Genomic DNA, 55,872 nt, shown 5'->3' on the forward strand with positions numbered 1-55,872 from the left:
AGTGCGACAACATCTGCGCTCACTCCAGGGCGCTTTTGAAGCTCAATTTCATGCCGCCATTTGTAAAGGCTCTTTGTTGATACGCCAAGGCGTTGAGCAACATCCGCGACATCATGACCGCGTTCTGTGATTTGCTTTACAGCTTCGAACTTAAACTCGTCCGTGTATCTGATACCCTTCATGTAACTTACTCCGTTTGTTTTAGACATTATGATTTGTCTAGCAGAGCGGGTGAAGTCCAAACCTGCAAAATAAAAACACCTCTTAATTTGAGGTGTTTTTCAACAATAAATCATACTGTTATGATTTATTAAGTGCAGTTAAAACCGACTGCAACACCCCAGGAAACTTCTGCTCAATCTCTGCCACCCTCAGCGCATTCATATGCTCGGTGCCTTCAATTAAGGTTTCGACTAATCCGGCTGCGCGCAAAATTTTAAAGTGATGCGACAGGCTGGATTTAGGGCGATTCAAGTCAAACTCACCGCACGTCATTTTGCGCCCAGCATTGGCCAGTTGCCCGACGATCTCAAGCCGCGTGGGGTCAGACAGCGCATACATAATGTCGGTCAATTCGACTTGATCAATATTGGGATGTTTTATTTGCCGCATTTAATAATTTTACCTGAGGGCTTGATATTATTCTATTGTTCGATTATATTCGAACAATAGAAGTTAACACCAGATTTGATTAACCAATTCAACACGCCCAAAGGATGATGATGGCAGATTTATTTTCCAGCTACCAATTAAAGGATGTCACGCTCAGAAACCGCATCGCGATTCCGCCGATGTGCCAATACATGGCCGAAGACGGCCTGGTGAATGACTGGCATTTGGCGCATTACACCAGCCTGGCACGCGGCGGCAGCGGCTTGGTGATTGTAGAAGCCACAGGTGTGGCGCCTGAAGGCCGCATCACGCCGGGTTGCCTGGGCATCTGGAATGATGCACAAGCTGAAAAACTGCGTGAAATTGCAGCGGCCATTAAAGCGGCTGGTGCGGTGCCTGGCATCCAGATTGCACACGCTGGCCGCAAAGCCAGTGCCAACAAACCTTGGGAAGGCGACGACCATCTGCCAGCAAATGATCCGCGCGCTTGGCAACCGATCGCCCCGTCAGCGATTGCCTTTGGTGGTGATTTGCCACGTGTCCCAAAAGCAATGACGATAGAAGATATCAACCGCGTAAAAGCTGACTTTGTGGCCGCCGCCAAACGTGCGCGGGATGCAGGCTTTGAGTGGCTGGAAATCCACTTTGCGCATGGCTACCTCGGACAAAGTTTTACCTCTGCACATTCTAACCAACGCACCGATAGTTACGGCGGCAGTTTCGAGAACCGCTCGCGCTTCACCATCGAAACTCTGGAAGCCATCCGCGATGTGTGGCCAGAAAACCTGCCACTGACCGCACGATTTGGCGTCATTGAATACGATGGCAAAGATGAAGAAACCTTGAGTGAGTCGATTCAGCTAGTGAAAGCCTGGAAACAGCGCGGCCTGGATATGCTGAGTGTGAGTGTCGGCTTCACAATCCCTGAAACCAATATCCCCTGGGGACCGGCATTTTTGGCCCCCATTGCCCAGCGCGTACGTAATGAGGCCGGTATTCCAGTGTCATCCGCGTGGGGCTTTGGTGCGCCGTCATTGGCAGACAACGCGATCCGCAAACAAGAGCTGGACCTGGCCATGATAGGCCGCGCCCACCTCGAAAACCCGAATTGGCCCTATTTCGCTGCCAAGCAACTCGGCAAAGAAAACGCAGCCTGGGTGCTGCCTGCGCCTTATGCGCACTGGCTGGCAAGGTATCACAGCCCAACCCAAGACTAAGACGACGCGTGTGCCGTGCAAAAAACCTGCCTTCTGGCAGGTTTTTTTATATCGGCCTGATATCGTTTTAAGGCTTAAAAAAGCTAAAGGCTGTCAGCGCCCACTGACAGCCGAATCAGCATTGCGAGGATGTTGTGAATAAACATATCGCCGTAGTATGGATAGTAACAAGACAAATTTATAAAGCAATGTTTTGTGCCTTCATCAACTAAGGAAAAATATCATGAAAACATCTATTAAAACCAACGTGTTAGCAGCGACTTTCATTTGTATTGCCTCAACCCATGCGATGGCTTTCGATACAGATGAAATCAAAGACAATCAAGCGCCGTTGTCTACTGAATTTAATCAGCTTGATAAATCAGGGGATGGATTGCTTTCATACACCGAAGCCTCAGAAGATAAGCTTTTTACCAAAAAGCACTTTGCCAAGGCGGATGTAGATAAGGATGGCACCTTGAATCAAGACGAGTATTCCACTTATAAATCTAAGGCCGTTAAGAAAAACGTGTCTCGCGTGGTGGATGATAGTTTGATTACCACTAAGGCGAAGGAAGAATTGTTGAGAGCCAAAGATATCAAGAGCTTACAGATCAGTGTAGAAACTTACAAAGGTGAAGTGATCCTGAGTGGTTTTGTTGAAAACGCCGCGATGAAAGAAAAAGCAGAGAAAATCGTCGCAAAAATTGAAGGTGTGAAAGCGGTGAAGAACAGTTTAGAAGTTAAAAGCTAACTGCATACGCCAGAAAACACAACGGCCTCCAATTTGGAGGCCGTTGTCTATGGAATGCAGTGAAAGTGCATCGAAGTCTTGAGATCAGATTTAATCGCCAGACACTGACGGAATTTTATGAATACTTAAATCTGCGCCATCAAACTCTGACTCGGCATCTAAGCGAATACCAACCATTTTCTTGATCAAGCCATAAACAATGACACCGCCGACCAGGGCAATGGTCACGCCGACCAGCGTGCCGATGATCTGGCTGATCACACTGACGCCACCCATGCCACCTAATGCTGAGCAGCCGAAAATACCAGCGGCAATGCCACCCCAGGCGCCACATAAGCCGTGCAGTGGCCAGACGCCAAGTACGTCATCAATTTTTAAGCGGTTTTGAGTGACGGTAAACGCCCATACAAACAGCGAGCCTGCCACGGCACCCGTGACTAATGCGCCTAACGGGTGCATGACGTCAGAGCCAGCACAGACGGCGACCAGGCCCGCCAAAGGGCCGTTGTGGACAAAACCTGGGTCATTTTTACCCAGCACCAGTGCGGCCAGGGTGCCGCCGACCAAGGCCATGAGTGAGTTGACGGCAACCAGGCCAGAGATATTTTGAATTGCTTGTGCCGACATGACGTTAAAGCCAAACCAGCCGACCGTGAGTATCCAGGCGCCTAAAGCGAGAAAAGGAATATTTGACGGTGGGTAGGCATGCAAGCGGCCATCTTTGGTATAGCGGCCATTGCGCGCGCCCAGTAACACCACCGCAGCCAGCGCGATCCAGCCGCCCATGGCATGCACGACCACCGAGCCGGCAAAGTCATGAAAGCCAGCGCCAAAGCTGGTTTTTAACCAGTCTTGAAAGCCAAAATGGTTGTTCCAGGCGATGCCTTCAAAAAACGGGTAAACAAAACCGACAATTAAAAAGGTTGCGGCCATTTGCGGGTTGAATTTGGCGCGTTCAGCAATGCCGCCGGAGACAATGGCTGGGATGGCTGCGGCAAAGGTGAGCAGAAAAAAGAATTTGACCAGGTCATAGCCACTTTTCGCCGCCAAGACATCGGCGCCGCTGAAAAAATTGATACCGTAAGCAATGCTATAACCAATGAAAAAATAGGCAATGGTAGACACGCAAAAATCCACCATAATTTTAACCAGGGCATTGACCTGGTTTTTTTGACGCACGGTGCCGACTTCTAAAAAGGCAAACCCGGCATGCATCGCCAGCACCATAATGGCCCCAAGCAATACAAACAAGACGTCATTCGCTGACACTAATGCTTCCATTTCGCTCTCCGAACTATAGTTTTTATACAAAAGTTTTTTATATAGGCGCGTTTTGCCTTACGGCACGCTTTTTTATTGCGCATGTGGAAAGCAAATATCAGACCATTTGTATGTGGTTGATTTTAAAGGCAGGAGATTTTAGCTTACCCGCATAACGCACCAAAAACGAACCAACTAAAGTGCATTGCACATTTTTGGTGCGTTTTTACATAATCTCGGGCGGTTGCAGCTGTTTGAGCATTTCAACCGCATCGGGATGCGCCGCCCAAAAGTAGTAAAACTCACGCACAGCATTTAAAAACAGGTGGCGGGTATTTTTGAGGTTAAACAAAGGTAAAGTGGCATCGGCAGTGATGCGGAAAGCATTTTTTTCTGTCATCGGTGCTTCACGCAAACGCAGTAGCATCAGCTTGGCCATCCGCGTGCGCAGCTCGATGTCCATCTCCTGCTTGTGCTCCATCGATTTAAGCGCTTTCACATAGCCATTGAGCGCCCACAACTCCGAGGTTTCAAATTTTTCAGACTGCAAGGCTGGCCAGACGGATTGCAAGTCGATGACGGCAGGTTGCCAACTGATGGGGTGCAACTCAAATCCCACTGTATCTGCGTATTGCATGACCGCTTTAACATCGCCACGCCAAAACGGATAAAACTCGCGGATAATAGCGAGCAATTCCGGCCAACGTTGCGCCGGTTTATCGGCCAGGCAATCGTCAACCGCCTGGCGATAGGCGGTGCTGGTAGACTCTTGGCCTGCCAGCAATGGCGTTAACTCTGCCAGTAAGGCATCGCGTTGCGCCATAATGGCAGCATCCGCGCCCTTGCCATGCAATAAATTATAATAAGCTTGAATAGCGTCTGCTTCGCGACTTGAACTCATGACAGGCTGCACTGATATAGAGGAATATGAACTTGAAACATCATACACTGAAACCTTTGATCGCTTTATGGGAGAACAACAATGGCTGAATGGGCTTTATTAGCCATTTTAATCGCGGGTGCATGGTTTTGGATGGACTCTGTGGCCAAACGCGAAGCGGCGTTAAAGATAGGCCGTCAATTGGCAGAGCGTTGCCATTTGCAGTTTTTAGACGAAACCGTTGCCTGCTCGCGCGTCGGCTTTGCCCGCGATGGCAATGGCCGTATGCAATTGCAGCGCACGTATACCTTTGACGTCTCCAGCCAGGGCGTGGAGCGTATGGCCTGCCATTTGCAACTGCGCGGCGCGCAACTGGTGGCCTGGCACATTCCACCCTACGCAGCGCAATAATACCCACTCAAACATGGTCGTCGGCCGCTTTGCCCCCTCGCCCACCGGGCCCTTGCATTTTGGCTCACTGGTCGCTGCAGTCGCCAGTTATTGCGATGCCAAAAGCCGTGGCGGGCAATGGCTGTTGCGCATAGAAGACGTAGACCAAACACGGCATGTGGCGAGCGCCAGTGATGACATCATTCGTACCCTGCAACGCTATGGCTTTGTGTGGGATGGCGACATTGTTTATCAAAGCCAGCGCAGTGCACACTACCAAACCGCCCTGGCACAATTGCAGCAACGTGGCTTGGCTTATCCCTGTACTTGCTCACGCAAGGAAATTGCTGACTCCAGCACATTGCTCGGCATAGAAGGTGCCATTTATCCTGGCATCTGTTTGCAACATGCCACCAAACCCGGCGCCGCCGCTGCCTGGCGCATTAAAACAGACGCGCAAACCATCCGTTTTGCAGACCAGATGCAAGGCCAGCAGCAACACCAGATGGCGAGTGACATTGGTGACTTTGTGGTGAAACGCGCCGATGGATTATTCAGCTATCAATTAGCAGTGGTGGTGGATGATGCCTTGCAAGGCGTGACGCATGTGGTGCGTGGGGCAGATTTGCTCAACTCCACCACGCGGCAAATTTACCTGCAACAATTACTGGGCTACCCAACACCGGTCTACGCACATATTCCACTGGTACTCAATGCTGACGGCCAAAAACTGAGCAAACAGACTTTAGCGACCGCCTTACCAGAGGATAATGTTGTCGCAACGCTTGTCGCCGCACTCAGCTTCTTAAAACAAACGCTCCCCGCCGATGTGCAGTCATTCGCAGTAGCAGACCTATGGCAATGGGCCATCGCGCACTGGCAGTTGCCGAAAATTACCCGCCGTTAACAATCTGCCTGGCCGCACAATGGTAAAATAGCCATATGAACCAAGATCGCAACCAAGACCAATTACACCCGTTTATTTTTGAGCAGTCAGCCGTGCGTGGCAACTGTGTCCAGCTAGACCAAAGCCTGCTGACTGCGCTGGAGCACCAGACATTGCCACCAGCGCTGAAAAAAGTCATCGGCGAATTTACTGCCGCCAGCGTGCTGCTCACTGCCACGTTAAAAATGCAAGGCAAGATGATTTTACAATTACAAAGTCAGGGCGCGCTGCAACTGCTGGTGGTGGAATGTACCTCACAGCTCAATATTCGAACCACGGCTAAAGTTGGGAGTGAGTTACCTGGCGACCAGCTCACCGACTGGATCAAACAAGGGCAACTAGTGATTACCCTGATGCCAGAAGAGGGCGAGCCGTATCAAGGCATCGTGCCGCTAGAGGGCGACAGTATCGCCAGCATGCTGGAAAACTACATGCTGCGCTCACAACAAATTGATACGCGTTTGTGGTTAGCCTCAGATGGCGAACGCGCCTCAGGCCTGCTGCTGCAAAAACTGCCGCAACAGCAAGAAAGCGACCTCGATTGCTGGAACCGTGTGCAACACCTGGCAGGCACGGTGACAGACCAGGAATTGTTAAACCTGGACACGGTTACCTTGCTGCAACGCCTGTTTGTAGAAGAAGATGTGCGTTTGTTTAGTGGCCGCGAAGTGCTCGCATTTTGCAGTTGTTCACAAACCAGCGTCATCAATATGCTGCAAATGCTGGGCGTGGCCGAAGTGCGCAGCATCATTGAAGAACAAGGCAGCGTGCAGATTCAGTGCGATTTTTGTAACAAACACTATGTGGTCGACGAGCAAGAAGCGCTGGGCTTATTTGACGAAGATGATGACCACGAGGTCACACACTAAAAATAGTTAATCCGCCAGCAAGCGTTGGCGCTGGCATTCAAACAGCGCCACCGCCGTCGCTGCCGCCGCATTCAGCGACTCCAGCGCCAAAGTGCCTTGATGCGCCATCGGGATAGTAATGCAAGTACTCACGGCAGATTGCAAGGCCGCAGAAATTCCCGCGCCTTCGTTACCCACCGCAAACAAGACCGGCTCACGCAAGGATTGCTGATACAAGCTGTCACCCTGCATGGTCAACGCCAGGGTGTTACCGGCAAACGCATTAACCACCTCAATCGCATCCACCGCTTCCACCACCGGCAATACAAACTGCGCGCCCTGCCCGCCGCGCAAAGCCTTGGGTGACCAGGCATCGGTGCAGCCCTTGCTCAAGTAAGCCACCTGCACGCCCGCCGCAGCCGCCGTGCGCAACATACTACCCAAATTACCCGGGTCCTGAATATCCTCAATCAACAAGGCAAAATCCACGTGCTCAGGCAAGGCTGGCTCAGGAATATCCACCAGCGCCATCACGCCACTGCTAGATGCCACTGGCGCCAGTTCGGCAAACATCAACGTCGGCAGCAACATGGTGTCCACATCAGACAATTGCTGAATCAACCCAGTCGCCTCAACCGTGCTATGCCCTTCTGGAATAATCAACAACCGCGGCTCACCATAGGTTTGATAATACGCCTCGATTAAATGCACGCCCTCAAGCAGCGTTGACGCTGTTTTTTTACGCTCGCGCGACTGATCGAGCAGTTTGCGTAGCTGTTTAAAAACGGGATTATCGCGGGAGGTAATGTGTTTGAAGGCCATGGCGAGATTATACGTGAATTGGTTTGATGGCTGATTTGGGGATTATGAAGAAACATCATTTTCCTCAATTTTTGCTTCTGTGGGCTCATGTGACTTACTTTTTCGCCTCTCGGCGAGTCACTTTCTGATGCTTGCCCCTCAGAAAGTAACCAAAGAAGAGGGCACCCAGCCATCACGGCCTGCGGCTCCCTTGCGTTGCTCAACAAAATAAGCGGTCACGAAACTCGCCCTAGTGGCTTGCGCAGTGTGCAAGCCACTAGGGCGAGTTTCGATGACCGCCCGGCAAGCCGAGTAGCGCAGGAAACAAGCGGAAGCTGGGGTGCACTTTCTTTTGGTTACTTATTCTTTGTGCAAGCAAAGAAAAGTAACTCGCTGAAAAGCGAAAAGAAACATTACAAAAAACCACAACCGCGTGGGCATCCATGCCCAACCTACAACAACCACTCAAAGAATACCCTTTTACCGCAATCTCTCCACGCCGGGACTCTGGCCAATGCCGGAATGACGAAAACAGCTTATAAAGATAAATGAAAGAATGACTTTCTCGCCCATCACCAAACTTGTGACGCTAAAGCCCCTATCCAATTCACGTATAATCTCGTCATGGCAAAAACATTAGATTTAGAACGTATCCTGCATCGTCAGGGCTTTGGCACGCGCAAGATGTGCCGTATTTTAATCGTCAACGAAGAGGTCACCGTGAATGGTGAAGTCTGCGATGATCCGGACGCTAAATTCGCACTGGATGACACGCTGCATTTCACCGTCAACGGTGAAGCCTGGCAATACCGCGAACATAGTTATCTGATGATGCACAAACCTGCACATTATGAATGCACACACAAAACCCAGTTTCACCCAACCATTTATACCCTGCTGCCTGAGCCGCTGGTTGAGCGCGGTATTCAATGTATAGGCCGTTTAGACGAAGACACAACTGGTTTAATTCTGCTGTCGGATGATGGGCAATTTATCCATAAAGTCAGCTCACCCAAGCATCATGTGCCTAAAGTGTATGAAGTGACTTGCAAACACGCGTTGAGTGCGGCTGACCTTGCGCATTTGCTGTCCGGCGTGAAACTGCTTGATGAAGAAGAAACCATCACCGCACTGGCGGTGACCAGCGTGTCGACCACGGTGATTCATATGACGCTGGCGGAAGGCAAATACCACCAGGTCAAGCGTATGATTGCTGCGATTGGCAACCGTGTAGAGGCACTCAAGCGCATCAAAATTGGTCAATTGACATTGCCTGACACCATGGCAGCGGGCGAGTGGCGCTGGCTGTCTGCAGAGGATTTAATCGCTGTTCAGTCTTAATGTGCGCTCTGTAATCACATCACTCACAAGGAAATTCTATGACGTGGCTAACCCTGGTAATTGCTGGCTTGTTTGAAACGGCCTGGGCAATCGGCTTGAAATATACCGATGGATTTACGCGCTTTTGGCCGTCATTCTGGACCATTCTGGCGATGGTCATTAGCGTCTGGCTACTGGGCCTGTGCGTCAAGTCGCTGCCGGTAGGTACGGCATATGCGGTCTGGGTGGGTATAGGCGCGGTTGGTACCGTGATTGGCGGTATTTGGCTGTTTAACGAACCAGTATCGGCGCTGCGCATTGTCAGCCTGGGCTTGATTATGGCGGGCATTATTGGCTTAAAGCTGGCGACAACGCATCCCTAAGCAAAACTAGGTGAATGTGAAAACTAAGCTGGCGACACAGTTGTCTAGATTTTGTCCGCTTTAAAAAAGCGTTATCATCATAATTTGCCTAGACAGGATGGAGTGTTTTGCAAATACCGGCAACCCCTGCAAATGAAGTCGAGCGCTTGCACGTACTGCGTGCGCTGGCCATTTTGGATACCAAAGCAGAAGAGCGCTTTGACCGTTTAACCAGAATTGCGACGCGCATGTTTAACGTGCCGATTGCGTTGGTCAGCCTAGTGGATACTAATCGCCAATGGTTCAAGTCTTGCATCGGCTTGCCTATGCAAGAAACCTCCAGAGATATTTCTTTTTGCGGACATGCCATTTTGGGCAACGATACATTCGTGATTCATGATGCCTCCAAAGACCCCAGGTTTTGCGATAACCCGCTCGTCACCGCGGCGCCACATATTCGCTTTTATGCTGGCAGGCCGCTACGCACCACACATGGCTTCAAGATTGGTACGCTGTGCCTGATTGACTCGCAACCGCGTGCGTTCAGTGCCAGGGATATTGAGGACTTGGATGACCTGGCAGCCATGGTTGAAAGCGAACTAGCAGCCATTGAGTTGGCCACCATGGATGAACTCACCGACCTTAGTAATCGGCGTGGTTTTATCATGCTCGCAGAAAAATATCTCAGTTATTTTGGCCGCTATAAAATCTATGCCTCACTGGTATTTTTAGACCTGAATGACTTTAAGCTCATCAACGATACTTATGGTCACGATGAAGGCGACCGCAGCTTGCAGACCTTTGGCAAGGCTCTCAAGCAAATGGGGCGAAGTTCCGATATTTTTGCCCGACTGGGCGGCGATGAGTTTGTGATTCTGCTGGCGTCTACTCGCCAGCAAGAGGCGCATATTTTCACACAACGCCTGCGCAATCAGCTAGATTTAATCAGGCAACAACAGCGTCAGCCTTATCAAATCTTGTTTGCCCAGGGCATTGTCGAGTTTGATCCGGAGGTGCCGAAATCAGTCGAGCAACTGCTGATTGAGGGCGATGCGCTGATGTATCAATTAAAAAAATCCACCGCAGCACTCTCCAGCAAGTAGGTGGCTGCGCCAACTTTGGGCGCAGGCGCAGCTAACTTAACCTAACCACCCAACAGTTTTTGAGCTTTGGCCGTGGCATGATTAGCGGGATGTTTTTTAGCACTATGTATTTTACCGGATTGCTGCGCCACACAGGCACCACCGGCGCCACCGAGCCCGGCACCAATCATGGCTAATAAACGGCCGCCGCCTAAACCACGCCCTAGAATCGCACCACCAGCACCGCCAACCGCACCACCCAGCATGGTCGCCGGTTGCGTCTTGCCGCCATTGGCAACCACGCTACCAACAGCACCGCCCACCGCGCCACCTAAGACTTCTCCGGCAGGACCTAGCATCACTGCACCAATGGCAGAACCCGCGAGGCCACCGACGCCACTAGCGGCGACGGCTTGGTTATTGCAAGTTTGTGCCTGCACAACATGCGTCATACAGAGCAGGCTGATCGCTAATATCCAGACTTTCATGCATAGACTCCTGCATCAACATGCAATGATGCTGTGTTAATAATCATGACCCGGTATTAATCATGGACCCTATATTAATCATGACCGTGGTGACCACGACCATGATGATGGCCATGTCTTTTCCCTTTTTTACCGCGGTAACTTCTCTGGTATGGATCGGGTTCGTCAATCACCTTACCCACTACCGCGCCACCTGCACCGCCAACCCCAGCGCCCACTAACGCACCGGTGGTCGTGCCACTGACCTTGCGGCCAACCATGGCACCTGTCGCACCGCCAGCAGCACCGCCAAGAATCGCGCCGGTGCGCCCTGCACGACCGGTGGTCGCTGCGCCACCCAGGCCACCACCCACGGCACCACCAATGACTTCACCCGTGCTGCCACCGAGCACGCTGCCCACCGCGGTACCCGCCGCGGCACCGACGCCGCCGCCGAGACCGGTCTCAAGGTTATCTGCCATCACTTGTGTTGACAGTAAAGCCAACACGCTCCATACCCCGCATAATGTTAAAAACTTCATGATCTTCCCTTATGTTAATCAACCGTTTACCTAGATAAACGGCTTGCTTGAATCGACTTGATTGAATCTATGTTATTTTAAACTGTCTTTAGGACATTCTTAGTGTAAATACATCACCTTTTTAAGATTATCATATGTCAGTTATTCGTTTGTCAGCCCTGCTTACACCTTTATTTGCACTTGTCCTGACAAGCTGCTCAGCGCCCTTACCGCCACAAGCTGAGCAAGCCGTTGTGCAGCGTTTTGATCCTAACCAGTATGTCGGCACCTGGTATGAAATTGCCAGGCTGGATAACCGCTTTGAAAAAGGGCTGGAACAAGTCACAGCCACCTACAGCTTGCAAGCAGATGGCACACTTAAGGTCGTTAACCGTGGATTTAATCCCGATAAAAACGACTGGAGCGAAGCCATCGGCAAAGCTAAATTTGCGGACCCAGCGAACGCAGATGGTAGCCGTACTGGTCGACTCAAAGTGTCGTTTTTTGGCCCGTTTTATGGCGATTACAACATCCTTGAATTAGACCAGCCTTACTACAATTACGCATTAGTTAGCAGCGGTCGCGACTATTTATGGATACTGTCACGCACGCCACAACTCACTTATCCGATCAAACAGCACCTGATGGCTAAAGCAAAAGCCTTGGGCTTTGCAACCGATCAATTATTGTTCATCCGCCAGTCCAACCAGGTTGAGTACGAATCCGGTCGACATGTGGTGCCCCAGCATCACTAACTCTTGCCTGGTTAAACCGCTGAGCATCAGCACGCGGGAGGGCTGAGCCTCCCGCGCTGTTCATTGCGCGTCTATTTGCTCAGTGGCTGGCTGCTCGCTGTTAGCCCCTGCTGCTGGCGCGTCCATCATTGGATCCAAGCCTTCTGGAACAGGCGCTGGCACAGCTTCACCGGCACTGTAGCGCAATGCGCCTAACACGGCATACACACCATCCGCCTGCTTGGCAAGCTGCGTGACGGTCTCTACGTCTTGCTTAGAGCCGACTTCACCGCTCAATTGCACCACTCCCTGGGCATCAGCGTCCACCTGGATACTGGCAGCATCGATACCATGGGTTTGCAGGATATTTTTGACATTATCAACCACGGTGTCGCTAGGTAAAAAGTGATACATGGCATCATTTTTTGCGACCAACTCAGCGGCTGATACGGCGGCACTGCCACCAACCAATACGGCGACCATACTACTCATTGCCAGATAACGATTCATCTTAATCATGATGTTTCCTTTCTGTTGTATAAGGTGGCGAGTTGTTCAAGTTGTACAGAGGATGAATCAGTCAACACATGAAGAACAACCCGCCGCAAGAAAAAAGCAAGCTACGCACTTGGGAGAGAATTTGTAGCTTGCGAGGGGGTGTTTGTTAACCTTTCACCACAATAGCGTTTTTCACAGATTTCACGCCTTCCACTGCGGCCACCAATTGCTCGGCCTTAGATTTGAGTGCGGCTTCGCTGACGAAACCACTGATCAGCACTTCACCTTTGTGTGTTTCGACACTGATTTTGAGTGACTTCAAGGACTCTTCTTCCAGCAAACGGGCTTTCACTTTGGTCGTGATCCAGCTGTCGGACATCGCGCCTTTGATGGCTTTTTGACTGGTTTGTGTTTTGAGCTCTGCATATTCGTCATAGCTCAAACTGCCATCTTTGTCGTGGTCATAGGCTTTAAAGTCTTGCTGCTTGACCGCTTTATCCTGTTGCAGCTCGGACCAGGTCAGTGTGTTGTTGGCATTTTTATCTAGCGTATTAAATTCTTCCAGATAAGGTTTTTCACCGTTCTGGACTTCCTGCAAATCGAATGCAAAAGCATTTAAGGTGATGGTTGTCGCCAACAGGCCGCCAAAGATTGTTGCTTGTGTGTATTTTGACATTAACATGAGCGTCTCCTTATTCACGCATGACACAAAACAGTTCTGCTGTCTTGTGTAGCCATATTAATCAGGCTATCGTGTCAGGTCAGTCGTCCAACGACTGAATGTCCTGTCAGAAATGGCCTACATTCAGGCCGGGCTGCGATTAGCTAGTAGAGGAATCACTCTTGAGATAAGGTAACAGCACACGCGTGCTGGTGCCTTGTTGAGGGGCGCTGGAGATTTCATAATGTCCGCCGATAGTCTCGACACGGTTAGACATACCGCTGATACCATGCGTGCTATTGGTGAGCTTTTCAGGGTCAAAACCAATACCGTTATCGACAATTTCCAACTTGATATGCTGCTCGTCATGCATAAGATGCACAGACACCTCAGTGGCTTTGGCATATTTGCTGCAGTTATTCAAACTCTCTTGCACCAGCCGGTAAACAATCAGACTCACCGTTTCGTTAATCGCCATTTCCTGCTCAGGCATAATAATATCCATCTGCCACTGGTTACGCATTCTGGCTTCGTCTATCAAGTTTTGCAGTGAGGCAATCAGGCCAAAGCTTTTGATCATGGCCGGATGGAGGTTTTGCACGATTTCACGTTTAAAGTTGATACTGCGATCCAAGTATTGATTGGTCTTTTTAAGCTTTTCGGTCACCTGCGGCAATTGGTCTTTCAAATGCTTGATCGCCCAGGAGATATCCATCTTAATCGCTGTCAGCAACGAGCCCAGCTCATCATGCAACTCTCTGGATAACTGATAACGCTCATGCTCAATATTGGTTTGTGCCTGCAAAGCCTGGCCTTGCACGGTGGTGGTTAGCCGTTGAATATTGCGCTCATATTCGGTATTTTCATCTGTCAGCCTGACATATAAGTCCGCTTTCTCCGCCAGTTCACGCAACAAACGACGAATCACCAGCACCACCAATGACACAAAAATAAGCGGACAAGCCATGACAAACCAACGCATAAATTTACGTGTGGTATCACGAGCATTCGCTACTTCATCGCGGTAATCGAGCACCAGTTGTTCAAACTGACGCGATAACACTTCAATATTGCGGCTTTCCTTGACCCCGGAATCCAGCTTGACCACCGCCAATGCTTTATCAAATTGTCGTTTTTTGGCGAAATCAATCGTCACGCTCATTTCTGCCGACTTTTTAACAATACTGTTTACCAGTTCATTCATGGTGGTTTGTATCACCGGATGTCTGACCAGATTGGTATGATTGAGCAATTGATTGATGTCTTGCAGCTGCTGCCCCATTTGTTTGGTCGCCTCATCATAGGGCTCAAAGTAGCTTTCCGAGCGCGTCAACAGGTATCCACGCTGCGCACTCTCGGCAATCGCCAGGTTAGATTGTGTCTTCCAGGTTTCGAGCAGCAATTGGTCAAGCAGGGTCAACACATCGGTTTTTTCACGCGTGGTGACAATAAAACGATCATTCACCACCAGCATGGCAGCCGCCAGCATCAAACTGACCGTGAGTAAAGCGACGGTGTTACCACCAAAGGTATCACTGATTTTTTCCAGCCGGTCTAGCAGGGCGATAAGGGTGGTTCTAACTTTTTGCATGGCGATCGAATGAAAAGATTGAAAAATCAGGCAATCCGGCGTAACGTTTTTAACATCTATTGTTCACAATATATCAAATGCATCATAGCGGTGTTGTGGCTTAACAGCAACGTAAAGATAGAATCGCGGCATTCATTAACACGCTGTCAGAGAATTCCGACCCGACTATCGGTAGCTGGCCGATAGAGAACCCTGCGGCCAGTCGCGTATGATGGGTCACATGCTGAAAACACAAGTCGTTTCATTAACGCGCTAACTAAGGCACACTGTTTTCATTCATCTGTAACCACGATTTAAAAAGGAGTTTCAAAATGTTTAATTTTTCAAAAGACAATGTTGAGAACACAACCGATCGTTTGGCTAAAAAATCTGATCAGGCCATTGAACAAATTGCTGCACAGGTTAAATCGACCGCCAATGAATTATTGGATGCGGTCAATGACACGGCAGACAACACGCAGGATAAGGCGAAAGAGCTGATTCATACCCTAAAAAGTAACCTGGACCGTTTGACCAGTGAAGAAAGCGCAGCATCAATTGCCTCTGATCTGAGTTCAAAGGCCGGTCGCGTCAAGGAGCAGGTGCAACGTGAAGTCAGCGACACCTACCACACCATTAAAGACAAAACAGTCGATACCGTGCAAGAACATCCACTTGGGACTGTGCTGGTAGCCGCTGGTGTCGGTTTGCTGATAGGATATCTGCTCGGCACTAAACGTGGTGAATAAGCAAGGAAAGCTATGTGGGTAAACCTCTTGAAATTTGTCGCTGTTTTGTTTTTAAATCGCAAGGTGAACGCGTTGAAAGGCAGTTTTTTTAATTTGCGTCATCACCTTGCCGATTACACAGAGGATCGTGCGCAACAACTAAAACAGGATTTTCTGGAGGAAACTGAACGCCTGGCCACCAGCATGGTAGGCATGTTGGTGGTGTTCAGTATGTTCATTTTTACCGGATTATTAGGCTTGATGTGGCTGTTTTCACTGTTGTGGCAACATCCACATCGTTCTCTGATTTTGGGCCTGGCGATGCTGGTGCCGACGGTCATTGGCGTGATTGTTTTTTTCGCGGTACGTGGGATCTGGCACAAAAAGCCGTTATTTGCTGATTCTTTGACTATGATTAGCCATGACTGGCAACTGTTTAGAAAAGAAATGAGCCCTGCCGAACCCACTGAGCCGGTAGCCGCGCCTCAAGCGGATACTGCCAAAGCTGCAAGCTGATAAAAACCTGACTAACGAGTTGAAGAGAGCCGCATGAAAAGAATTCTATTGGTAGATGATCACAGCATTGTCCGTGATGGTTTACGCAACCTGATTGAACTGGAAACTGATCTGCAAGTGACCGGGGAAGCTTCGTCAGGCGCTGAAGCGATTCAGCTGGTCCGCAAAAATGAATATGATGCCATGGTGCTGGATATTTCCATGCCGGACAAAAACGGTGTAGATACCTTGCATGAATTAAAGCATGTCTCGCCAGACTTGCCCGTGTTGGTATTGAGTGGTTATGCTGAGGATCAATATGCGCTCAATTTAATGCGCAACGGTTGTAAGGGCTATCTATCCAAGAATGCAGATTCGGATGAAATCATTCTGGCGATTCGCACGGTATCGGCCGGTAAGCGCTATATATCGGCAGAACTGGCCGAATTAATGACCAATGAACTCAGCCATCCGTCTGAAAAGCAATTGCATGAAACTTTGTCTGACCGTGAGTTTCAGGTGTTCGTCAAACTGGCAACTGGCCAAACGCCGACCGCTATTGCAGATGAGTTATTTATCAGTATTAAAACGGTGAGTACTTACCGTAGCCGCATTTTAGAGAAAATGGCCATGAAATCGAATGCTGATTTGACCTACTATGCGATTAAATACGGGTTGCTTAATTAAGCCCATACCATGGAATATGCGTATGAAAACGATTATCAAGCAGCCTGTGTTAACCACTTATTTGACATCAGTCACTGGTTAAACTGTCATGTATAGATTATTGTTAGTTGAAGATTCCGCACTGATTCGTGATGTCATCGTTGAGATGCTGCACGACTGTGATCAATTGGACGTCAAGGACATCGCCACCACCAGCGATGAAGCCATAGACTTGCTCAACTCAAGACAATACGACATGATCGTGCTGGATATTGAATTAGCCAAAGGCACCGGCTTTGATGTGGTGCGCCATACACGCCAGCAAAACTACCCGTTTAAAGTGCCAGACATTGTCATGCTGACCAACCATGGCAATAGCTACTACCGCAATCTGGCGCACAATATGGGCGTGGAATACTTCTTCGATAAATCTCTGCAATTTGACGAGTGCATGGACGTGATCCAGCAGCACGCCAGCCATCTTTCCTGATTAGCCCACTTTCATGCTGACGGTGGACGCTATGCCCACACATTTTTGCACACGACTGTTGTCTGCATGCCTGTGTATGACCAGCCTGTGGCTGTCAGGGTGTGCGACGATTCCAGATGCCAAACAGGCGCTTAGCGAGATCAAGACACAGACCCAACCCGTGACGGTGGTGACAGCCAAACAAACCTTACCCCCTGGCAAAGTTGATCAAGCCTTAAAGAAACTGACTAGCGACGAAAGCATCCGTACCTCACTGGCCGAACACTTGCGTGTGGAGCAGGCGCTGTCGGGCAATAGCTTGTACGCTGATAACAAAGTCACCATGCTGTTTAATGGCGAATTGACCTTTAGCCATATGCGGCAGGCGCTCGAAAAAGCGCAACAGCATATTCATCTAGAATACTTTACCTTTGAGGATGTGGATTTGGGGGGCATCACCCTGCAGGCGCTGCTGCTGGAGAAATTAGCGCAAGGGGTCAGCGTACATCTCATCTACGATGCGATTGGCTCCGCCGATACGCCACCGGCACTGTTTGATCATTTGAAAGCAGCTGGGGCCAAAATCACGGTGTTTCATCCGGTGCAAGCCAGCAGCCTCGCCAGCATTAACCAACGTGACCATCGCAAAATCATGGTGGTTGACGGCAAGCTCGCCATTGTTGGTGGCGTTAACTTGAGCAAAACCTACCAAAGCAAAGGCTCACTGCGGTTTTTTAGCAAACAAAAACTGCCCGACCTGCAACAAGCGAACTGGCGAGATACCGACATCATGATCACCGGCCCGGTGGTGGCCAATATCCAGCAAGCCTTTCTGGCGCACTGGGATGCTGCACAGCCGCTGGACACGCGTGGTTTTTTTCCAACTTTAACCAAACAGGGAGGACAGTTTGTGCGTGTGATCACCACGCCCGCCAGCAAACGTAAAAATACCGACTCACCATACTACTTGGCCCTGATCGCTGCCATTCAGAATGCACAACATCATATCATCCTCAATTCCGCCTACTTTGTGCCCACCAGCGCACAAGAGGAGGCCTTGGTCAACGCCGCCGACCGCGGCGTACAGGTGTCATTACTGGTGCCCAGTTTTAGTGACTCTACGCTGTCCATGCATGTACAGCGCTCGCATTACAGCCACTTGCTCAAACACGGCATTGCGATTTACGAGATGCAGGATCAAGTATTACATGCCAAAATGGTCTCTATTGACGGGGTCTGGTCGGTGATTGGCAGCTCGAACTTCGATTACCGCAGCGCAGGCATCAATGCCGAAATTGATGTGGTGATATTGGGCAACGACACCGCCAGTCTGCTGGAAAGCCGCTTTGAGCAGGATGTGAAGAATGCTGAGAAAATTGAATGGCAGCAGTGGCAGGAGCGTCCGCTCTGGCAAAAAATCAAGCAGCAATCATCGCGTATGTTTGAGGGTATGCTGTAAAACGAATCATACGCTGACAGGATAGACGCACTGAAATGATCGATAAGGACACCTGGGAATTACTGAGTTATGTCGTCACCGTCGTCGGCTTGCCGCTGGCGATTGTGACCTTTATGCTTGAACAGCGTAAAGAGCGCGAAAATGAGGACGAAGAGGTGTATCAGCTGCTGGCAGACAACTACACCGACTTTTTAAAACTGGTGATGACCAATCCTGACCTGCAGCTGCGCTCGCACAGCGAATCCCTGGCCATGACGGCAGATCAGGAGGAGCGCAAACTGGTGCTGTTTGAGATATTGATTTCGCTGTTTGAACGCGCCTATTTGCTCACCTACGACCCAGACATGCGCGGCAAACGCCTGCGGCGCTGGATGTCATGGGAGGACTATATGCGTGAGTGGTGCCAGCGTGAAGATTTTCGCCAGCATCTGCCACGCTTGTTAGTGGGCGAGGATGCTGACTTTGTTGCGCATATTACGCGCATTGCGCAAGAAGCGGCGCAATAACGCAGTGCGCCTCGGCAAAATATTACTTTTTAAGCGGCGTCAGCTTAAACCCCGCTTGTTTAAACGCCTGTAACAATCCATTCTGCCCGGCCAAATGCGCCGCGCCAACCGCAATAAACACACGGTGCTGCCTGGCCTGATCAATACTGCGGGTGGCCATCAGCACATTGCGCTCATCCAGCAATTTGACTCGCATGCGCTGCCACAAGGCTGCAGGCAAAATTCCACGCGTCATCGCATCATCCATATTCGCCACCTGCTCGGCATCCCCGGCCTGATAGGCTTTAATCAGCTTTTCAAAATCGCCTTCTTTTTGCTTTTGGCTACGCTTGAGCACAGCACGCAACATCAGTAACTGCTCGTCCATCGTCATGCTGTCCATCACGCCAAAATGCTCCTGCGGGCTTTCCAGCCCGAGCACCTGTTTGTCCAGCTCTTCTGCTTTGGCCTTGAGTAAAAAGTCTTGCGCAAAAGGCGTTTGCGGCTTGGGGAGGTCAAAAATCACGGCCAGCAACCATGGCTTCATTTTGAGCACATGGTCCATCGGCATCACATGCATATCCGCCAGGCTAGAGACTTTATCCAGCTCGGCGTCTGATAAATACTGTTGCAAGTTACCTTGTGGCAACTGTAACAGTGATGCTGGCGGCGCCTCTGCCACTTCTAGCATAAATACATCGACCTGCTTGAGTGACTGCACCACCGCAGGCGCAAACTCGGTGACGCGGTTATCGTCGGTATGCATGGTGCCAAACAGATAACTTACCTGCCCGCCAGGTGACTCCAACTGCCAAAACAGGCTTTTTTCAGCCGCGCTTAAAGGCTGGCCCAACAAGATACATACCGCGGCTAATAGCCAGACTCCTCGCATCGCATTCCTCATGATTTCATTCGTCCATTGGTTGACTGGCCTGGCTTGAATAGGTTTCCTATCAACGACCAGCCAACATCGTCTCACAAATAGTGCGCAGCTGCCATGTTTGCTGATTGTGCCTCTGCCATCACGCAGGGTTGTCACAGATATGATACAGCGCTACCATGTGTTAAAAAATATCAACGATACACACAGGGAGATGGCCATGCATCCGACCGACCAGGCAACAGAAACCGACCCGCATAAAACACATGTGTTTGAAGCCGTGCTGGATGCTGAAATGTGTGGCATGGCCCATTTGCGTCCAGACATGCACAAGGACAACCTGATTGGCCTGGCCTTCTCCGGCGGCGGCATCCGCAGCGCCACGCTCAATCTCGGCATCTTGCAAGGGCTGGCCAAAAAAGGCCTGCTCAACAAATTCGACTATCTTTCAACCGTCTCTGGCGGTGGCTATATCGGTGCCTGGTTTTCCAGCCTGGTCAAGCATAGCAACCATGTGAATACCGTGCAGGCCGAACTGGTGCTATCGACCCAACCGCAAACGCTTGTCGCACGGCAGCTTACAGCCACCGAACAAGCCATTCTCTGGCTACGCAGTTACAGCAACTACCTGACGCCCAAAACCGGCTTATTCACCGGCGATACGCTGGCTGCGCTGGCACAATGGATGGCCAACACCCTGCTCAATCAGGTACTACTGCTGTGTGTGCTCATCGTCTTGATGATGTCGGTGATCTTTTTCAGCCACTCGGAGATACATGGCAGCCTGCTGCCCGCATTCACGCTGGATAGCGAGCTGTTAAAGCAACTGCTTGAAAATACAGCACAAACGCTCACCGGCAAAACTGGCATCGTCCTGGCCCTCATCAGCCTGGCCAGCTCATTCTATTTTAGTCGCCGCAACTGTCTGAGCAACGCACATGCGCTTTACCCGGTGCTGGCCTTTTTGTGCGGCGTGCTAGGATTCAGCCTGCTGCTGTGGGCGATTCCCCAGTCAAGCTGGCAACAGCTATTGACAAGCCATGTGGGTGAAAGCGAGGCCAGTCAGCTCCAGCCAAACTATTGGATAGGCTTGGGTGTGCCGGTGATTTCACTGCTGATTTCTGCCGGGCTGGTCGCCATCATGGGCATCGGTGGACGTATGATCGACGTCAGTACGCGAGAGTGGTGGCATCGCATCGGCGGCATCAATATCGGCTTTTGTGTCATCTGGCTTGCGCTGTTCGCTTGCGCACTTTATATTCCGGTGCTGATTCATCAATGGCTAGGCAATCTGGGCACGACAGAGAAAAGCCTGACCGGGATAGGCTCCTGGTTACTGGCGTTTTTCACTGCCAGGCTAGGCAAAAGCCGCGCGACGGGCACGGAGTCGCCCAATAGCCTCAAAGGCGCATGCACCACTGCCCTGCCTTATATTGTGGTCGCGCTTATCCTGCTGGTCTCTGGCTACCTGAGTTTCAGTCTGTACCTTTCGCCTCATCGTGGCTTATGGTTTTCTGCCGCCATATTCATCGTTATTGTCGGCAGCTGGCGCATCGATATCAATGTGTTTTCATTGCACAATTTTTACCGTAACCGTCTGACACGCTGCTATCTGGGGGCAACAAACAATGCGCGCAAACCCAATAGTTTCACCGGTTTTGACAACAATGATGATCTCGCCATGTCTGCTTTGCGCGGGCAACGGCCAACCCATATCGTGAATACCGCCGTGAATATCAGCGACGGCTCGCAACTGGCCTGGCAACAACGCCAGGCGGCTTCGTTTATGTTCAGCCCTTATTATTGCGGCTTTAAATTGCCGGATAACGAAGTCTGGTATGACACCCATCACTACACCGGCGAAGGCGGCCCGGAGCTGGGTAGCCTGGTCTCGACCAGTGGCGCCGCCGCCAGCCCCAATATGGGTTATCACACCAACCCGGTCATGGGCTTTATTATGACTATTTTCAATGCACGCCTGGGACGCTGGTTTGGCAACCCGCTGCATGAGAATTACTTTAACCGTCTGCTGATGCGATTTCGCTGCAAGCTGCGGCTACGCAATCCGCCACAACGGCAATCGCCGTTCTGGAACCTGTTTTACCTGATCAAAGAGTTAATCACCAACACCGGCCCGACCTCGGGCTATCTGTACTTGTCCGATGGCGGCCATTTTGAAAACCTCGGCATTTATGAACTGGTGCGCAGACGCTGCAAACTGATTATTGCTGTAGACGCCGGTGCCGATGGCTGCTATGAATTTGAAGACTTAGGCAACGCTATCCGCAAATGCAAGGTCGACTTTGGCATTACCATTAATCTCAATCTCGACCATTTATTACCCGTCAACGATTGCAAATATGGTTTGTTTAAATGCGGCACCCGCCATTTTGCCATTGGCAGCATTGACTACCTGGGCGATGGCGATCCGGCCCATATGGGTTATCTGGTGTATATCAAAAGCTCGCTGACGGGCGATGAGCCCAGCGACCTGATTAATTTTAAATTGCAAGAACCCAGCTTTCCGCACCACAGTACGGTAGACCAGTTTTTTAGTGAATCACAGTTTGAGAGTTATCGCCGACTGGGCGAGCATATTGCGCAACACCTGAAGCTGCCTGCCAATCACACGGATAAAAGAGCGGCCGAACAAATACAAGCACTACTCCCAGGCCTGCTGGAAAGTGCGACTTAAGCCATTACTGCCACACGGAGCACGCATGTCATCACACAATATTGTTTTGGGCCCCTTGCTGGGGCTGGAGGGTGAGCACGCAAACGCCACCATTTACAGCGTTTGCTTTCTGTCTGAAAACGACATCGACGCCGCTAGCCTGGCCTATCGCATCGGCAAACAAAGCCTGCGGAGCGAGTTCACCTTGATCAGCACCCTGAGCCGTGGCAAGTTCTGGCGCGCAGAAATCGCGATTCCACTGGCGCCGCTAGACCAGGTGTGCAATTACCAGATTTTGATTGAGTCGCAGGCAGCCAGTTATACCCTCACGCGCAACAGCCTGGTCGCAGAGTGGTCGTTTTTCTGCCCGGCAGCCAAGCAGCGCATACAACTGGCATTCGCCTCATGTAATGGCTTTTCGTCAGACAAGGTGCGCGCGCAACACCCAGCGCCTATGGACTACCTGTGGCAACGCATGCAGCAACAGCAAGCTGCGCATATGGCGAATGTGGATTATGCAGAAGTGGTCGATGCGCCTTATGCGGCCCTGATCATGGGCGGTGACCAGATTTATGCAGACGCCATTTTCAATCAAAAACAGCCTTTGTATGCCTGGTCGCAAAAACCGCTCAAAGCACAATTATCGGCGCCAGTCTCTGACACGCTCAGGCAGCGTATAGATAGCTTCTACCTCGACACCTATCTCAGAAGCTGGACGCAATCGGCGGCCTTACGCTACTGCCTAGCCAGCATTCCCAGCGTCATGATGTGGGATGACCACGACATTATCGACGGCTGGGGCTCACAACCTTATCGGCTCGAAGCGTGCCCGACGTATCAGGCCATGTTCGACAGCACAAAAAAATATTTCACACTGTTTCAAGTCAGAAGCGTCAACAACCAGGCCCTGCAACAAACCACTGCCGCACCCGCGCATTTTGGCATGACCCTGCGTTTTCGAGATTATGGCCTGCTGGTGATGGACAACCGCAGCCAGCGTACCTTGCACAACATTATGGGTAGCGGCAAAGCTGACTTCATCCAAGGCCTGTCCGAACTACAAGCAGGCTGGCAAGCGGGTCAAAAACTGCTAGTACTGAGTGGCGTGCCATTTCTTTACCGCCACTTTTCCGAAAGCGACAACAATATCCGCCTGAGTATACATTTTGATGCCTACGACGATATGGCGGACCACTGGCGATTTAGTACGCATTACGATGAAATGTGCAGCATTTTGCAGCGGCTGCTGCAGTTTCAGGCGACATTGCAGGCGCACACGCCGACCAAGGTATTTATTATTTCAGGCGATGTGCATGTGGCAGCCAGCGGTATCTATCGTGAGCAGCCTAACCCTGCAAATCCATCAAACACCGGCAATATCGTACAACTGATTTCTTCTGGCATTGTGCACCCGCCACCAATGAGCATGGAGCAATCGGTGATCCGGATGGCGTCTAGCGTCACGCAGCCGGACATTGACCTGGGCGGTGGCTGCGTCTTATCTGCCACGCTGCGCAAAGACGCGTCTGGCAATCGTTTTTTATTTCACCGTAACTACGCCTGCATGCATGAAGGCAGTGACCACAAGGTGTGGGTCAACTGGCATTATGAAACCATCGATTTTCCGCATGCGAACGACCTGACTGCGCGTGCGCAAAGCCAGGCGAGCCCAAGCTTGGGTTATCAAGTGCTGGGACTGCCTTACTAGCGTCTGAGACTAGACGCGCGAATGAGACCAGACTAGCGGCCCGCGCCAGGTTTTCTGGCTTTATGCTTGTAGGCCGGATTCTTGGTCTGGTTAAAGCCTTTAGGCATGGCCTTGGCCTGGAAACGGCTGCCGTCGGACTGCACAATTTGCTGCAATACTGCGGGCTGATAGGCAGGCACCAGATGTTTTTTACCGTTACCAATCAAATCAGCGCGTCCCATTTTTTTGAGCGCTTCGCGCAGCATGGGCCAATTTTGCGGGTCGTGGTAGCGAATAAACGCCTTTTGCAACTTGCGGATGGTGCCGGTTTTGGCCACAGGCACCGTCTCAGAATCAGCAGTCACTTTACGTAATGGATTTTTGCCGCTGTGGTACATGGCGGTCGCCATCGCCATTGGTGTCGGCGTGAAGGTCTGCACCTGGTCGAGGCGGAAATCATTACGCTTGAGCCATAAGGCCAGATTAATCATATCTTCATCTGTCGTGCCAGGATGCGCGGCAATAAAGTATGGAATCAGATACTGTTTTTTGCCTGCCTCGGCACTGAATTTTTCAAACATGCGCTTGAATTCATCATAAGCGCCCATGCCCGGCTTCATCATTTTGCTCAGCACGTTTTCTTCTGAGTGCTCAGGCGCGATCTTGAGATAGCCACCCACATGATGCTGCACCAGCTCTTTGACATATTCTGGTGATTTCACGGCGAGGTCATAACGCAAGCCCGACCCAATGAGGATTTTTTTCACACCTCGCAGGTTACGTGCTTTGCGATAGAGCTGAATCAGTGCCGAATGGTCGGTGTTGAGGTTTTCACACACGCCCGGATAGACGCAAGACAACTTGCGGCAATTTTTTTCAATATCTTCAGACTTGCACGACAAGCGGTACATATTGGCGGTCGGCCCGCCAAGGTCAGAAATGACACCAGTAAAACCATCCACTTTGTCGCGGATTTCCTCAATCTCGCGCAACACGGAGTCTTCAGAGCGACTCTGGATAATACGGCCCTCATGCTCGGTAATCGAGCAGAAGGTACAACCGCCAAAACAGCCGCGCATGATGTTGACCGAAAAGCGGATCATTTCCCAAGCCGGGATATTGGCACCTTTGTAGGCCGGATGCGGCTTGCGCGCATATGGCAAGTCGTAAACATAATCCATCTCTTTGGTACTGAGTGGAATCGGGGGCGCATTCAGCCAGACTTCACGCTGACCATGCCGTTGCACCAGCGCTCGCGCATTGCCTGGGTTGGCTTCCAGATGCAGCACGCGTGAAGCATGCGCATACATCACCGGGTCACTCACCACCTCTTCATACGACGGCATGCGGATCACCTGACGGTCACGCGGCACTTTGGTGGCTTTGAGCGGCAATGGCAAGCTAATCGTTGGTGCAGCAGCCGTGGTATCGCCAGCCTTGTCATCGGTCGCGCAACTGGCATCGCCCTTACCCATTTTCATGGCGTAAGGGTCTTCGTGTTTCTCGACCACACCTGGTCGGTCCAAACGGGTCGAAGGCACTTCTACAAAGTCATCAGGCACCTGTTTGCGGATAAACGCCGTGCCACGGATATCCTGAATTTCGTGCACCGGCTCACCGCGCGCAATGCGGTGTGACAACTCAACAATGGCGCGCTCGGCGTTGCCATAGAGCAGAATATCGGCTTTGGAATCGATGAGGATAGAACGACGGACTTTATCTGACCAGTAATCGTAATGGGCAATGCGGCGCAGGCTGGCCTCAATGCTACCAATCACCAGCGGCACATCTGCATAAGCTTCCTTACAGCGCTGCGAATAGACCAGCACTGCACGGTCCGGGCGCTTGTTGGGCTCGGCATTCGGCGTGTAAGCATCGTCAGAACGGATCTTACGGTCTGCCGTATAACGGTTGACCATACTATCCATATTGCCAGCAGTCACGCCAAAATACAGATTCGGTTTACCCAACACCTTAAAGGCGGCGGCTGACTGCCAGTCCGGCTGCGCAATAATACCGACGCGAAAGCCCTGTGCTTCTAGCAGACGCCCTATCAAGGCAGCGCCAAAGCTGGGGTGGTCAATGTAGGCGTCACCACTCACCAGAATAATGTCGCAACTGTCCCAGCCAAGCGCATCCATTTCGGCGCGGCTCATCGGCAGCATAGGCGCAGTACCAAAGCGCTTGGCCCAATACGGGCGGTAGCTGTTAACAGGTTTGGCAGTAAGGGAGGTGTAAATTTCCACGCGGGTGACCAGCAATGCTTGAGAGTTGCGCATTTTACGCGTTAATTGATTGATTTGAAATCATTTTTTCTTAAAAAATGTATCTTAATGCCGCAATTTTGGGGGCAAGCACGCAATTCCTACCACTTGATTCGCCAGGATAATCTGTGTGCTGAATCAGACGCTCGGTGCTAAAAGACCGACATTCACAGCACTGCAGCATGTTTATGATTGCGGCGACGGTTAAAGCCCTGTATAACCATGGTGGAGTGTGGGGTATTTTTTTACATAATAATTATTAAATTAACAATGAAGCATTACACGCTGTTCAAAAAAATTCTATTGCCTTTAGCTGCCTTTGGCCTGCTGATAGGATTCATTTCATTCGCCTTTATTTTCAATCATCATCTGAATAATATTGAAGCCAAGGCCCATGAAGAAACGCAAAAACTCGCCAACCTGCTAGTCACAGCCAGAACGCTGGTCAGTGAGCATGTGCTGTCCAGCATGGCCTTGCTCAAACAATATGCCTCGGTTGAAGGCCCGCCCAATATTCACGGTGTCACCGACATGCTGGGCACACAGGTGCCAAACTTGCGCTTTGGCGACAGCCCGCAAACCGGCAGAACGATATTGGTGGACTCAGTCACGCGTATCGGTAGTGGTACCGCCACTATTTTTGTCAAACGCGGCCAACAATTTTTGCGTATTGCCACCAATGTCAAAAAAGCCGACGGCAGCAATGCCTTTGGCACCGAGCTCAACCCGTATGGCAAAGCCATTGAAAAACTACAAAAAAACGAAACCTATTATGGCGTGGTTGATATTTTGGGTGAGGCTTATCTATCACGCTACGAGCCCATGCACGACAATCAGGGGCGTGTCATCGGCGCCTGGTATGTGGGCTACAAACTGGATTTCAATGCGATTGACCAGGCCATCCGTCAATGGGGCTTTTTAGAAAAAGGCTTTGTCGTCATTACCGATGGCCGTGGCCAGATTCGTTTTCTGACCGGCGGCATCCCCAAAAAACAAGCGTTGGCGGCGCTGGACGACCAACAGCAGCATTGGAAAAAAGTCAGCAAAGACGTGCCAGAATGGGATTTTAAAATCAATATCCTCTATCCCGTCAATGAAGCCTACTGGTCGGCACTCGGGGCACTGTCGCCGATGATGATCATCGCACTCATTCTCACGCTAGTGGTATTAATGGCGGTTGTCAGCGGCTTGCAGCGCTTTGTGTTAAACCCGCTAGGAGGCGAGCCAGAAACCGCAAAACAGCTGCTGATGCGGATTGAAAGTGGCGACTTTACCGAAGACCATATTGCCGCGACGCCGGATACCCTAATCGCCAACATGGTCAAAATGCGCCGCCGCTTGCGTGAAATGGTCAGCCAGATACAAGCCAGCGCCAACCACCTGAAAGTGTCTGCCAGTGTATTTGACCATGCACACGATGCGATTTTTATTACCGATGAACGCGGCCTGATTGTGCAATGTAACCCCTCATTCAGCGTGGTCTCCGGCTACACGCAGGCAGAAGCGATTGGGCAATCTCCAGCCGCCTTGGGCATTGCCTGCCAGCAGCCGGATTTTTTTCAAGCATTGTATGTGGGCGCTCAGGCCTTTCAGGAGTGGCAAGGCGAGGTATGGAATCGCCATCGTCACGGGCATGAGTATCTGGTTGAGCTGGCCTTGTCTCCGGTCATGAATCAGACAGGCCAATTTCAGCATTATGTCGGTTTATTCTCGGACATTACCCGTGCCAAAGAACAGCAAAATATGCTGGAACATCTGGCTTATCATGATGTGCTGACCCAACTCCCCAACCGCGTGCTGTTCTCCAGCCGCTTGCAACAAGCCTTGCTCGAAGCCGAACGCCAGCAATCGCTGGTGGCCATCTGCTACATAGACCTCGACGACTTTAAAATTGTGAATGACCAGTATGGTCATGAGTTTGGCGACAAGCTGCTAATGCAACTGGCTAACCGGCTGAGGGGGATTCTCAAACCGCAAGACACCCTGGCGCGATTGGGCGGCGATGAATTTGCCATGTTGTTGTGCGGTGGCCGCACGCAAACCGAATATATGCGCCTGCTCAAAAAACTGCTGACGGCGATTGAAAAACCGTTTTCGATTGAAAAATTCAAATTTTCGATTTCCGCCAGCATCGGGTACACCCTCTACCCGATTGACAACAACCCGCCTGACACTCTGCTGCGCCATGCCGACCATGCCATGTATCATGCCAAAACCCATGGCGGACATCAGTTCCACCTATTTGACCTGGCCTCGGCTCAACAGTCACAGCAACAACAATTGCTCTTGCGCGATTTGCTCAACGGCATTCAAAACAGCCATATCAAACTGGTTTATCAGCCGCAAGTGTGCATGCAAACAGGCAAATTATTCTGCTTTGAAGCCTTGCTGCGCTGGCAACACCCCTTGCGCGGTTTGCTTTACCCGAATGACTTTTTAAATGCGGTTGAACACACCAGCCTGATTATCGATATAGGCCAATGGGTGATTGAAGAAAGTTTGCGCCAACTCACCGAATGGCAAGCACAGGGCCTGCACACCCAGGTGTCAGTGAATATTGCCGCACAACACTTGATGCATAAACACTTCACTGAACAACTGGCCAATCTGTTTAAAAAATATCCAGAGATCAAGCCACAACAGCTGCATATTGAGATTACCGAAAGTGCCGCCATCAGTGACTTCGCCCGCGTCAACCGGGTGATTCAGCAATGCCAGGCACTTGGCGTGGCTTTCTCGATTGATGATTTTGGCTCGGGTTACTCTTCCCTGATTTATTTACGCCGTCTGCCGGTGGATATCATCAAAATCGACCAGTCGTTTATCCACAACATGCTCAGCAACCAGGAAGACCTGGCGGTGATTAGAGGCGTGGTGATGCTGTGCCGTGAATTTGGCCGCAAAGTGGTGGCAGAAGGCGTTGAAAAAGCCGAGCAGGCACGCATCCTGGCCGAGCTCGGCTGCGACTATGCCCAAGGCTTTGGCATTTCGCGTGGCATGGCGGGCAACAAGGTTATAGAATGGTCAAGCAAGCACGACCCTTACCAATTTAATTAACATTTATGCAAGAACACTACTACCCGCTCCCTGGCGGGCCAGTTCGCATTCTGGACACTACGACGCCTTTTCCGCCGTTACAGCAGGCATTGAAAGAACCGAATGGCCTGATTGCGATTGGCGGCGACTTGACCGCAGACCGTTTGCTGGCGGCTTATCGGCAGGGTATTTTTCCCTGGTTTAGCCCAGGCGAGCCCATCCTCTGGTGGAGCCCGGACCCGCGCATGGTGTTGTTTCCTGCCACCTTGAACATCGGCCGCTCATTACGCAAAGTCATACAGCAACAACCATTCGACATCCGCTTTAATACCGCCTTTGAGGCCGTGATCAACGCCTGTGCCGCGACGCCGCGCCCCGACCAGCCTGGCACCTGGATCACGGATGAGATCATTGCGGCTTATACTCAGCTACATCGCCTGGGCTATGCTCACAGCGTAGAAGCCTGGCAACACGGCCAGCTAGTGGGTGGCTGCTATGGGGTGAAAATTGGCCGCATGTTTTATGGCGAAAGCATGTTTCACCATGTCAGCAATGCGTCTAAAGTGGCCTTTGCTCACTTGGTGCAATGGTTAAATACGCAACAAGTCGGTATGATTGATTGTCAGATGCATACGCCACTGCTGGCAAGCTTTGGCGCTTATGAAATTCCCAGAGACCAATTTATCGCGCAACTGAACATGCTGGTGCAAGATGACGTTACCTAACGATGCCCCATTACAGAAACTGCAGTTTTATGTCACCACGGCCTACCCGTGTGGCTACCTGCCCAAAAAACTGGCCCAAAGCCTGATTGCCACGCCCCAAAACCTGGTCGACGGCCCGGTTTATAGTGGCCTGATCCAGCAAGGGTTCAGACGCAGTGGCAAGTTTGCTTACCGCCCGCACTGCGAACATTGTCACGCTTGTGTTTCAGTGCGCTTGCCGGTGAATGCGTTTCAAATGACACGCAGCCAGCAACGTGCCTTAAAAAAACATGCTGATCTGCAAGTCACTATCCGCGAAGCCAGCTACGATGCTGAGCATTTCGCGCTTTACCAGGCCTACCAGCAACAACGCCACCACCCTGACCCCGCGCATGCGACTGAACAGGCAGACGATGCCGCGCAATATCAGCAGTTTTTGTGTCAAAGCAACGTTGAAAGTATCATGGTCGAGTTTAGGGATGGGCAGGGCACCCTTAAAATGGTCAGTGTGATCGACATCGTGATGGATGGCTTGTCTGCGGTCTATACGTTTTACGATGCCAGCGATAAAGCCAGCTACGGCACCCATAGCATTCTTTGGCAAATCAACTGGGCCAAGCAACTCGAATTACCTTATTTATACCTCGGCTACTGGATCGCTGATAGCCAGAAAATGGCCTATAAACAGCAGTTTCAGCCACAAGAGAAACTGCTGGATGGCGAGTGGGTGCCAGCAGCCCGCCCATGAAACATAGCCCCCAGTCGCTCGCCAAGCAGTTTTGCCTGGGCGTCTATGTAAATGTGGTCGATGCTACCCTCTGGCGCGCGACTTTTGCTTATATCGTCAGGCATGCAGACGACAGCGTATTTCAAAAAAGCGCCATTGCGGCTTTGTGGGCGCAATACGGCGGTGACTTACGCGCAAAGATAAAAGACGATGCCCTGGTGCTGGCCGTGCTCAAACAAGCCTTGCCAGGCTATGGCGGCGATGGCTGGACCTTATACCGCGGTGAAAGCTGGTTTTTATTTGATCATGACCAGATCGGTTTTTGCTGGACCCCCTCGGAAGACATCGCCACCACCTATGCCAAAGGCCTGAACGCGGTAGACTCTGGCGGTGTGCTACTCAAATGCTATGCACCGGCAGAGGCGATTCTAGCAATGCAAAACAACGTGTTTATATGCGACCCCTCACGGCTACTAAGGCTGACGACGCTGTCACTGTTTCCCAAGTTGTAATCTTACCTGCCCCATTGGCCATAGCCTTTAAACTGGGCATGCACTTCACGCATCTGGTCAGGCGTTAACAACGCAGGCTCGCCAAGCTGTAACAGGCGCCAATACTGCTCGCACAAGTTTTCGACCTCAACCGCCATCGCCAGCGCTTGCGGCAAATGCTTGCCTAAAGCAATCATGCCATGGTGTGCCAGCAAACAGGCGTTGCGGTCTTGCAGCGCGCTCACCGCCACATCAGATAAGGCCTGTGTGCCAAACAAGGCATAAGGCGCACAACGGATCGTGTCACCGCCCACGGTGGCGATCATATAATGAAACGGCGGCACATCACGCGCCAGGCAGGCGATGGTGGTGGCAAACATGCTATGGCAATGCACGACGGCATTCACCTCAGGGCGCGCCTGCAAAATATCCCGATGAAAACGCCACTCACTCGATGGTTTCTTACCGGCCTCCGCCTGACCTGTCCAATCCATATACACCATGCTCTGGGTACTGAGTTGTTCGGCAGGCACGCCAGAGGGCGTGATCAAAAAGCCATCGTCCAGCCGCATACTGGCATTGCCAGAAGTGCCCTTGTTCAGCCCAGCTTGTGCCATCTGCAGGGCGGTGTCCAGCAACTGTTGTGCGGGGGGTGCCTTACGCATACGATGGCTCCAGACGGGTGAGCTGCTCCGGCGTAAATACACCCTGCTCAGTAATAATGCCGGTGACCAATCTGGCAGGCGTGACATCAAACGCCGGGTTAAGCGCTGTGCTTTCATGAGGAATCACACGTATGCGCTGCACCTGCCCGTCATCACCCTGCCCTTGCATATAAGCCACCTCGTCTGCATCGCGCATTTCAATCTCAATATCCGCCCCGCGCGCCAGTTGCCAATCGATGGTGGGCGTCGGCACGGCTGCATAAAAAGGTACTTGCTGGTCAAACGCCGCTAGCGCTTTTAAATAAGTGCCTATTTTGTTGCAGACGTCCCCCTCTCGCGTGACGCGATCAGCGCCCACAATCACCATATCGACTTGCCCATGCTGCATTAAATGGCCGCCAGCATTATCGGCAATCACCGTATGCGGCACGCCATGTTGGGCCAACTCCCAGGCCGTCAAACTCGCCCCCTGATTACGTGGACGGGTCTCATCCACCCACACATGCACCCGTAAGCCAGCATCATGTGCCGCGTAAATCGGCGCTAGTGCGGTGCCGCCATCCACGGTCGCCAGCCAACCGGCATTGCAATGGGTGAGGATATTCACAACCTGTTGCGGATTCACTGTCCTTTTTGCCGCAATTAGCGCCTTACCGTGCTGGCCAATGGCCAAGTTCTGTGTCACATCCTCGTCAGCAATCGCTTGTGCCAATGCCCAGGCGGCCGTGGCACGCGCGGACACCGGCAACGCCAGTAATTGCTGCTGCATGCGTTGTGCCGCCCACGTCAGGTTTACTGCCGTGGGCCGGGTAGCGACTAATTGTTTAATCACCAATGCTAAATGCTCATCACTTGCTAACTCCTGCACCCCCAAAGCAACGCCGTAAGCCGCCGCGGCGCCAATCAGCGGCGCCCCCCGCACTTGCATGCTGCGTATGGCATGACACATCTGCGCTAGGGTAGTCACTTCAACCGTGACAAACTCAAATGGCAAACGGGTTTGATCGATCAGACAGACCGCAGGGGCTTGTTTCCAGATGGTACGAAAATGTTGTTGTTTAACACGCATAAAAAGAGCTCTGCTGACGAGTAATCAATAATTGTAAAAGTTGTAAAAGCGCTTGCTTTTCCTGTAGGACAAACACCGTATTTTTCCATCCACAAAATCTGTGGATAACTTTGTGGATTGCTGTGTCTTAATTCCGTAACTTACCAATTTAAAAGGACTTTTTCCGAAAGTTCATTTTTTAATCTATTTTTTTATTCAATAAAATCAGTGACTTACGATGCATCACTATAATTGAAACACTTTCGACACATTCTTAATGTGTCACTTTAAGTCATGTGCATAAATGCGGTAATTTCGGCAAAACTTGCGTAGAATTTTTGCCTATCATTTCAATGAGTTGCGAATTTTCTAAGCCACGAATAAGGCATAGTTCCTCCGCTATTCTTTTTAATTGCACAGGGCTATTTCGCCCCTGATGACCAATCCAAACCGGGGGAATATCGGGCGCATCCGTCTCCAACACCAGCTGCTCCAGCGGCAACGCTGCGGCCAGTTGCCGAATTTTGAGTGCGCGCGGCCAGGTCATGGCACCACCAAACCCCAGTTTGAATCCCAAATCCGCAAAGATAGCGGCTTGTTGCATGCTGCCATTAAAGGCATGGGCAATCCCACCACAAACGCGATGCTTGCGCAGATATTTGAGGATACTATCTATCGCACTGCGCACATGCAAAATCACCGGCAACTCAAATTGTTTGGCAATCTGTAGCTGGCCTTCAAATAAAGCGATTTGTTTGGCTTCGTTGTCACGCGTCAGGTAAAAGTCGAGGCCGATTTCACCAATCGCCAGCAATTGATGCGCCTGCGGACCCGTCAGGACGTCAGCCACATATTGCTGTAACTGCTGCAAAGCATCATCCGGCGCCTGCGTGACATACATGGGGTGCCAGCCCAACGCAAAGCCAGCCTGCGGCTGCTGTGCGCACCACTGCATGATTGGTTGAAATGTCGCCTGCGTGACCGCCGGGATCACCACCGCACGTACACCATGCGCTTGTGCCTCCAACCAAACCTGGTCACGATCTGCGTCGAACTCGCTGGCATCGAGATGGCAATGGGTGTCTATCAGCATATAAAATTAAAACTGAAATTTAGCTTGAATGCGAATATCCTGACCGAACTGGCGCACATCCAGAATATTCAGATCGCGTACATCCGACATCTGCGCCAGCGCAGGCAGGTCAAACATGCCTCGCGCAGTGTGGCCCATCAATTTAGGCGCGTAATAGAGCAATAATTCGTCCACAAAACCGCTTTGCATAAATGCGCCGTTGAGCGTGGCACCCGCTTCAATCAGCACCTCATTACATGGCAAGGCCGTCAACGCCTGCATCAGCGCAGCGAGGTCAACCTGGCCTTGTGCATTGGGTGCCTGCAAGGTGCGCACCCCCATCACCTGCAACATCTCCAGTTTGGCAGCATCGCCTTGTGCGTAAGCCACCAGCGCATTACCATCCTGCAACACCTTGGCATCAATCGGGATGCGCAACTGGCTATCCACAATCACCCGCAACGGTTGCCTCGGGGTATTCACGTCGCGCACCGTCAACGAGGAATCGTCTTGCAGGATGCTGGCAATGCCGGTGACAATGGCACAACTTTGTGCGCGCCAATGATGCACATCTTTGCGCGCAGCGGCCGAGGTAATCCATTGGCTATGACCATTGGCCAACGCCGTACGGCCATCGAGGCTGGCGGCCACCTTGAGGCGCACATAAGGCCGCTGCTGGGTCATGCGCTGGATAAAACCAGGGTTGAGGGCTCGCGCCGGTGTTTCGCATACGCCCACCGTGACTACAATGCCTTGTGCCTGCAAACGCGCAATGCCATTGCCTGCGACCAGCGGATTCGGATCCTGCATGGCAACCACGACACGGCTCACCCCCGCATTCACGAGCGCGTCGGCACAAGGTGGCGTCCGGCCAAAATGACTGCAGGGTTCCAGTGTCACATACGCGGTGGCACCACGCGCTTGCTCGCCCGCCGCACGTAAAGCATGCACTTCAGCATGTGGCTCGCCCGCCTTCAAATGTGCGCCCTCGCCGACCACCTGGCCATTGTTGACAATCACGCATCCCACACGCGGATTGGGCGTCGTGGTATACAGTCCGCGCGCGGCCAGTCGCAGCGCGCGCGTCATCCATTCAATATCTTGTGAGGTCACTTGCATAGACTGCCATGATACAAAAAAACACGGCACTGCGGTTTTTTGTCGTTGCCTTGCACGCCATCAGCCAAAAAGTCCGTGTATTGCCCTCACCGCTTAACTGTTGAATACCGTGGTATTTGCCAGTTTTTTTGCCGCTAACCTTCGCGCGCGATGGCGCTACACTGAGGCATGATTTATATTGCTGACCCAAATCCATGGCTGGCCTTGTATGCGCAACCGCTGCATACACGCCTGACCCCGCCCACCGCAGACTTGCAGGACTTTCTGTCAGAGTATGGTCGCACGCACGGATTACCATCTGTGAGCCTGGAATCAACCCTTGACTGGCAAGAGGACCTGGCACAGGTGCTGGCGCCATTGCCTGAAAGCCTGCTTGATACACTGAATAAGTCCATATTGGGTATTTTCTTTGCCAATGGCCTTGATGCTTCAGGCTTTACCGACATGGTCGCTCTGGGCGATGGCAGCAACAATATCGGCTTTGTGATTGTGCTCGACAGCCAGGCGTTCCGCCATCCGTCGGCAAATGCCTGGGCTAGCTGGAAAGAAAATTCAGCCTTCGTGGCCGATGAGCAGGTACAAATCAGCGTCGAGATCGCCACCCCAGAAAATGACCACCGCATCCAGGCACTGCGTTTTCTGTTACTGCATGAATTCGGCCATATTGTGTCCACTATGACCGACCTTTGCCCGCAGTCGTGGGCATTCTCGCTACCCAAGCTGGCTGGTCACTTTAGCAAACTCAGTTGGCAAACCAATGGCAGCAAGGCGATCCGGCCAGAGCAGAATTTCCCGCATCGCGAAAAAATTAGTTTCTATCGCCAGCCGGCCCTGCATGCCAGCCAGGCATTAGACCTCTATCGTGACCTGGCCAGGACGGCGTTTCCGACCTTATACGCCAGCATGGATGTGCAGGAAGACTTTGCCGAGTGCTTTGCGACCTATGTGCATACAGAATTACTCGGCCAGCCATACCACCTGCAATTAACAATCGCGGGCAACCAGGTCTATCGCAGCGATGACTTCTGGGCATCGGCGCGTGCCAGCGAAAAAAAGCGCTATCTGCGCAATTTATTTGACGCCTTGGCCCACAACAATGCCAGCCATACCTTTCAAGGGCTGGCGCCTTTTCTGCGCATGAGCCTCAGCGGCGCAGATTTGCGCGCGCATGCGCAATCGCTCTTGGTTCAGGCCAATCAGGACCAGGAGAACGCCATTTTGTGGATGAATCTGGCAATTGGCTTTTTATGCCTGAAAATGCGCGACATGGGCCTGGCGATTCAAGAGCAGGCGCTGTCTTTACAACGACTCTACCGCCGCCCGGCAAACTGCCAGCCGCCACGCTTTCGCTTGCTGATGATCATGACGCCAGGCGATCTGTCTGAAAACACGCCGATTGATTGCCTGCTGGAAAACAGCCCGGTAGAACTCCTTTATTACTATGCCTCAGTCGAGCAGCCGCTACCATCGCCCATGCCCGAACACGACGCGGTGATGGTCGCCCTTTCAGATAGCCAGGCCAACCGCGCTTTGCTGCTGGCAGTGCAAGCCAGCCTGCTAGCTTACGCCCGGCCGGTGATTAATCCGCCACACCTGTTGCCCAACGTTAACCGTGACCAGCTCAGTGAGTTGCTGCAAGACGTCCCCGGCCTCGATATGCCGCGCACGCACAAACTCACCCGCAGCCAGGTCGTCACGCGTTTGAGCATGCCGCGCCCGGCAGAGATTACCGACCCGGCTGCGCTGCCTGGATTACCCTTGATTATTCGCCCGGTCGGCTCGCAAGCCGGTAACGACTTGGCCAGAATCACGCAGCCAGCTGAACTGGCGGACTATTTAAAACAAGTCCAAAGTACCGCTTTTTTTGTCTCGCGCTTTGTCGATTACAGCAGCCAGGATGGCCAGTTCCGTAAATACCGCATCGCCATGCTGCGCGGCCAGCCGTTTATTTGCCATATGGCGATTTCGAGTGACTGGATGGTGCATTACGTCAATGCCGGTATGTATGACTCCGCTGACAAACGGGCCGAAGAAGGTGCGTTTATGCAGAACTTTGCCAGCTTTGCCACGCGCCACCAAACGGCGCTGGCCGCGATTTACCAGCGTTTGCAACTCGACTATGTATGCATTGATTGTGCAGAGACCAAAGACGGCCAATTACTGGTGTTCGAAATCGACCACATCATGGCCGTGCACGCCATGGATTCTGCCAGCCTGTTCCCGTTTAAAGCCGGGCAAATCGGCAAGCTACAGCAAGCTTTTGAGCAATATTTATACGCATTACAGCCGCAACCTTTACTGGAGAGCGCATGATGAAACTGAATGCCAATCAACTGAATTTTTCTGGCGGCCCGGGCGCCTTGCCTGAAAGCGTCTTGCAACAACTGCACACCGCCATGCTCTGTGTACCAGAAGTCGGTTTGTCTATTTTAGGCATCAGCCATCGCTCGGCATGGTTTGCGCAGGTGGTGCATGAGTTAGAAGACAATATCCGCCATCTGATGGGTTTGCCAGCGTCTACACGCGTGTTGATGATGCAAGGCGGCGCCACGCAGCAGTTCTCTATGTTGCCAATGAATTTGCTGCGCAACGGGCAGTCAGCAGACTATATCCATAGCGGCTACTGGAGCGGCAAGGCGATTCACGAGGCAGAAAAATCCGGCAAATTGCACTTGGCATGGAGTGGCAAAGCTGACCAGTTTGGTCGCTTGCCTACCGATGCTGAGTTACAACTCTCCAAAGATGCGGCCTATTTTCACTATATCTCGAATGAGACGGTAGAAGGGTTGCAGTTCCATCGCGTGCCCGGTCGCGACGATGTGCCACGTATCTGTGACATGTCCTCAGACCTGTTATCGGCGCCTGGGGACTTTAATCGCTACTCGATGATTTATGCCCATGCACAGAAAAATATTGGCCCGGCCGGGGTGACGCTGGTGATCTTGCGTGATGACTTTATGAACAGCCTGCCTGATGATTTGCCAGGCTTTATCAATTACCATGCGCAAGCCGATGCGCACTCTATCTACAACACCCCACCCGTGTTTGCGATTTATAGCGTGTTGCTGGTGACACGCTGGTTGCGTGATGAAATGGGCGGCTTGCACAATATGGCCAAACGTAATCAGGCCAAGGCAGACTGTTTGTATCAGGTACTGGACGACCACGCCGACTTTTACCGTGGCCGTGCGGCCGTGGCTGACCGTTCTACAATGAATGTGGTGTTTAATTTGCCAACCGCCGAGATTGAGCAAGCGTTTTTTCAGCAAGCACACCTGGCAGGGTTTTCAGGCTTGAATGGCCACCGCAGCATAGGCGGTATTCGGGCGTCGATTTATAACGGCTTAGAGCTGGCAGCCGCTGAGCAACTGGCTGACTTTATGCAAACATTTCGCCAGCGTTATCAAGCAACAACCGCAACCACCGCTTTGTCGCCCGCTTACGCTTAACCGGCCAAAGGTTTAGTGCGAAGAAATCTGGCTATGGGTTAAACGACCATCCTGGTCAAAATAAATGCGCAAGGCATGGTAAACATGCATGCACTTACCAAGGTCGTACTCCAGCGCGTTGGCGTCCTCTAAACTGGGGCGACCCAGCAAGGCCATCACCGCTTCTTTTTTAGCACCACGGATGAGGATATGATTTTTTAGGTCGTAGGCCATGTCACCGCGACGACACTCTGTTTGCACCGTGTTGGCGAGGGACATCCAGCGCGCCTGGTCAAATTTGTCTCCGCCAAACACCGCCTGGTCTTTAAACGCCCACCAGGTAAAAAACACAATGGTGAGGATGACAGTGAATACCGCTAACGCAATTGCAGACAGCTTGATCAGTTTCATGCACCCTCGCCTTTCGGACTAATTATCGCTATCGGTCACATCCAGGTCACGAATAGCATTATGAAAATCATCGACATCTGAAAAGCTACGATACACCGAAGCAAAACGGATATACGCCACCTGATCCATTTGTTTGAGCTCTTGCATCACGGTTTCACCCAGCAATCGCGCAGGCACTTCTCGCACGCCCAAACCAAGCACTTTTTGAATAATACGGTCCATGGCCTTATCGACATACTCGGTCGGCACCGGGCGCTTGTGTAACGCGCGCGTAAATGACACGCGCAACTTTTCACGCTTGAACTCTTCGCGGTTGCCGTTTTGCTTGACCACCTGCGGCAGATGCAACTCTGCCGTTTCATAGGTAGTAAAGCGCTTATCGCAGACCTGGCAACGACGACGCCTGCGGATGGAGTTGCCCTCCTCATTGAGTCGGGAATCCACCACCTGCGTATCGTCAGCACCGCAAAAAGGACATTTCATGGCTAAAACTGGCCGGAGAAATTATTTGCCGTAGACTGGGAATTTGTCAGTTAATGCGTGTACTTTGGCTTTTACCGCTGCAATGACTTCTGCATTTTCCGGGTTATCCAGCACGTCGGCGATCAGGTTAGCCACTTGCTCGGCCTCGGCTTCTTTAAAGCCACGGGTGGTAATCGCTGGCGAACCGATACGGATACCGGAAGTCACGAATGGGCTCTCAGGGTCGTTAGGAATCGCGTTTTTGTTGACAGTAATGTGCGCTTGGCCGAGGAAAGCATCAGCCGCTTTACCAGTCAAGCCTTTAGGCCGTAGATCAACCAAAAATACGTGTGACTCAGTACGGCCAGAGATAATGCGCAAGCCGCGTGCCGCCAGTGTATTGGCCATCACGCTAGCGTTTTTCAACACTTGTTCTTGATACACCTTGAACTCAGGCTGGGCTGCTTCGAGAAAAGCCGTGGCTTTACCGGCGATGACATGCATCAATGGACCACCTTGCAAGCTTGGGAACACGTTAGAGTTGATGGATTTTTCAAACTCTGCTTTAGCCATGATGATACCGCCACGTGGGCCACGCAAGGTTTTGTGCGTGGTAGAAGTGACGAAGTCAGCGTGTGGCACTGGATTAGGGTAAACACCACCGGCGATCAGGCCAGAATAGTGCGCCATGTCGACCATAAAATAAGCACCGACTTTTTTAGCGATCTCAGCCATCCGTGCCCAGTCAAAACGCAGGGCGTAAGCAGACGCACCACCAATCAGCAATTTTGGTTTGCACTCAATGGCAATACGCTCCATCTCGTCGTAGTCAATTTCCTCTTTGTCGTTCAAGCCATAAGGCACAATATTGAACAACTTGCCGGACAGGTTGGCCGGGGAGCCATGCGTCAAATGACCGCCGTGGCCCAGGTTCATGCCCATGATGGTATCGCCTGGTTTTAAAATAGAGAAATATACCGCCTGGTTGGCTTGTGACCCAGAGTGCGGTTGCACGTTGGCATACTCCGCGCCATACAGTGCCTTCAGGCGATCAATCGCCAATTGCTCCACTTGGTCAACAAACTCACAGCCGCCGTAAAAACGCTTGCCTGGATAACCTTCCGCATACTTGTTAGTCAGCTGCGAGCCTTGTGCTTCCATCACCGCTGGGCTGGTGTAGTTTTCTGAGGCAATCAGCTCAATATGCTGATGTTGACGTTCGACTTCGGCAGAAATCATGGTGGCCAAAGCTGGGTCTGCAACGCTTAAGTTTCTTGAAAAGCTAAACATGACGATCAAGTTTCCGTATCAATAACAATAAAGTGTAATTTTACCATGAGGCGACCATGGCATGCACCTATCGCATGCGTCAGCGCAAGATGCCTGCTTTTTTGGGGCAAGCAAGCGCGGAAAATGACAATGTATGGAAGATCGCTGCAATCGTAAAGATACTGGCCACCTGAGAGCTAGTTAAAACCTGAAAGAGCGTTGTCATAAGTGCGCCAGCATTGCACGCCTTGCACCAAATTAGTGCAAGGCATCAAACAGTTGCTGTCTCAGCAACAGGCAATAAATCCATAAAACAAGCTATCTTATTGATTTAAATGTAATTATAAAAGCTGGCACAGCTTATGCTTAGTAGTAGCCGTAAGCGTATATCTCCAAAATCGCTCCCTAAACCCAACTTCGGTTGGGTTCTTTTTTTGCCATAATCCAACACAGGCCATTAGTGTTTACGCGCTTTTAATTGTTGCAGCGTCTGCTGACAACCTTCATCCGTCACCTCTGAGGCACTGCCAGGGTCAAGAAAAGGCAAAATCGCCGCAAAAGGATTAATTAATGCCAGCAACACCCCACCAGCCAGGCGCGCGGCAATCGGGCCGGGGCTCAGCGACACCTTGGGATCCACAAACGGGCCGGTGACCAGGATGGGAGAACGCACGGTAAAAGGGGAGAAGTTTTTGGGGCTGGCTTGCAATTTGAGGTTAAGCAATTCCTGCCCCAGATTGATCTCGCCTTGCACATTCACAGTGGTGACTGGCGTATCAATCAAGGCTGCCTCTGGCGTCAGCACGCCTTGCTTGGCATGCCAGCCCATGGCCGCACATTGCATAGGCAGGGCTTGATCACCTTTCATCAGCACGCCAATAGCTTGCGCAATATCCAGGCCTGCAGCCTCGACCAGCAGATGCGAAATTTCACCCTGGCGCACCATCAGCGCCAACTGGCCATCCAGTGATTTAAGTAACGCCGCCGTAGAGCGTCCGCGCCCTTGCAAGCTGGCTTTGCCGTTTAACTTGCCTGAAATATACGCTGGCGCCTGACTGGTTGACGCAGGCTTGGCTGAAGAAGGTTTGGTTGGCGAGACTTTGTCATCAGCCACCTTATTCTCTGGTGTCACCTTTAGCCATTGCTCCAGGCGAATATCGCGCACTGCCAATTGAATATCCCACTCAGGCGCAGGTGGCGGGGATAAGTCAGTATTAGTGGCGTCATGAGCATCAATACTCAAAGCACCGGTGAGCGTGCCTTGTGCGGTACTGGCTTCGAGTTCAGCCAGGCTTAGTTTGTGTTTATTCAGGGTTAAGCGCAGCTTTAAAGGTGCAATACGCTGCTTAAAGGCATTGCCTAAATCCACCGCATCCAGATGCACATCAATATCGGCATTCATACGCCCATAGGTACTAAAATCCAACGATTCGTCAGGGAACAGCTTACCGGGATGCGCTTTGGCGGCAGAACTCCCCTGGCTTGCACCAAACGCGGGCGCTAAATCGGCCAGCATCAGCAACGCACCTTGTAGCTTGCCACGCAGCATGGGCGTTTCGGGGGCAAAGTCATACACAAACTGCCCGGATAACCGGCTACGCCCAATATGGGCAGAAGGAATATTCACCTGCCACTGATCAATGCCTTTTTCAATCTCGGCACTGACTTTAAAGGCGGCAGTACGTGGTAAGGTCAGGTCCAGCAAATCGCCGACGTCTGCCAGCGATGTGCCTTTCACATCCACCTTGCCTTTCACGCGTTGCGTGCCAAACAAGTCATAGACTTCCCCCCGAAATTGCGCGTTGACCGCGCCATACTTCAACCAACCCTGAGAGTTAATCGGTGGCGACTGGCTACCCTGGGTCGCCACCGGCAAAAAGCCTTGCGTAACCAACTCGCCCTGTAGCGGGCGCTTGCGAAACTGACCATGAATCTTCAACCGCGATTCCGGCGTGGCCAGATGCGCCCCTTCTTCGGTAAAAAAAGTCAGTGCCAGTTGGGCGTCAGTGACAGCGTCGGTGACTTTGGCCTGGCCCTGATTCACAGCCAATTGTTCGATCAGCGGAAACGGCCGTGGCGGACTGCTATCATCCAGTTCAAACTGCCAAGTTGCATGCTGGTCTGCGCGGCGCAGCAGGTAGGCATTGAGCTGATCCGCGCGAATCGCGGCAATGCGATAAGGGTCGTTTTCTTTGAGCGACCATAGATCACGGTAACGCAGTGCCAGATCCAGGCCATGTGCATCAATAAAATAAGCCGCGTCAAAGCCTTCTGGTGCCGACAATTTCAATCCACCCACTTGCAGGTGAATGGCGCCCAGCAACTGCAAGCGAAATGGGCGCTCGATCTCGACAGTGCGGTGTAATTTATCCTGCAGCAATTGTTGCAAGGGCTGCCGCAAAAACGGCCAACCGGCGATTTCACAGGCAATCACCGCCAGCACAAGAGCCAACACAGTGCCCGTAATCCAGTTGCTCATCGGTATGGTTTTTTTTGTGGTGATGTCGTTCTCATTCATAGCTTGTCATGATGACAATGATGGACGGGCTTGGCTAGTCCTGCCTGACTGACACACCTGTAGGCCGATTCTGTCAAATCCGATAAGCACTCTCAGTTATAATGCGCTTTAACACCCTCATTTGCACATGGAGCCGATTGTAATGAAATGGACTGACAGCCAGCGTATCGCTGAAGACCTGTATGATAAATTGCCCGACGTTGACCCGAAAACCATCCGTTTTACCGACCTGATGCAATGGGTCATGGACCTGGATGGCTTTGACGACGAGCCTTCTCATTGCGGCGAAAAAATCCTAGAGGCCATTCAACTGGCCTGGATAGAAGAAGCCGAGTAAATGACTACTTTTCTGCCAGCGTCCATTTTTAAAGCCTACGATATTCGCGGTATCGTCGGCGAGACGCTGACAGAAGACATTGTTTATCAGATCGGCCTGGCGCTAGGCTCCCTGGCGCAAGAACGTGGCGAACACAGCCTGTGTGTCGGCTATGACGGCCGCTTATCCAGCCCCACCCTGGCCGCGGCACTGACGACCGGCATCGTAGACACCGGCACCAATGTGATTGCCTTGGGCATGGTCACCACCCCCATGCTGTATTTTGCAGCGCACTACCTCACAGAAACCAGCAGTGGCGTCATGATGACCGGCAGCCATAATCCACCAGCCTACAATGGCCTCAAAATGGTGATTGCGGGTGAAACCCTCAGCAGTGAGGCCATACAGGCACTCAAACAACGCATCACCCAGCAACAATTTGCACAACCTGCACAACCCGGCAAGCAATCGTTCTACGAGATATATCCAGCTTATCAGGCGGCCATTATTTCTGACATTCAACTGGCACGCCCGATGCGGGTGGTGATGGATTGTGGCAACGGTGTCGCTGGCGCTTATGCACCAGCCCTGTTTAAAGCATTGGGCTGCGAGGTTGAACCTTTGTTTTGTGAGGTAGATGGACACTTCCCCAACCACCATCCAGACCCGGTCGATGCGAAAAACCTGCAAGATGTGATACACACATTACAGACCGGTGAAGCCGAAATAGGCATTGCCTTTGATGGCGATGGCGATCGTTTGGGTGTGGTCACTAAGTCCGGCCAGATTATCCGCAGTGACCGCCAACTGATGCTATTTGTAGAAGACGTGCTGCAAAAACAGCCAGGCAGCAAGGTAGTGTTTGACGTGAAGTCGACACGCCATTTATCACCGTTTATCCGTGAGCACGGCGGCAAACCAGTGATCTGGAAAACCGGCCACTCATTAATGAAAGCCAAAATCAAAGAAACCGGTGCCGCCATCGGTGGCGAGCTCTCCGGCCACCTGTTTTTTAACGATGCCAGGCAAGGTAAGCCCCGCTGGTTTGGCTTTGATGATGGCCTGTATAGCGCAGCACGCCTGCTAGAAATCGTCAGCCACAGCCCCAATGCCAGCGCAGTGCTCGAAGCCTTGCCCGACAGCCTCAACACCCCCGAATTACAGATTGCCATGCAAGAAGGCGAACCGCACGCCTTGATCGCCACGCTGCAACAATCGGCACAATTTGCAGATGCCCTTGAAGTCATCACGATTGATGGCTTGCGTGTGGAATATGCTGATGGCTTTGGCCTGATTCGCGCCTCAAACACCACGCCAGTCCTCACGCTGCGCTTTGAAGCAGAGAGCGAGGCGGCATTAGGCCGCATTCAACTGGCGTTTAAACAAGTCATCCGCCACGCCAATCCAGACTTGAAATTTCCGTTTTAAGCCACCATTGAATGAGCATGGGACATGCTACTCAAAGACTCTACTCGCGCGGGCGCGGCCTGCTCTACACCGTGATCTGGCTGGGCCTTGCTGCATTGGTCTGGTTGCTAGTCGACCGCGTGCAACACCCCAACACCCTAGAACAAATCGGCCAGCAACAAGTGGTCAGCCTCAAGCGCGGGCCAGATGGCCACTACAGTGCCGAGGCGCTGATTAACGGCGAACGCGTACGCGTGCTGGTAGACACCGGCGCCACCGGCGTGGCCATTTCACAAAGTGTTGCTGACCGTTTAGGCCTGGCCAGCCGCGATGCGATTAACACGCACACCGCTAACGGCAATGCCGTGTCTTACCTGGTGCGTTTAAAAACCGTGCAATTGGGCGGAGTGGTTGCGCATGATGTCGCCGCGACGATTTCGCCGGGGCTGGAAGGTGATGCCTTGCTTGGCATGAGCTTTTTAGGCCGAATGGATGTACGCTTGTATCGTGGTGTGATGACCATACGGGATGGTGAGTAATACGCGTGAGCAAGCGGTTTGCCCACGCGCCAGCGATTATGGTGCCTCAGCAGGTAATGGCTTACCTTGTTTGACAAGGGCCACCGCTTGCGCAAACCGTTTATGGAATGTCGTTTCAGTTAAGGTTGTGGCGACATTCACTGTCACACGGCGCTTGGTCACCACAGTCACTTTCGTGTCGTCATCTTTCACCGGTTCTACCCAGGCACCCATCACCGCGCCCCATGACACCAGATTCACGCCACTGCTGGTGAGCATATAGTGCTGGTCTCTATGCTCTTCAATCGCGTCAGCGCCTTCCCATCTGAAGACGGTTTTTGCGATTTCCCAAGCTTGCGCTTCTGTCACGGCATAGTTTTTGGTGGTGCCTTCAGCACCGCTTTGTTTCACTTTAACCACATCTTGCATGGTTGAGCAACCAGCCGCAGTCATCGCTAACGCCACTAACAGGGCGCTGGCAACTCTTCTTTTGATATTCATTGTTATTCTTTCAAATTATTAAGTAAAGATTGTTTAATCCAATCCGGCGTGACATTAGCAGATTTTTAGCAGCAACGCCATGCACTACTTTCTGACGCCATATTCCAGCACAAACCACTGCGGGTTCAGCCCGGCCAGGGGTGCACGCAATGTGGCTAATTCAGCCTCAGGCCCATGCACCTCAATGCGCACCATCTGAGACACTTCGCCCATCTCATGCAAAATCGGGCGCAGGTTTTCAAGATGTGCTAACAAGGCCGCGGCATTTTCAAAGCCTTCGCGGCAATGCGCGAGGTCACCATCAAAGCTAAAGCCATAATACAAACAGCCAGACTCGCGTGCTGACCATGCCACATACTTCTCGCAGATAGCCCGAAAAGCAGCGGCTTTGCCTGGGTGAATCTCAAAGTAGGGGGAAACGGAACAGCAGGTATCTTGGGTAGCCATCACTAACTATCTTTGTTTAATCAATTACTTTGCCAGCTCGGCGCCTTCGACCACGACGCGGAAGAATTGCAATGCCGCCTGGTCCTGGATACGCACGCCAGTCGCCACCGAGCCGCGTTTACCCGGTGCGATACCGCCGGTAATCAGCATGGATCGCGTCTGGTCGACCAAACGTCCGCGGTTATCGTATTGCAACATACGCACCTGCACGCGGCCAACTGGTACGCTGCTATTGTTCTGCACCGCGGCATACACCATGCCGGTGTTATCCGCCAGCGGGCCTGACGGCAAATAACGCGCGGGGTTGCGTGGCAAATCGATGCGCATGGCACGGCCAGCGGCTTCTTTACCGATTTCAGAATCTGAGCTGGCTGCGAGTTGGTAGTGCTGTAAAGCCAGTGAGGTTTCACCGCGGCCTTCGGCAATCTGGCCAAGCAAAGCATAGCCAGGCGCCGTTGGCAGCAAGGCATTGGCTTTTTTCAAGAAAGGCTCAGCCTGCTCTTTTTTGCCATCGTTAAACAGCGCAATCCCGCTTTGGACATAAGGCTTGAAATAGTCAGGCTGCATTTGAATCGCCTTATCGTAAAACGCCAGCGCCTCAGTGGTGTTCTTTTTGGTCAGCGCAATATCCCCCAACAACTCCTGAAAACGCGCTTCGTGCGGCTCGATACTGATGGCTTTTTTGGCCAGGGTTTTGGCTTTTTCTGCATCGCCTTTTTGCAAGGCGGCTTTGCCTTCGTCATAGGCTTTATACGCTTCGCGCGTCGCCATGAGTTTGGCGACTTTTTGCGCATAAACATCTTTGCCCATGTCACCGCCAGCACCTAATTCTGCCAGCGTTTTTTTGTTGTCTTCTACACGTTCTTGTGACGGCGGGTGGCTGGCAAACAGGCCAGAAATAAAATCTTGCCGCTTGCCCTCACTCAAACGCACAAACGTCTCTTGCAAGGTCACAGCCGCAGCCGGGTCATAGCCAGCCAGTTTCATGTACTTCATGCCATAGTGGTCCGACTCTGATTCGGCATCCCGGCCATATTTGCTGGTGATTAACTGCCCGCCCAATTGCGCGCCACCGACCACCAAGTTGGCATAATTAGAGTCACGCGTCGCGAGGCCCACCGCTAGCATGGCGCCTTGCATAAACATGCCACGCTCCATCCCTTTGGCACCATGACGCGCCGCCGCATGCACAATTTCATGCCCTAGCACAGCCGCCAGCTCCGCCTCACTGTGCAACTCATATAACAGGCCACGGTTAAAAGCGATTTTGCCGCCCGGCATCGCCCAGGCATTGGGCACAGAGTCATTGAGCACTACAAACTCATAGGGCAGATCCGGGCGATCAGAGACCGCTGCCAGTTTTTGCCCCACTTGTTGCACGTAGCGAGTGAGTTCTGCATCCAAGGTGTAATCCCCCCCTTGCGATTGGCGCGCCGGACTGTAGTTTTGCTGGCCGAGTTGGATCTCTTTGTCTTGCGAGACAAACTGGAACTCACGCTCTTTGGTCACCGGGTTGACGCCGCAGGCCAGCAAGCCTGCAGACAACACCATCGGGCAGAGAATACTTTTTTTTATCATGGTCATGCAGCCATTTCCCTGTGGCGATAATTACTAAGTAATCACCGTTGGCTGCTGCCTGCCGGTGAGCTGCGGCAATTGTGAAATCTGGTGTGACACAGTAATCAGTTCTGCCAACGCCTCTTGTGCATCCAGCTGCTGTTGCGCGGCATCTTCAGTAAACGCTTCGAGGTAGACGCGAATAGTCGCGCCTTCAGTGCCGGTGCCGGATAAACGAATCACCACCCGCGAGCCGCAAGCGAACAAGATACGCAACCCCTGGCCGGTACTTACGGAGCCATCAACAGGATCTGTATAGCTAAAATCATCGACTGTTTTCACGGTGTAACTGCCAAACACTTGTCCTGGCAGGCTGGAAAATTGCGCCTTGATATGGGCAATGACAGCATTGGCCTGCTCGGTGGGCACGCCTTCGTAATCATGGCGCGAATAGACATTGCGGCCATAAATTTGCCAGTGTTTACGCACCAAAGACTCAACGCTCTCGCCAGTCACCGCCAGCAGATTGAGCCAGCACAACACTGCCCACAAGCCGTCTTTTTCACGTACGTGGTCACTGCCGGTGCCAAAGCTTTCTTCGCCACACAAGGTGACACGGCCAGCGTCCATCAGGTTGCCAAAAAACTTCCAGCCGGTGGGTGTTTCGTAGCAATCTATGCCCAGTTTGGCCGCCACGCGGTCAACCGCGCCGCTGGTTGGCATCGAGCGCGCCACACCAGCCAAGCCTTGTGCATAGGCCGGAATCAGTTTGGCATTGGCCGCGATCAGCGCCAGGCTATCAGAAGGCGTGACAAAAAAGTGATTGCCCAAAATCATGTTGCGATCGCCATCACCATCAGACGCAGCGGAGAAATCGGGCGCTTGCGTGCCGTAGGCAATCTTGACCAGCTCTTCGGCATAGGTCAGATTAGGGTCGGGATGACCGCCACCAAAGGTTTCAGAAACCTCGCAGTTCATCAGGCAGCTGGCCGGGGCGCCCAACTGCTCACCCAAAATCACTTTGGCATACGGCCCGGTGACGGCGTGCATGGCATCAAACTGCAACCGGTGGCCCGCAGCCAGCCAGCGTTTAATCGCGGCAAAGTCAAACATGCTTTGCATGAGCGCAGCGTAGTCAGCCACCGAGTCAATGACTTCAATTTCAAACCCATCCAGCGTGGTCACCCCTATGCTGGACAAATCCACTTCAGGTAAATCAGCCAGTGTGTATTGGGTGATGTTTTTGCTATTGGCAAAAATGGCATCGGTGATTTTTTCGGGTGCCGGGCCACCGTTGCTGGTGTTGTATTTGATGCCAAAATCATCGTCAGGCCCAGCCGGGTTATGGCTGGCCGAGAGAATAATGCCGCCAAAAGTCTGGTATTTACGGATGATATGAGACGCAGCCGGTGTCGACAAAATACCGTGTTGGCCAACCAGCACCTTGGCAAACCCATTGGCCGCCGCCATTTTGATAATGACCTGGATCGCCTCTTTATTAAAAAAGCGTCCATCCCCGCCCAAGGTCAGTGTCGCATTGGCCGGAATCTCCAGCGTGTCAAAAATACTCTGCACAAAGTTTTGCAGGTAATGGGCTTGCTGGAATACGCGTACTTTTTTACGCAGGCCAGATGTGCCTGGTTTTTGATCAGAAAAAGGATGAGTTGCGATAGTTTGAATCGACATAGCCTTGGCTTCTTGAAATGTTAAAAACTCTAAACTTGATTGTATTACAAATCGGTGACAGTTTTGTGTGATAGAGGCTCAAACATCCATGCTTTGTCGCGCGCGACGGCCAATGCCAAAATACAACACCGACAAGCCGACAAGATGACACACCGGCCACCACAAGGCGTTGAATTGCTGCTGCGTAAACGCATAAGCGCCAAGCACGCCGCCAGTCACAAAACCGCCAATCAGGATTAAATACAGGGTTAACCGTCGCCTATCGACGGCTTGACCACGTAAACGCAGACCGAAAGCAATGCCAATATCGGTGAATAATCCAGACACATGTGTCGTGCGCACCACTGCCCCGCTAAAGGTGCTGGTCATCGCATTTTGCAATCCACACGCGGCAGAAGCCAGCCACTGGCCGCTGAGCCAGCCCTGATTAAGTAACAACACCGCCGCTGTGAGCAAGCCTGCTTCTATCCATAATGCCAGGTGATATTGTCTGCCCAGCTTGAGTGCCTCGTGGCCGATGACCATGCCACTGATGATGGCGCCCAGCACAAAAAAGAGCATCACACAGAGCAGATGCAGCACTTGCAAGATATCCCCTTGCATGATTTCAATCGAGAAAAAAGTAGAAATGCCGGTCAGATGCGACACGGCCTGATGACGAAAACCCAGCACGCCGACAGCATTCACAAAGCCCGCATTCATGGCCAGTAAACATCCGCCCAGCTCCACCCAGCGCGGCAAACGCTGCATCATGTCATACCCTCGTTTTTCAACTTGTTGTTGTATGCATTTTACGCTGCCAGCGCAGCAGGACAACAAAAATCACGCGACGCAAAACTACGTAAAATCATGAGCCACTTTTACGGATTCGCTTCAGGGTGGTGTTGAAACACCGGCGTATAGTGAGAGTCATACAAGCACATCAAACATGATGTTCTTAATTAAATAACTCAAGGAGATGATTATGTGGACTAAACCAGCTGCTACTGAAATGCGTTTTGGCTTTGAAGTAACCATGTACGTGATGAACAAGTAATCAGCCTTTGTCTTAAGTCATTAAGATAAGCAAGTTAGGTTGAACAAAAAACCGCCGGTATACGGCGGTTTTTTTATTGCCTGCGGCAGTGAGTTTAAGACAGCTGTGACCACAGCAAGTTGAGGCTCACGCCCATCAAAAAGACGGCAAAAATGCGCTTTAACACCTTGACCGGCAAACGTTTGGTCAGCGCCACGCCAGCGGGGGCAAATAACACGCTGAGCGGGGTAATCAGCATAATGGCGGGCAAATAGAGCAAGCCGAACGAATCTGGTGCATGTGCCGTTTGGCGCACGGCATCTTGTAGATAACTCACCGTGCTCGCCAGCGCAATCGGAAAACCCAATACGGCTGACGTCCCGATCGCCTGCTTCACCGACACATTGCGCATGGCCAGGTAAGGCACCGTCAGCGTACCGCCCCCGATCGACACCAGCGCAGAAATCACACCGATCAACAACGACACCAGGCTGATCTCGACCTTGCCGGGCACTTTGTGCTGCGTCGGTTTGCGGTCCAAAAACAACTGTATGGCAGCAAAAAAAGTAAAGCTGGCAAAAAACAGCGTTAAATAAAACGCATCGAGGTGAATCGCCACCAAGGTTGCCAATAGCGAACCAATAAACGCCATCGGCACCATGGCCCAGACATAGGGCCAGACGATATTCTGATTTTTATGATGCGCCAGTATGCTGGACAGTGAAGTAAAGACGATGCAGGCCATCGAGGTGGCCAGTGCCATATGAAAGGCGGCATCGGCCGAGAAGCCCTTGGCCACCAATATGGCATGCAACATGGGCACCAGCACAATGCCGCCGCCTATGCCCAGCAAGCCAGACAGCACGCCGACCACCACGCCAATCAGGCAGAACAACGCATACTGCTCAAAAAATAGTTGTATCCAGTCCATGCGACACTCATCCGTTAAAAGCGCAACAGTATACCTGCTGAATGCAGGCGCTTTCTCTGCTTTTTATATTTATGATTTTTGTTACAATAATCAAATGAATGACCATCAAACCAAAAAAGCAGGCGGCAAACGGTTGGGCGCAGGCCGCAAATCGGGCTCTGGTGTATATCAGGAAGCCACCACCGTCATGCGCGTGCCTGTCAGCCAAAAAGCGGCACTCAGTCAACAGCTTAGCCGTTATGCCCGACAGCAGCAACAGCGCAAACAGCTGGATAGCCCGCACGCCTTTACACAGCTCGAACACCCAATACAAGCGATCGCGTTGCCGCTCTATCAATCAAAAGTACCGGCGGGGTTTCCCTCTCCGGCCGATGATCATGTTGAACTGCGCTTGGATCCGACTACCTATTTGATTGACCAGGCAGATTCAACGTTTTTTGTCACCATACAAGGTGAGTCGATGATAGAAGTGGGATTAATGCCGGGAGACAAGGCGGTGGTAGATCGAGGAAAATCAGCAGTGATCGGTGATATTGTGCTGGCGATGATAGATGGTGAATTCACCATTAAAACGCTGGCCAAACAAGCAGATGGCACGCCAAAGTTGATGCCTGCAAACGCATCTGGCCGCTATGCGCCACTCCTGATTCAGCCACCCATGCAGTTTGAAGTGTGGGGCGTGGTGATCGGCTCGTTCAGGCGCTTTAGATAAACAAAAACCCGGTGCCCATGCATGATGGACAACCGGGCTGTCTGAACGCAAATGAATTATTTGTTCATCACGTACATGGTGACTTCGAAACCGAAACGCATTTCGGTAGCAGCTGGTTTAGTCCACATAATGATCTCCTTGTTTGATTTCCCGAACCGACCCCATGTCTGGCTCGTGTGAAAGTATTATCGGCCCAAGCCCCAACAATCCTGCTATTGCGGATCATGAACAGTGTTTAGGGAATTTCATGAAACACCCCTCATACAAATGAATATGCCAGCCTCTTATCAAGCAGCCATCACGGCGATCGCACTGGTCGATGTGAATAATTTTTACGTCAGCTGCGAGCGTGTGTTTAACCCCAAACTGCGCGGGCGCCCAGTGGTGGTGCTCAGTAATAACGACGGCTGCATTATCTCGCGCAGTGCAGAAGCCAAGGCACTGGACATCGCTATGGGCGCGCCGTGGTTCAAAGTGCGCAAGTATGCCGAGCAAGAGGGGGTGATTGCCTACTCCTCGAATTATGCCTTGTACGCGGACATGAGCAACCGCGTGATGTCGGTGTTGCGGCAATTTAGCCCGTCACAAGAGGTGTACTCGATTGACGAGTCGTTTCTCGACCTTAGTGCGTTTTCCATACGTGACTTGACGGCTTATGCGCAACAACTCAGGCAAACGGTGCTACAAGCCACTGGCTTGCCAGTCTGCGTTGGGATTGCCAGCAGCAAAACCCTGGCAAAACTGGCTAACCATTGCGCCAAACAACAAGCCGCCCTCAATGGCGTCTGTCATTTCAATACGCTGTTGCCTGCCGCTCTGGACGACACGTTGCGCAACATCGACGTCAGCCATGTCTGGGGCATCGGCCGGAATTTGAACAAGCAGTTGCATGCGGCAGGCATTCATAGCGCCTATGACCTCAAGATGAGCGATGCGGCGACCATGCGCAAAGCATTTAACGTGGTGATGGAGAAAACCATACGTGAACTCAACGGCACTGCCTGCCTGTCGCTAGAGCAAGTACGCGGCCCGCAACAGCAGATTTTGAGTACGCGCAGCTTTGGCCAGGCGGTGCGCGACCTGCAAAGCTTGGAAGAAGCCGTCACGCTATACACCACGCGTGCAGGCGAAAAGCTGCGCAAGCGTCAATTGTATGCTGGCAGCATTTACGTCTACATCCGCACCAGCCCGTTTCGTGAGGCCCACCGGCAATACGACAATCACTTGCGTCTGCCGCTGCATACGCCCACCAACGATACCTTAAAGTTGGTGCAGGCCGCCCTGACAGCGCTGCGACAGATTTACCGCCCGGGTTACGATTATATGAAAGCAGGCGTCTCGCTCGGTGAACTGGTGACAGTGGAGGCGCAGCAACAGGACTTGTTCCACACTGATGTGTCGCACGAAAAAGCAGGCCGCTTGATGCATGCGTTGGACACCATCAACCATAAAATGGGCCGGGCCACACTCAAACTGGCCAGCGAAGGTGTACAACGCCAGCAGCCCTGGCGTATGAAACAGGCACATAAAAGCCCGGCTTATACCACCTGCTGGGATGCGCTGTTAGCGGTTGACTAAGCCGAGGCTGGCGTTAACCTTTTTTGGACAACGACACCGAGCTAAAGGTCACCGCGCTGATCACCAGCATGGCCCCGAGCAACTGCGCATGGTTAGGCGGCACATGCTCAAACGCCGCAATCACCATGGTCGTTACCGGCACCAGGTTCATAAAAATCGCCGCTTTTGAGGGCCCCAGGTTGGAGATGCTAGCATTCCAGAATAGATAAGCCAACACCCCACCGCCTAGCGACATCATCAATAAAGCAGACCCGGCATGGATGGTCGGCATCACAACATGATCGCCATGCATGATGGCAGCGATGGTCAACGCCAGCGCGCCTACCGTCATGATGCCCGCCGTGTTGGCAATGCCACTTACCTTGTTTGGCATCATTTTTTTAACCAGCACGTTATATAGCGCCCAATTGAGCGAGGCAATCAGGATGTAAACGTCGCCAAGCGCAATCTTCAGTTGCGCACCCGCGCCCAACACCACAATCGCCACACCGGCAATGCCTACCGGGAAAGCGATCCACTGCTGCTTGCTGGGTTTGTCACGCAGAATCACATAGCCCAGCACAGCGGTTAACAACGGATTCAAGGCCATAATCAGCGCGCCATTGATGGCAGAAGACGTTTCCATGCCCAGAAAGAAAAACAGGTTAAAGCCAAACACGCCCACCACGCCCAGCGTCAAATATGCTTTCCAATGCTGGAGAGGCACGGTCTCTCTTCTGGTTTGTGCAATCAACAGCATCACAGCGGCAGCCAGCACGTAGCGGCTGGCACCTGCCACATAAGGGCCCATTTCAGCAATGACCGGGCGCGCCAGGTTGAAATTGGCGCCCCAGAAAATAGCAGCCATGGTGGCCATCCAATAAGTTTTAAAGTAATTCATTGGGGTTCTCTATGACTGCTCAATATAGTCAGTCAATCTCTCTCAAGTAACATCAGCAGGCGTTATAGCCTGCGCGTACGGCAGCCGTCAATTCTTTTGGCACTTAAACAGGCGATGACGTGCACGCTGCGTACGCTTGCGTTGGCACACGCAACCATGCACTTACAAACACTGATAATTACCCTTGTGTCTGCAACAACTGGATCAGCGCCGTTGCCGCCAAAGCCGATGAGGCTGGATTTTGGCCGGTAATCAACAAGCCATCTTCAACCACATACGGCTGCCAATCAGGCCCTTTTGAATAGTGCCCACCATGATTCACCAGCATATCTTCGACCAAAAAAGGCACCACATTGGTCAACTCAACCGCCGCTTCTTCAGTATTAGTGAAGCCAGTGACTTTTTTGCCCGCCACTAACGGGCGGCCATCTGGCTGTGTGACATGACGCAAAACCCCTGGCGCATGACAGACCAGCGCAACGGGTTTGCCTGCCTGCAATGTCGACTCGATCAAGGTCATGGAGTGTTTATCCTCTGCCAGATCCCACAACGGACCATGGCCACCTGGGTAAAAGACCGCATCAAACGGCTCATGTGACACCGTGTGTAATGGCACGGTGTTTGCCAAGGCTTTGCCTGCCTCTGCATCGGCTTCAAAGCGTTTG

58 protein-coding genes (1 of these 58 only partly in view) are annotated in these 55,872 nt (G+C 51.9%); 29 read left to right on the forward strand and 29 right to left on the reverse strand.

Annotated elements, in window-relative coordinates:
- Together E6Q52_RS06620 and E6Q52_RS06625 are read right to left on the reverse strand one after the other, a co-directional pair.
- Positions 1–182 (reverse strand): transposase (locus tag E6Q52_RS06620; RefSeq protein ID WP_292820124.1); only part of this gene is annotated, 182 nt, incomplete at its 3' end.
- Positions 183–300: 118 nt separating this feature from the next.
- On the reverse strand, positions 301–612 hold the full coding sequence (locus E6Q52_RS06625) for a helix-turn-helix domain-containing protein (protein ID WP_292820127.1): 312 nt from the start codon (positions 610–612) through the stop codon (positions 301–303).
- Positions 613–722: 110 nt separating this feature from the next.
- Between E6Q52_RS06625 and E6Q52_RS06630 the strand changes: the two genes are divergently transcribed.
- Together E6Q52_RS06630 and E6Q52_RS06635 are read left to right on the forward strand one after the other, a co-directional pair.
- On the forward strand, positions 723–1,829 hold the full coding sequence (locus E6Q52_RS06630) for an NADH:flavin oxidoreductase/NADH oxidase (protein ID WP_292820131.1): 1,107 nt from the start codon (positions 723–725) through the stop codon (positions 1,827–1,829).
- Between the two features lie 223 nt (positions 1,830–2,052).
- On the forward strand, positions 2,053–2,562 hold the full coding sequence (locus E6Q52_RS06635) for a BON domain-containing protein (RefSeq protein ID WP_292820134.1): 510 nt from the start codon (positions 2,053–2,055) through the stop codon (positions 2,560–2,562).
- Positions 2,563–2,652: 90 nt separating this feature from the next.
- Here E6Q52_RS06635 and E6Q52_RS06640 read toward each other — a convergent pair whose 3' ends face one another.
- Both E6Q52_RS06640 and E6Q52_RS06645 read right to left on the reverse strand, forming a co-directional pair.
- A complete protein-coding gene (locus E6Q52_RS06640; protein WP_292820137.1) occupies positions 2,653–3,843 on the reverse strand; it encodes an ammonium transporter in 1,191 nt (396 codons plus the stop codon).
- 205 nt (positions 3,844–4,048) lie between these two features.
- On the reverse strand, positions 4,049–4,723 hold the full coding sequence (locus E6Q52_RS06645; RefSeq protein ID WP_292820140.1) for a hypothetical protein: 675 nt from the start codon (positions 4,721–4,723) through the stop codon (positions 4,049–4,051).
- Between the two features lie 81 nt (positions 4,724–4,804).
- On the opposite strand from E6Q52_RS06645, the gene E6Q52_RS06650 reads away from it, so the two are divergent.
- Genes E6Q52_RS06650 through E6Q52_RS06660 form a run of 3 tightly spaced genes read left to right on the forward strand, consistent with a single transcriptional unit; the run spans position 4,805 to position 6,907 of the window.
- Entirely contained in the window at positions 4,805–5,113 is a 309-nt protein-coding gene (locus tag E6Q52_RS06650) for a DUF3301 domain-containing protein (protein WP_024929275.1), read from the forward strand.
- 13 nt (positions 5,114–5,126) lie between these two features.
- Positions 5,127–5,999: a tRNA glutamyl-Q(34) synthetase GluQRS gene (gene gluQRS / locus E6Q52_RS06655; RefSeq protein ID WP_292820144.1), complete on the forward strand. Its 873-nt coding sequence runs from the start codon at positions 5,127–5,129 to the stop codon at positions 5,997–5,999.
- Positions 6,000–6,034: 35 nt separating this feature from the next.
- A complete protein-coding gene (locus tag E6Q52_RS06660) occupies positions 6,035–6,907 on the forward strand; it encodes an Hsp33 family molecular chaperone HslO (protein WP_292820147.1) in 873 nt (290 codons plus the stop codon).
- A 6-nt stretch (positions 6,908–6,913) separates the two neighbouring features.
- Here the strand turns inward: E6Q52_RS06660 and E6Q52_RS06665 are convergent, their stop codons facing one another.
- Positions 6,914–7,708: an RNA methyltransferase gene (locus E6Q52_RS06665; RefSeq protein WP_292820150.1), complete on the reverse strand. Its 795-nt coding sequence runs from the start codon at positions 7,706–7,708 to the stop codon at positions 6,914–6,916.
- Between the two features lie 603 nt (positions 7,709–8,311).
- Between E6Q52_RS06665 and E6Q52_RS06670 the strand changes: the two genes are divergently transcribed.
- The 3 genes from E6Q52_RS06670 to E6Q52_RS06680 all read left to right on the forward strand — a co-directional run bounded on the left by E6Q52_RS06670 (position 8,312) and on the right by E6Q52_RS06680 (position 10,472).
- Positions 8,312–9,028 (forward strand): 16S rRNA pseudouridine(516) synthase, encoded by a 717-nt coding sequence (locus tag E6Q52_RS06670; protein ID WP_292820155.1) that lies wholly within the window; start codon positions 8,312–8,314, stop codon positions 9,026–9,028.
- Positions 9,029–9,066: 38 nt separating this feature from the next.
- Complete coding sequence (gene sugE / locus E6Q52_RS06675) at positions 9,067–9,390, forward strand: quaternary ammonium compound efflux SMR transporter SugE (protein ID WP_292820158.1); 324 nt, start codon at positions 9,067–9,069, stop codon at positions 9,388–9,390.
- A gap of 107 nt (positions 9,391–9,497) precedes the next feature.
- A complete protein-coding gene (locus E6Q52_RS06680) occupies positions 9,498–10,472 on the forward strand; it encodes a diguanylate cyclase (RefSeq protein ID WP_292820161.1) in 975 nt (324 codons plus the stop codon).
- Between the two features lie 41 nt (positions 10,473–10,513).
- On the opposite strand, the gene E6Q52_RS06685 is transcribed toward E6Q52_RS06680, so the two are convergent.
- Together E6Q52_RS06685 and E6Q52_RS06690 are read right to left on the reverse strand one after the other, a co-directional pair.
- Positions 10,514–10,939, reverse strand: a complete 426-nt coding sequence (locus E6Q52_RS06685) for a bacteriocin (RefSeq protein ID WP_292820164.1) — start codon at positions 10,937–10,939, stop codon at positions 10,514–10,516.
- Positions 10,940–11,013: 74 nt separating this feature from the next.
- Complete coding sequence (locus E6Q52_RS06690; RefSeq protein ID WP_292820167.1) at positions 11,014–11,460, reverse strand: glycine zipper domain-containing protein; 447 nt, start codon at positions 11,458–11,460, stop codon at positions 11,014–11,016.
- A gap of 134 nt (positions 11,461–11,594) precedes the next feature.
- On the opposite strand from E6Q52_RS06690, the gene E6Q52_RS06695 reads away from it, so the two are divergent.
- Entirely contained in the window at positions 11,595–12,194 is a 600-nt protein-coding gene (locus E6Q52_RS06695) for a lipocalin family protein (RefSeq protein WP_292820170.1), read from the forward strand.
- Positions 12,195–12,254: 60 nt separating this feature from the next.
- On the opposite strand, the gene E6Q52_RS06700 is transcribed toward E6Q52_RS06695, so the two are convergent.
- The 3 genes from E6Q52_RS06700 to E6Q52_RS06710 form a co-directional block, all read right to left on the reverse strand.
- Positions 12,255–12,692 (reverse strand): BON domain-containing protein, encoded by a 438-nt coding sequence (locus tag E6Q52_RS06700; RefSeq protein ID WP_292820172.1) that lies wholly within the window; start codon positions 12,690–12,692, stop codon positions 12,255–12,257.
- Between the two features lie 145 nt (positions 12,693–12,837).
- The gene (locus tag E6Q52_RS06705) at positions 12,838–13,353 is read right to left on the reverse strand and encodes a BON domain-containing protein (RefSeq protein WP_292820175.1); all 516 of its coding nucleotides are present in this window, start codon (positions 13,351–13,353) and stop codon (positions 12,838–12,840) included.
- A 139-nt stretch (positions 13,354–13,492) separates the two neighbouring features.
- A complete protein-coding gene (locus tag E6Q52_RS06710; protein ID WP_292820178.1) occupies positions 13,493–14,923 on the reverse strand; it encodes a CHASE3 domain-containing protein in 1,431 nt (476 codons plus the stop codon).
- A gap of 311 nt (positions 14,924–15,234) precedes the next feature.
- On the opposite strand from E6Q52_RS06710, the gene E6Q52_RS06715 reads away from it, so the two are divergent.
- From E6Q52_RS06715 to E6Q52_RS06740, 6 genes are all read left to right on the forward strand, one after another.
- Entirely contained in the window at positions 15,235–15,651 is a 417-nt protein-coding gene (locus E6Q52_RS06715; protein WP_292820181.1) for a hypothetical protein, read from the forward strand.
- 12 nt (positions 15,652–15,663) lie between these two features.
- The gene (locus tag E6Q52_RS06720) at positions 15,664–16,146 is read left to right on the forward strand and encodes a hypothetical protein (RefSeq protein ID WP_292820184.1); all 483 of its coding nucleotides are present in this window, start codon (positions 15,664–15,666) and stop codon (positions 16,144–16,146) included.
- Positions 16,147–16,179: 33 nt separating this feature from the next.
- A complete protein-coding gene (locus E6Q52_RS06725) occupies positions 16,180–16,812 on the forward strand; it encodes a response regulator transcription factor (RefSeq protein WP_292820187.1) in 633 nt (210 codons plus the stop codon).
- Between the two features lie 88 nt (positions 16,813–16,900).
- Positions 16,901–17,281 (forward strand): response regulator, encoded by a 381-nt coding sequence (locus tag E6Q52_RS06730; RefSeq protein ID WP_292820190.1) that lies wholly within the window; start codon positions 16,901–16,903, stop codon positions 17,279–17,281.
- 76 nt (positions 17,282–17,357) lie between these two features.
- Positions 17,358–18,719: a phosphatidylserine/phosphatidylglycerophosphate/cardiolipin synthase family protein gene (locus E6Q52_RS06735; RefSeq protein WP_292820192.1), complete on the forward strand. Its 1,362-nt coding sequence runs from the start codon at positions 17,358–17,360 to the stop codon at positions 18,717–18,719.
- A 35-nt stretch (positions 18,720–18,754) separates the two neighbouring features.
- Positions 18,755–19,225, forward strand: a complete 471-nt coding sequence (locus E6Q52_RS06740) for a hypothetical protein (RefSeq protein ID WP_292820195.1) — start codon at positions 18,755–18,757, stop codon at positions 19,223–19,225.
- Positions 19,226–19,247: 22 nt separating this feature from the next.
- Here the strand turns inward: E6Q52_RS06740 and E6Q52_RS06745 are convergent, their stop codons facing one another.
- Entirely contained in the window at positions 19,248–20,096 is an 849-nt protein-coding gene (locus E6Q52_RS06745) for a TraB/GumN family protein (RefSeq protein ID WP_292820198.1), read from the reverse strand.
- 208 nt (positions 20,097–20,304) lie between these two features.
- On the opposite strand from E6Q52_RS06745, the gene E6Q52_RS06750 reads away from it, so the two are divergent.
- Together E6Q52_RS06750 and E6Q52_RS06755 are read left to right on the forward strand one after the other, a co-directional pair.
- Positions 20,305–22,779, forward strand: a complete 2,475-nt coding sequence (locus E6Q52_RS06750; RefSeq protein ID WP_292820201.1) for a patatin-like phospholipase family protein — start codon at positions 20,305–20,307, stop codon at positions 22,777–22,779.
- A gap of 25 nt (positions 22,780–22,804) precedes the next feature.
- Complete coding sequence (locus E6Q52_RS06755) at positions 22,805–24,466, forward strand: alkaline phosphatase D family protein (RefSeq protein ID WP_292820204.1); 1,662 nt, start codon at positions 22,805–22,807, stop codon at positions 24,464–24,466.
- Between the two features lie 32 nt (positions 24,467–24,498).
- Here E6Q52_RS06755 and E6Q52_RS06760 read toward each other — a convergent pair whose 3' ends face one another.
- The gene (locus tag E6Q52_RS06760) at positions 24,499–26,724 is read right to left on the reverse strand and encodes a YgiQ family radical SAM protein (RefSeq protein WP_292820207.1); all 2,226 of its coding nucleotides are present in this window, start codon (positions 26,722–26,724) and stop codon (positions 24,499–24,501) included.
- A gap of 255 nt (positions 26,725–26,979) precedes the next feature.
- Between E6Q52_RS06760 and E6Q52_RS06765 the strand changes: the two genes are divergently transcribed.
- Genes E6Q52_RS06765 through E6Q52_RS06780 form a run of 4 tightly spaced genes read left to right on the forward strand, consistent with a single transcriptional unit; the run spans position 26,980 to position 31,688 of the window.
- Positions 26,980–29,766, forward strand: coding sequence for an EAL domain-containing protein (locus E6Q52_RS06765; RefSeq protein WP_292820210.1), 2,787 nt, complete (start codon positions 26,980–26,982; stop codon positions 29,764–29,766).
- A 5-nt stretch (positions 29,767–29,771) separates the two neighbouring features.
- On the forward strand, positions 29,772–30,470 hold the full coding sequence (gene aat, locus E6Q52_RS06770) for a leucyl/phenylalanyl-tRNA--protein transferase (protein ID WP_292820213.1): 699 nt from the start codon (positions 29,772–29,774) through the stop codon (positions 30,468–30,470).
- Positions 30,457–31,197 carry an arginyltransferase gene (locus tag E6Q52_RS06775; protein WP_292820216.1) on the forward strand — a complete coding sequence of 247 codons (741 nt, stop codon included), beginning with the start codon at positions 30,457–30,459 and terminating at the stop codon, positions 31,195–31,197. Before aat ends, E6Q52_RS06775 begins: the two co-directional genes overlap by 14 nt.
- Positions 31,194–31,688: a hypothetical protein gene (locus E6Q52_RS06780; RefSeq protein ID WP_292820219.1), complete on the forward strand. Its 495-nt coding sequence runs from the start codon at positions 31,194–31,196 to the stop codon at positions 31,686–31,688. Before E6Q52_RS06775 ends, E6Q52_RS06780 begins: the two co-directional genes overlap by 4 nt.
- 2 nt (positions 31,689–31,690) lie before the next feature.
- Here the strand turns inward: E6Q52_RS06780 and E6Q52_RS06785 are convergent, their stop codons facing one another.
- From E6Q52_RS06785 to ribD, 4 genes are all read right to left on the reverse strand, one after another.
- A complete protein-coding gene (locus E6Q52_RS06785; protein ID WP_292820222.1) occupies positions 31,691–32,332 on the reverse strand; it encodes a class II aldolase/adducin family protein in 642 nt (213 codons plus the stop codon).
- Positions 32,325–33,401: an S-methyl-5-thioribose-1-phosphate isomerase gene (gene mtnA, locus E6Q52_RS06790; protein WP_292820225.1), complete on the reverse strand. Its 1,077-nt coding sequence runs from the start codon at positions 33,399–33,401 to the stop codon at positions 32,325–32,327. The genes E6Q52_RS06785 and mtnA overlap by 8 nt, the downstream gene beginning before the upstream one ends.
- A 271-nt stretch (positions 33,402–33,672) precedes the next feature.
- Positions 33,673–34,473, reverse strand: coding sequence for a TatD family hydrolase (locus tag E6Q52_RS06795; RefSeq protein ID WP_292820228.1), 801 nt, complete (start codon positions 34,471–34,473; stop codon positions 33,673–33,675).
- A 6-nt stretch (positions 34,474–34,479) separates the two neighbouring features.
- Entirely contained in the window at positions 34,480–35,571 is a 1,092-nt protein-coding gene (gene ribD / locus E6Q52_RS06800; protein WP_292820230.1) for a bifunctional diaminohydroxyphosphoribosylaminopyrimidine deaminase/5-amino-6-(5-phosphoribosylamino)uracil reductase RibD, read from the reverse strand.
- A gap of 168 nt (positions 35,572–35,739) precedes the next feature.
- Here ribD and E6Q52_RS06805 point away from each other — a divergent pair, with 168 nt between their 5' ends.
- On the forward strand, positions 35,740–37,884 hold the full coding sequence (locus E6Q52_RS06805; protein ID WP_292820233.1) for a hypothetical protein: 2,145 nt from the start codon (positions 35,740–35,742) through the stop codon (positions 37,882–37,884).
- The gene (locus E6Q52_RS06810; protein ID WP_292820236.1) at positions 37,881–39,020 is read left to right on the forward strand and encodes a phosphoserine transaminase; all 1,140 of its coding nucleotides are present in this window, start codon (positions 37,881–37,883) and stop codon (positions 39,018–39,020) included. Before E6Q52_RS06805 ends, E6Q52_RS06810 begins: the two co-directional genes overlap by 4 nt.
- Positions 39,021–39,032: 12 nt before the next feature.
- Here the strand turns inward: E6Q52_RS06810 and E6Q52_RS06815 are convergent, their stop codons facing one another.
- The 4 genes from E6Q52_RS06815 to E6Q52_RS06830 all read right to left on the reverse strand — a co-directional run bounded on the left by E6Q52_RS06815 (position 39,033) and on the right by E6Q52_RS06830 (position 43,659).
- Positions 39,033–39,410 carry a hypothetical protein gene (locus tag E6Q52_RS06815; RefSeq protein WP_292820239.1) on the reverse strand — a complete coding sequence of 126 codons (378 nt, stop codon included), beginning with the start codon at positions 39,408–39,410 and terminating at the stop codon, positions 39,033–39,035.
- Positions 39,411–39,428: 18 nt separating this feature from the next.
- Positions 39,429–39,893, reverse strand: a complete 465-nt coding sequence (gene nrdR, locus E6Q52_RS06820) for a transcriptional regulator NrdR (RefSeq protein ID WP_292820242.1) — start codon at positions 39,891–39,893, stop codon at positions 39,429–39,431.
- Between the two features lie 21 nt (positions 39,894–39,914).
- Positions 39,915–41,162: a serine hydroxymethyltransferase gene (glyA, locus tag E6Q52_RS06825; protein WP_292820245.1), complete on the reverse strand. Its 1,248-nt coding sequence runs from the start codon at positions 41,160–41,162 to the stop codon at positions 39,915–39,917.
- 436 nt (positions 41,163–41,598) lie between these two features.
- Positions 41,599–43,659: an AsmA family protein gene (locus tag E6Q52_RS06830; protein WP_292820248.1), complete on the reverse strand. Its 2,061-nt coding sequence runs from the start codon at positions 43,657–43,659 to the stop codon at positions 41,599–41,601.
- A 142-nt stretch (positions 43,660–43,801) separates the two neighbouring features.
- Between E6Q52_RS06830 and iscX the strand changes: the two genes are divergently transcribed.
- From iscX to E6Q52_RS06845, 3 genes are read left to right on the forward strand one after another with little or no spacing between them, the layout of a single operon-like run.
- The gene (gene iscX / locus E6Q52_RS06835; RefSeq protein ID WP_292820251.1) at positions 43,802–43,996 is read left to right on the forward strand and encodes a Fe-S cluster assembly protein IscX; all 195 of its coding nucleotides are present in this window, start codon (positions 43,802–43,804) and stop codon (positions 43,994–43,996) included.
- Positions 43,997–45,403 carry a phosphomannomutase/phosphoglucomutase gene (locus tag E6Q52_RS06840; RefSeq protein ID WP_292820253.1) on the forward strand — a complete coding sequence of 469 codons (1,407 nt, stop codon included), beginning with the start codon at positions 43,997–43,999 and terminating at the stop codon, positions 45,401–45,403.
- An 11-nt stretch (positions 45,404–45,414) separates the two neighbouring features.
- The gene (locus E6Q52_RS06845) at positions 45,415–45,921 is read left to right on the forward strand and encodes a retropepsin-like aspartic protease (RefSeq protein ID WP_292820256.1); all 507 of its coding nucleotides are present in this window, start codon (positions 45,415–45,417) and stop codon (positions 45,919–45,921) included.
- Positions 45,922–45,957: 36 nt separating this feature from the next.
- Here E6Q52_RS06845 and E6Q52_RS06850 read toward each other — a convergent pair whose 3' ends face one another.
- The 5 genes from E6Q52_RS06850 to E6Q52_RS06870 form a co-directional block, all read right to left on the reverse strand.
- Positions 45,958–46,401, reverse strand: a complete 444-nt coding sequence (locus E6Q52_RS06850) for a hypothetical protein (protein ID WP_292820259.1) — start codon at positions 46,399–46,401, stop codon at positions 45,958–45,960.
- A gap of 84 nt (positions 46,402–46,485) precedes the next feature.
- Complete coding sequence (locus tag E6Q52_RS06855) at positions 46,486–46,848, reverse strand: antibiotic biosynthesis monooxygenase (protein ID WP_292820262.1); 363 nt, start codon at positions 46,846–46,848, stop codon at positions 46,486–46,488.
- A 24-nt stretch (positions 46,849–46,872) separates the two neighbouring features.
- On the reverse strand, positions 46,873–48,426 hold the full coding sequence (locus tag E6Q52_RS06860; protein WP_292820358.1) for a M48 family metalloprotease: 1,554 nt from the start codon (positions 48,424–48,426) through the stop codon (positions 46,873–46,875).
- Positions 48,427–48,459: 33 nt separating this feature from the next.
- Positions 48,460–50,091: an alpha-D-glucose phosphate-specific phosphoglucomutase gene (locus tag E6Q52_RS06865; RefSeq protein ID WP_292820265.1), complete on the reverse strand. Its 1,632-nt coding sequence runs from the start codon at positions 50,089–50,091 to the stop codon at positions 48,460–48,462.
- Between the two features lie 78 nt (positions 50,092–50,169).
- Positions 50,170–50,844 carry a YoaK family protein gene (locus tag E6Q52_RS06870; RefSeq protein WP_292820268.1) on the reverse strand — a complete coding sequence of 225 codons (675 nt, stop codon included), beginning with the start codon at positions 50,842–50,844 and terminating at the stop codon, positions 50,170–50,172.
- Between the two features lie 211 nt (positions 50,845–51,055).
- Here E6Q52_RS06870 and pqqA (E6Q52_RS06875) point away from each other — a divergent pair, with 211 nt between their 5' ends.
- Positions 51,056–51,127, forward strand: a complete 72-nt coding sequence (pqqA, locus tag E6Q52_RS06875; RefSeq protein WP_081624291.1) for a pyrroloquinoline quinone precursor peptide PqqA — start codon at positions 51,056–51,058, stop codon at positions 51,125–51,127.
- 94 nt (positions 51,128–51,221) lie between these two features.
- Here the strand turns inward: pqqA (E6Q52_RS06875) and E6Q52_RS06880 are convergent, their stop codons facing one another.
- On the reverse strand, positions 51,222–52,037 hold the full coding sequence (locus E6Q52_RS06880) for a sulfite exporter TauE/SafE family protein (RefSeq protein WP_292820271.1): 816 nt from the start codon (positions 52,035–52,037) through the stop codon (positions 51,222–51,224).
- A 94-nt stretch (positions 52,038–52,131) separates the two neighbouring features.
- On the opposite strand from E6Q52_RS06880, the gene E6Q52_RS06885 reads away from it, so the two are divergent.
- Entirely contained in the window at positions 52,132–52,749 is a 618-nt protein-coding gene (locus E6Q52_RS06885; protein WP_292820274.1) for a LexA family transcriptional regulator, read from the forward strand.
- 56 nt (positions 52,750–52,805) lie between these two features.
- On the opposite strand, the gene pqqA (E6Q52_RS06890) is transcribed toward E6Q52_RS06885, so the two are convergent.
- On the reverse strand, positions 52,806–52,877 hold the full coding sequence (pqqA, locus tag E6Q52_RS06890; protein WP_081624291.1) for a pyrroloquinoline quinone precursor peptide PqqA: 72 nt from the start codon (positions 52,875–52,877) through the stop codon (positions 52,806–52,808).
- Positions 52,878–53,022: 145 nt separating this feature from the next.
- Between pqqA (E6Q52_RS06890) and E6Q52_RS06895 the strand changes: the two genes are divergently transcribed.
- Entirely contained in the window at positions 53,023–54,327 is a 1,305-nt protein-coding gene (locus tag E6Q52_RS06895) for a Y-family DNA polymerase (RefSeq protein ID WP_292820277.1), read from the forward strand.
- A gap of 13 nt (positions 54,328–54,340) precedes the next feature.
- Here the strand turns inward: E6Q52_RS06895 and E6Q52_RS06900 are convergent, their stop codons facing one another.
- Positions 54,341–55,207, reverse strand: coding sequence for a DMT family transporter (locus tag E6Q52_RS06900; RefSeq protein WP_292820280.1), 867 nt, complete (start codon positions 55,205–55,207; stop codon positions 54,341–54,343).
- 178 nt (positions 55,208–55,385) lie between these two features.
- Positions 55,386–55,872: the 3' portion of a type 1 glutamine amidotransferase domain-containing protein gene (locus E6Q52_RS06905; RefSeq protein ID WP_292820283.1), read on the reverse strand. Its footprint extends 200 nt past the window's final position; 487 of the gene's 687 nt are visible here — the last part of the coding sequence; its start codon lies beyond the right edge, outside the window; it ends in the stop codon at positions 55,386–55,388.

Source organism: Methylophilus sp. (assembly GCF_008015755.1).
Taxonomy (GTDB): domain Bacteria; phylum Pseudomonadota; class Gammaproteobacteria; order Burkholderiales; family Methylophilaceae; genus Methylophilus.

What these genes read in the sequence shown, in the direction of transcription:
- E6Q52_RS06625 (WP_292820127.1), bottom strand. Translation starts at nt 612, where the DNA reads ATGCGGCAAATAAAACATCCCAATATTGATCAAGTCGAATTGACCGAC.
- E6Q52_RS06630 (WP_292820131.1), top strand. Translation starts at nt 723, where the DNA reads ATGGCAGATTTATTTTCCAGCTACCAATTAAAGGATGTCACGCTCAGA.
- E6Q52_RS06635 (WP_292820134.1), top strand. Translation starts at nt 2,053, where the DNA reads ATGAAAACATCTATTAAAACCAACGTGTTAGCAGCGACTTTCATTTGT.
- E6Q52_RS06640 (WP_292820137.1), bottom strand. Translation starts at nt 3,843, where the DNA reads ATGGAAGCATTAGTGTCAGCGAATGACGTCTTGTTTGTATTGCTTGGG.
- E6Q52_RS06645 (WP_292820140.1), bottom strand. Translation starts at nt 4,723, where the DNA reads ATGAGTTCAAGTCGCGAAGCAGACGCTATTCAAGCTTATTATAATTTA.
- E6Q52_RS06650 (WP_024929275.1), top strand. Translation starts at nt 4,805, where the DNA reads ATGGCTGAATGGGCTTTATTAGCCATTTTAATCGCGGGTGCATGGTTT.
- gluQRS (WP_292820144.1), top strand. Translation starts at nt 5,127, where the DNA reads ATGGTCGTCGGCCGCTTTGCCCCCTCGCCCACCGGGCCCTTGCATTTT.
- E6Q52_RS06660 (WP_292820147.1), top strand. Translation starts at nt 6,035, where the DNA reads ATGAACCAAGATCGCAACCAAGACCAATTACACCCGTTTATTTTTGAG.
- E6Q52_RS06665 (WP_292820150.1), bottom strand. Translation starts at nt 7,708, where the DNA reads ATGGCCTTCAAACACATTACCTCCCGCGATAATCCCGTTTTTAAACAG.
- E6Q52_RS06670 (WP_292820155.1), top strand. Translation starts at nt 8,312, where the DNA reads ATGGCAAAAACATTAGATTTAGAACGTATCCTGCATCGTCAGGGCTTT.
- sugE (WP_292820158.1), top strand. Translation starts at nt 9,067, where the DNA reads ATGACGTGGCTAACCCTGGTAATTGCTGGCTTGTTTGAAACGGCCTGG.
- E6Q52_RS06685 (WP_292820164.1), bottom strand. Translation starts at nt 10,939, where the DNA reads ATGAAAGTCTGGATATTAGCGATCAGCCTGCTCTGTATGACGCATGTT.
- E6Q52_RS06690 (WP_292820167.1), bottom strand. Translation starts at nt 11,460, where the DNA reads ATGAAGTTTTTAACATTATGCGGGGTATGGAGCGTGTTGGCTTTACTG.
- E6Q52_RS06695 (WP_292820170.1), top strand. Translation starts at nt 11,595, where the DNA reads ATGTCAGTTATTCGTTTGTCAGCCCTGCTTACACCTTTATTTGCACTT.
- E6Q52_RS06700 (WP_292820172.1), bottom strand. Translation starts at nt 12,692, where the DNA reads ATGATTAAGATGAATCGTTATCTGGCAATGAGTAGTATGGTCGCCGTA.
- E6Q52_RS06705 (WP_292820175.1), bottom strand. Translation starts at nt 13,353, where the DNA reads ATGTTAATGTCAAAATACACACAAGCAACAATCTTTGGCGGCCTGTTG.
- E6Q52_RS06710 (WP_292820178.1), bottom strand. Translation starts at nt 14,923, where the DNA reads ATGCAAAAAGTTAGAACCACCCTTATCGCCCTGCTAGACCGGCTGGAA.
- E6Q52_RS06715 (WP_292820181.1), top strand. Translation starts at nt 15,235, where the DNA reads ATGTTTAATTTTTCAAAAGACAATGTTGAGAACACAACCGATCGTTTG.
- E6Q52_RS06720 (WP_292820184.1), top strand. Translation starts at nt 15,664, where the DNA reads ATGTGGGTAAACCTCTTGAAATTTGTCGCTGTTTTGTTTTTAAATCGC.
- E6Q52_RS06725 (WP_292820187.1), top strand. Translation starts at nt 16,180, where the DNA reads ATGAAAAGAATTCTATTGGTAGATGATCACAGCATTGTCCGTGATGGT.
- E6Q52_RS06730 (WP_292820190.1), top strand. Translation starts at nt 16,901, where the DNA reads ATGTATAGATTATTGTTAGTTGAAGATTCCGCACTGATTCGTGATGTC.
- E6Q52_RS06735 (WP_292820192.1), top strand. Translation starts at nt 17,358, where the DNA reads ATGACCAGCCTGTGGCTGTCAGGGTGTGCGACGATTCCAGATGCCAAA.
- E6Q52_RS06740 (WP_292820195.1), top strand. Translation starts at nt 18,755, where the DNA reads ATGATCGATAAGGACACCTGGGAATTACTGAGTTATGTCGTCACCGTC.
- E6Q52_RS06745 (WP_292820198.1), bottom strand. Translation starts at nt 20,096, where the DNA reads ATGCGAGGAGTCTGGCTATTAGCCGCGGTATGTATCTTGTTGGGCCAG.
- E6Q52_RS06750 (WP_292820201.1), top strand. Translation starts at nt 20,305, where the DNA reads ATGCATCCGACCGACCAGGCAACAGAAACCGACCCGCATAAAACACAT.
- E6Q52_RS06755 (WP_292820204.1), top strand. Translation starts at nt 22,805, where the DNA reads ATGTCATCACACAATATTGTTTTGGGCCCCTTGCTGGGGCTGGAGGGT.
- E6Q52_RS06760 (WP_292820207.1), bottom strand. Translation starts at nt 26,724, where the DNA reads ATGCGCAACTCTCAAGCATTGCTGGTCACCCGCGTGGAAATTTACACC.
- E6Q52_RS06765 (WP_292820210.1), top strand. Translation starts at nt 26,980, where the DNA reads ATGAAGCATTACACGCTGTTCAAAAAAATTCTATTGCCTTTAGCTGCC.
- aat (WP_292820213.1), top strand. Translation starts at nt 29,772, where the DNA reads ATGCAAGAACACTACTACCCGCTCCCTGGCGGGCCAGTTCGCATTCTG.
- E6Q52_RS06775 (WP_292820216.1), top strand. Translation starts at nt 30,457, where the DNA reads ATGACGTTACCTAACGATGCCCCATTACAGAAACTGCAGTTTTATGTC.
- E6Q52_RS06780 (WP_292820219.1), top strand. Translation starts at nt 31,194, where the DNA reads ATGAAACATAGCCCCCAGTCGCTCGCCAAGCAGTTTTGCCTGGGCGTC.
- E6Q52_RS06785 (WP_292820222.1), bottom strand. Translation starts at nt 32,332, where the DNA reads ATGCGTAAGGCACCCCCCGCACAACAGTTGCTGGACACCGCCCTGCAG.
- mtnA (WP_292820225.1), bottom strand. Translation starts at nt 33,401, where the DNA reads ATGCGTGTTAAACAACAACATTTTCGTACCATCTGGAAACAAGCCCCT.
- E6Q52_RS06795 (WP_292820228.1), bottom strand. Translation starts at nt 34,473, where the DNA reads ATGCTGATAGACACCCATTGCCATCTCGATGCCAGCGAGTTCGACGCA.
- ribD (WP_292820230.1), bottom strand. Translation starts at nt 35,571, where the DNA reads ATGCAAGTGACCTCACAAGATATTGAATGGATGACGCGCGCGCTGCGA.
- E6Q52_RS06805 (WP_292820233.1), top strand. Translation starts at nt 35,740, where the DNA reads ATGATTTATATTGCTGACCCAAATCCATGGCTGGCCTTGTATGCGCAA.
- E6Q52_RS06810 (WP_292820236.1), top strand. Translation starts at nt 37,881, where the DNA reads ATGATGAAACTGAATGCCAATCAACTGAATTTTTCTGGCGGCCCGGGC.
- E6Q52_RS06815 (WP_292820239.1), bottom strand. Translation starts at nt 39,410, where the DNA reads ATGAAACTGATCAAGCTGTCTGCAATTGCGTTAGCGGTATTCACTGTC.
- nrdR (WP_292820242.1), bottom strand. Translation starts at nt 39,893, where the DNA reads ATGAAATGTCCTTTTTGCGGTGCTGACGATACGCAGGTGGTGGATTCC.
- glyA (WP_292820245.1), bottom strand. Translation starts at nt 41,162, where the DNA reads ATGTTTAGCTTTTCAAGAAACTTAAGCGTTGCAGACCCAGCTTTGGCC.
- E6Q52_RS06830 (WP_292820248.1), bottom strand. Translation starts at nt 43,659, where the DNA reads ATGAATGAGAACGACATCACCACAAAAAAAACCATACCGATGAGCAAC.
- iscX (WP_292820251.1), top strand. Translation starts at nt 43,802, where the DNA reads ATGAAATGGACTGACAGCCAGCGTATCGCTGAAGACCTGTATGATAAA.
- E6Q52_RS06840 (WP_292820253.1), top strand. Translation starts at nt 43,997, where the DNA reads ATGACTACTTTTCTGCCAGCGTCCATTTTTAAAGCCTACGATATTCGC.
- E6Q52_RS06845 (WP_292820256.1), top strand. Translation starts at nt 45,415, where the DNA reads ATGAGCATGGGACATGCTACTCAAAGACTCTACTCGCGCGGGCGCGGC.
- E6Q52_RS06850 (WP_292820259.1), bottom strand. Translation starts at nt 46,401, where the DNA reads ATGAATATCAAAAGAAGAGTTGCCAGCGCCCTGTTAGTGGCGTTAGCG.
- E6Q52_RS06855 (WP_292820262.1), bottom strand. Translation starts at nt 46,848, where the DNA reads ATGGCTACCCAAGATACCTGCTGTTCCGTTTCCCCCTACTTTGAGATT.
- E6Q52_RS06860 (WP_292820358.1), bottom strand. Translation starts at nt 48,426, where the DNA reads ATGATAAAAAAAAGTATTCTCTGCCCGATGGTGTTGTCTGCAGGCTTG.
- E6Q52_RS06865 (WP_292820265.1), bottom strand. Translation starts at nt 50,091, where the DNA reads ATGTCGATTCAAACTATCGCAACTCATCCTTTTTCTGATCAAAAACCA.
- E6Q52_RS06870 (WP_292820268.1), bottom strand. Translation starts at nt 50,844, where the DNA reads ATGATGCAGCGTTTGCCGCGCTGGGTGGAGCTGGGCGGATGTTTACTG.
- E6Q52_RS06880 (WP_292820271.1), bottom strand. Translation starts at nt 52,037, where the DNA reads ATGGACTGGATACAACTATTTTTTGAGCAGTATGCGTTGTTCTGCCTG.
- E6Q52_RS06885 (WP_292820274.1), top strand. Translation starts at nt 52,132, where the DNA reads ATGAATGACCATCAAACCAAAAAAGCAGGCGGCAAACGGTTGGGCGCA.
- E6Q52_RS06895 (WP_292820277.1), top strand. Translation starts at nt 53,023, where the DNA reads ATGCCAGCCTCTTATCAAGCAGCCATCACGGCGATCGCACTGGTCGAT.
- E6Q52_RS06900 (WP_292820280.1), bottom strand. Translation starts at nt 55,207, where the DNA reads ATGAATTACTTTAAAACTTATTGGATGGCCACCATGGCTGCTATTTTC.